Here is a 56,189-nt window from a genome sequence, read left to right on the forward strand (position 1 = left end):
GGACACGACGGAGGATCCGTACCGCCTCGACCGCATCTTCACCCAACTCCTGAGGGCCGGGGCGCTGTCCGGGGTGTCCGGGGTCGCCTGCGGTTCCTGGCAGGGCTGCGAACCGTACGAGGAGGTGCGTGCGGTCCTGGCCGACCGGCTCGGCGGGCTGGGCGTGCCCGTTGTCGAGGAACTGGGCTTCGGCCACGGCCCGACGGCGCTGACGATTCCGTTCGGCGTGCCCGCGGTGCTGGACGCGCCGGCGGACGGCGGCCCCGGCACGCTCACCGTCGAGGTGCCCGCGCTGATCTGAACGCACTCCGAAGTCGTCAGCAGCCCGCCGGACACCGGTGTGCTGGAGCTGCCGGTTGTCGCAGGACGGGTGAACTGATCCGGAGCGGACCGTCACCTGTACGGCCGCACGCCACCACCCCCCGGAAGCGGGATGGGGGCATCCTGGAGTCGGGGGGTGGTGGCGCATCAGGACCAGGGAAGGGGCCCAGCCATGAGCCCGAAGGACGTATCGAGCGGCGGCAAGGGCGGCGTCGGACCGTTCTCACCGTCCCGCATCGTTGTCCTCGTCATCGCGGTCCTGTCGATCGTCTTCATCGCCGAGAACACCGGCGAGGTCACCATCCGTCTGCTGATCCCGCTGGTGACGCTGCCCCTGTACGTGGCGCTGATCGCGATGTTCGTGGCCGGCATGGTGTGCGGCGGCTATCTGTTCCGCCGTCGCCCCAAGTGAGCCCGGCGCGCTGTCTACGCTGTCCGGATGTCTGACAACGTCTACCTGGCGGAGGGCCCGCGCGTGGGGATCCGCCCCTTCACCCCCGCCGACGCCGAGGAGTTCACCAGCCGGGCCAAGGAGAGCGGCGGCCTGCACCGCCCGTGGCTGTTCCCGCCCGACGACCCGCGTGCGTACGCCGCTTACGCGGGCCGGCTGATCGAGGACCCCGCAAAGGCGGGCTTCCTCCTCTGCGAACGCACAGCCGTCGACGATGGGAACGGGACCGCGGCCGGAAGCGGCCCCATCGCAGGCTTCATCAACATCAACAACATCGTCGGCGGCGCCTTCCGCTGCGGCGCGCTGGGATACGGAGCGTTCGCCCATGCGGCCGGGCGCGGCCTGATGAGCGAGGGCCTCGACCTGGTCCTGCGGTACGCCTTCGGCCCGCTCGCCCTGCACCGCCTGGAAGCGAACATCCAACCCGGCAACAAGGGCTCGATCGCCCTGGTGCGCCGGGCCGGCTTCCGCCTCGAAGGCCTCTCCCCGGACTTCCTCCTCATCGACGGGGCGTGGCGGGACCACGAACGGTGGGCGATCACGTCGGAGATGCTCGCCCCAGGTCCTTGAGCCGGAAGAAGGGCCCCAGGGGGTGTCCCGTCCGCCGGACACGCCTCAGGCAGGCACGGCTCCCCCGAGCGCCGCGGACACCACGGCGCCGGGCTCCGGACCGGCCTGCACGACCGCGGCTCCGTCAGGCCCCCAGACACCGGAACCGCCGGACGTCTCCGGATACGTACCGCTGGCCCCCGCCGAGGTGGCCAGCACCACCCACACCCCGTGAGCGAGCGCCCGCTCCCTCATGTGCCCGTCGCGCCGGGCCGCCGACTCGGGACCCGCGCCGTAGAGCGTGCCGGCCACATACGCGTCGATGCCCAGCGCGGCGGTCTCGGCGGCGTGTTCCGGGACGGCCGCGTCGTAACACACCGCAAGGCCCAGCCGCACGCCGTCGATCACCAGGACCTGCGGCTTCTCGCCCGGAGCGAAGCGATCGAACTCCTCGCCGTGCAGCCACATCTTCCGGTAGACGACCCGCGCGCCCTCTTCCGTGACGGCCAGCACGGCGATGTACTCACGCCCGTCCGCCTCGCGTACCGGTGCCCCGACCAGAGCCGTCGCTCCGGTGGTGCGGCACGCGGAGACGATCGGCCGGAGTCGGGCGTCGTCGGGCGAGACGGCCGGGGCAGCGAGGTCGTAGCCCGTCAGTGACAGCTCCGGGAAGACGATCAGCCGAGTCTTCGCGACCCTGATCACCTCGGCATGGGCTGCGGCGTTCGCGGCAACGTCGAGATGCTCGCAGACGGGCTGGGCGACGGCGACGGTGAGTGGTGCGGGCATGTGCTGCTCCGAATCGGTCGGCTGCTCGGGCGGCGGAGCTGTCCCGAGGTGGCCGCCCCTCGACATACTCGCAGCTCACCGGCGGTCGCATCGCGCCCGGGGGCCGGGCCGGTGTCGAGAGGACCGGGAGACGCTGCTGGGCACGGAACGCAGTGGGAAGCGCTGTGGCCGGTCCGGTTCACGGGGCTCCGGGGGTGCGGCGTACGCCCGTCACCCGGGCCGACGGATCATGGCGGGGGCTGCCGCTGGTCTTCCACGAGACCGCGGCGTCGGCCCGGCCCGCCTCACGGGGCTGTCGGCGGGCGCCCGCGCTCGTGTTCGGTGCTCCGGTACGTGAGCAGGTCGCCCGGCTGGCAGTCGAGGACCTCGCAGATGCGGGTCAGCGTGGTGAAGCGGATCGCGCGGGCCCGGCCGTTCTTCAGGATGGACAGGTTCACGTTGGTCACCCCGACCCGGGACGCGAGTTCCGCAAGGGTCATGCCGCGCTTGCTGAGCATGCGGTCGAGATGGACCTCGATCGCGTGGCTGTCGTGGTCGTCCGGCGCCATCACACCGTTCCTTCCAGATCCTCCCGCATGTCCGCCCCGGCGCGCATGATGCGAGCGAACGTGAGGATGCCCAGGGCTGTGAAGACGAGTGCGTAGGGCGCCTGCCAGTTCTCCCCCCAGCTGTCCGCGTTGAAGGTGTAGTCCTGGGCCAGGGTCGCCAGTAGCGCCGCGTGCGCGGCGGCTTCCACCACCTCTGCGACCAGGCAGCCAACCAGCAGCCACCAGCCTGCGAGCCGCAGGTGCTTCGCCGTCCGTACGGTGAAGACGCCCTGGCGGGACGCGCCGTGTATCAAGCGGTTGAGCAGGAACAGGATGCCCAGGACCAGCAGCCACGAGGGGAAGCCGCCGAGGAAGTCGAACAGCCGCTGGGCACTGTCGGGGTGATCAGTGCAGTACGACGGGCGGGCCATGACCTCGGCCCCTGCATGGGGTCGGAACAGGCGGCTGAACCCGTCCCCGCTGAAATCCGAGCGGGACTCGGCACACACGTACCGACCGCCCCACATCTGGCTCAGCTTGGTGCCGGTCAGGAGTGCCAGGGTGCCGGCGATGAGGACCGCGAGAAACAGTCGGTAGACGCCCCGGACCACGGTGGCGACCGGCTCCAGCAGCCTGGCCTCGGCGCGGTCGTCATGTGACGGCGGCCCGTCCGGCAGCTCGGCTCCGTTGGATCTCTCTACCTCAGCGGACATCAGCAACCGCCCCCATATCGAATATCGATGTTATCGAAGAACGATAAGAGTAACCGCGCCGGTGGTCAACACGTCTGAGTACCCGTCAACGCCCCGCCACTCCTTTCCCGTACCTCTCTCCGACGTGGGCGGGGTGCTCACGCCGGATCGCCGCGCGTACCAAGGAGCGCTGCTCAATTCGATGTTCGCGTGGATGAGTGATCGTTCAGAATGTGGGCATGGAGTTCTTCTGCTACCATCGCGATCGGCCCGACTCCGTGGCGTTGCGCAACGAGCTGCTGGAACAGCACTGGTCCTACATGGATCGGTACGACAAGGAGATGATCGCCCGCGGCCCGACCCTCACCGGCGACGGTGACGCGCCCACCGGCAGCGTGCACATCGTCGACTTGCCGGATCCCGCCGCCGCCCGCGCGTTCGCCTTCGACGAGCCCGGCTACCAGGCCGGTGTGTACCGGGATGTGCTGCTGCGCCGATGGCGCAACATGTTGGGGCGCACCATGTGGGACTTCCCCGGTGGCCGCGCCGGTGGAAACCGGTACCTGGTGCTCGGCCTCGGCATGGGGCAGGCCGTCGACCTCGTCGTGCCGCCCGACCGGGACGAGTTGATCGCGTACGGGCCGCTGCTGTCCGACGACGGCACCACCTGGCTCGGTACGGCGGCGCTGGTCCGGGCGCCGGACCCGGACACGGCACGTGCCGTCCTGGCCCCGGACCGGTATGCCGACATCGAGGTCCACAACTGGCAGTTCGGCGGCCGACCTTGATGAACGGACGGCGTCCGGACAGCACTGAAGTGCCGAGCTGACCAAGCCGCGGACGAGGGAGCGCCGTCGGTGGCCGACGCCGCCGACAGCGTCAGCCTGCGGCGGGGCCGACGCGGGTGCTTTGGGCATGGGCCGGTCTCGCGGACGGGGCCACTGCATCCGAAAACGGTGACACGCGGGTCAGGGACGTTGATCGCGAGTGAGCCCGCAGCGCGCTTCAGCCCAGGGTGACTCGATAGACGGTCGACTCTCACTGCGCGGCTCTTCTGCAGCCCGCAACGAGATTGCCTCTCTGTTTCTCTGCCGTTGCTCCATGCGGGTGGTGTGGGCCTCGGGGCGTCACCGTCGAAGAGGGAGGGTGCCAGGTCGGACGTCACGGGCTCGGGCTTGGCCGTCGGCTGCTGACCTGCGGGTTCGAGGAGATTTCTGTTCAAGATGCTGGACGGGGCAGGTGCTATTAACGTGATGGTTGTGAGAGTTGCAACCGGGGCGCGCCCCTGGGCGGCAAGGTTCCCCAAGGGTGGGAGCCGATCATCCCGCGAGACGTGCTTCCGCTTCGCGCTGTGACCTCTGCGAACCGCGCCGCATGTTCCGCGTGCGCTGTGCCCGTCCACCCTTCGATCTTCAGTGGTGGAAGGAAAGGTAAAGACTCATGCGAGCACCTCATCTCAAGCGTTCTCTCGCTGTAGTAGCCGCCAGTGTGATGCTGGCTGGTGGCGCCGCTGTCGGGGCGGCGGGTACGGCCACGGCGGCTCCTGCCCACGAGACCTCCGTGGCCAGCAATTCCTACGACTGGTGCGGTTGGTGGAACAACTGCTACGGGTACGGGTACGGGTACGACAACGGGTACGGGTACGGGTACGACAACGGCTATGGCTACGGCCCCGTAGCCATCGTCCTGGTGACCACACCTGGCATCTACGGCGGCTACGGCGGCTACTGAGCCAACTTCGGGAAAGGTGGATTGGACGGTCCTCTCGAACGAGGGGGCCGTTTTCATGGGGGCATGGGTGGCGTGGCGGCATGCGCGGACGGTCCACCATCAGCGGATGGTCCCGGTTCGGGCGTACCGGCCCGGGGTGATGCCCACGACCCGCTTGAAGTGCCGCGTGAGGTGGGACTGGTCGTAGAAGCCGACGGCGGTCGCCACCTCGCCCGCCGGCTGTCCGTCGAGCAGCAGACGGCGGGCCAGGTCGACGCGACGGGACATCACGTACTGGTGAGGGGCGATGCCGAAGGCGCCGCTGAAGGCTCGTACGAGATGCGTGGGGTGGGCGTGTACCAGGCGCGCGGCCTCTTCCAGGGTGATGCCTTCGAGCAGGCGCTCGTCGAGAAGGTCACGCAGGCTCCGGGCGATGTCGCGGTCGGGGCCCGCGCTACCGAGGGCCGGCCCGGGGCGCAGGTGCGTGCGCAGTCGCTCGCCGATGAAGGCCAGACGGCTCTCCGCCTCGAACTCGTCCCCCCGGTTCGCGAGAGTGGTATGAAGCTGTCCGACGCGTCTGCGCAGCACGGGATCGGTGAGGTCCGGACCGTCCACCGCCGGCCCGATGAGGCTCTCGTCCAGTTGTGTCGTGTCGAGGTAGACCACGCGCTTGCGAAAGCCGTGAGGGGTGGCCGGTGAGCCGTTGTGCGGGATCTGTGGCGGGAGCAGACTCACGGTGTCGCTCGGGGTGCCGCGCTCGTAGCGGTCCAGATCGTAGCGGACCGCGCCGTCATCGACGATCAGCAACGTCCAGGCATCGTGGACGTGCATGGGGTACGCGTGCTCGGTGAAGTGTGCGTGGAAAACCTCCACGACGCCCGCGACTGGGGGGCGCCAAGCGGAGATCTCCTGCCGGGGCGTCACGCAAAGAACGTACAAGACGGAGAGGGCGCGGACCCTGGAGTCTCGAAGCATGAGAACCGACGAGAAGACCGAGGCCGGAACCGGGGTTGAGACCGGTGCGGGCAATGAAGATGTGCCTGTCCGCTTCGACACCAAGATCGCTGTCCTGTTGCGGGAGGATCTTGAGTCCTGGCAGCGGCTGAATGTGACCGCCTTCCTGCTCAGCGGGCTCGGCACGGCGTCACCCGAGGTGATCGGCGAGCCGTACACGGACGCCGACGACACTGCGTACCTGCCGATGTTCCGCCAGCCCGTGCTGGTCTTCGAAGGAACGAAGGAGATGCTGACCGCTGCGCACGGCCGTGTGCTGTCGCGCTCGCTGCCGAGAGCCGTGTTCACCTCGGATCTGTTCAGCACGGGCAACGACCGGGACAACCGGGCAGCGGTACGGGCCGTGGGAAGGGACCAGCTCGATCTGGTGGGGATGGCCGTCTACGGGCCGCGCAACGCGGTGGACAAGGCCCTCAAGGGCGCGCGAATGCACCCCTGAGCGACTTCGCATCCCGGCGATCCCGATCATCGGGACCCGGGCGGTCGAACGCCTTCCGAAGAGCGCGCTACACGCCCCGCACAGGACGACACGGCCACCAAGGGGATCACCGTCGAGGTCGCCGATCTCGGCGAGGTCGCCTTCGAGGAGGACTGTGCGCCGGCGTGGCAGGACCGGGCGCAGCAGGAGGACGCGGCGCTCTGGGTGAGCACGACGACGGGTGCACTGCTCAGCGGGGCAGCGTCACCAGGCCCGTCTCGTACGCGAGGATGACCAGCTGCACGCGGTCGCGGGCGTCGAGCTTGGAGAGCAGCCGCGTCACGTACGTCTTGACGGTGGCCACGCTGATGACCAGCTCGGCGGCGATCTCGGTGTTGGACAGGCCGCGCCCGACGAGGGTGAGGATCTCCCGTTCTCGGTCGGTGATGCCGCCGAGCTGCCGCGCCGCGGGGACGGGGGCGGGCTCGCGCCGTCCGGCGAACTCGGCGATCAGCCGGCGGGTGACGCTCGGCGCGATCAAGGCGTCCCCGGCGGCGACCACCCTGATCGCGGCGAGGATGTCGTCCAGTGCCATGTCCTTGACGAGGAAACCGGACGCACCCGCGCGCAGTGCGGCGTAGACGTAATCGTCGTCGTCGAAGGTGGTGAGCACCACGACACGCGCATCCCCCGAGCCCGCGGTGACCAGACGGGTGGCCTCGATGCCGTCCATGCCCGGCATGCGGATGTCCATCACCACCACGTCGGGGTCCAGCTCCTCTGCCAGCCGGACCGCCTCGGCGCCGGTTGCGGCCTCCCCGACGACCTCGACGTCCGGCGTTTCGGAGATGACCATCTCCAGGGCGGCCCGGACCAGCGGTTGGTCGTCGGCCAGCACGACGCGGACGGTCATCATGCTCCTCCCGCCACGGGCAGCCGGGCCGACACCTGGAAGCCGCCGTCGGCCCGGGGGGCGGCGTGGAACTCCCCGTGCAGCAGGGCGACCCGCTCGCGCAGTCCCGCGAGGCCGTAACCGCTGCCCGGGATGCTGCTGTGGCCACTGCCCCGGTCGGTGACCTCGATGGCCACCTCGTCCGCATTCCGGCAGTCGATGGACACCTGGCAGGAGCGGGCGCCGGCGTGACGCAACACGTTGGTGACGGACTCCTGGATGATGCGGAAGGCCGCCAGGTCGATCTCCGGCAGAAGCGGGGGCCGCTCGCCGTGCCACCGGACATCGACCCGCACACCGGCGGCCGTCGTCGCGGCGGTCAGCCGGTCGAGGTCGGCCAGGCCCGACATGTGGTGCGGCGCGGTCACCTCCGATCCTGCTTCCTGATCGGCCCGGCGCAGGGCGCCGAGCATGCGGCGCAGCCCCGCCAGCGTCTCCCGCCCGGCGGCCTCGATCTCGGCCAACGCGTCGCGCGCCCGGTCCGGCCGGCTGTCGATGACCCGCCGCGCCGCACCGGCCTGCAGGGCGACGATACCGATGCTGTGCGCCACCGTGTCGTGCATCTCGCGCGCAATCCGCAGCCGTTCTGCGGTGACCGCCTGCGCGGCTGTCCGAGCGCCCAACGTCTCGGCGTGCTCCCGGGACTGACGCATCGAGCGGCCCACCAGCCAGGCGATGACGACCACCAGGAGGCCACCGTCCGAGGCACCGATGGTGGTGCCGGTGAGAAACAGCCCGCCGCCCATCTCGGACAGCAGGGCCAGATGGCCGAACAGGACGCCGACCACCATGGCTGCGGCGGCGCGCGACGTCCGGCGCGGGCAGGTGGCCGTGACCAGGCAGAGGGCGACAGCGACCGCCGGCAGAGCGGTCGGCGGGAGCTGCACGTTCGAGCGCCACGCTTCCGTCTCCGCGACAGTGGCGGCGATCAGCAGACCGGTCGCCACCAGAGGCCGACGGCGCAGCAGAGCGGCGGCGGTGAACGCGACGAGCGTGGCGAGCGTGATGGTCACCCAGTCCCGGTGCTGCGGGAGGAGGCCCGTGTCGGAGGAGGTGACCGGCCGGTGGTCGGGTCGTGCGCCGAGCACGACGGAGGGGTACGCCACCGAAACGCACCAGGCCAGGGCCGTCCACGCGCCCGGTGACACGCGCTTCAGCAGGGGCGGCTTCACGGACATGCGGTGAGCGTAACCAGGCGCTCGCCTTCGGGCATCGGACCAGGGGTGTACAACCAGGGTTGACGGATGCCGCGACCGAGTGTCAGTTCTGGTTTGATGCCCGCCGGGCCCCTCCGCGGCACCGTTGGCCACGTGATCGAAGTCAACGAACTGACGAAGCGTTACGGCCGCACCACTGCGGTCGACAGCCTCACCTTTACTGTCCGCCCGGGCCATGTCACCGGGTTCCTCGGCCCGAACGGCGCCGGCAAGAGCACCACCCTGCGCATGGTTCTGGGGCTCAACGACCCCACCAGCGGCACCACCACGGTCGACGGCCGCCCGTTGCGGGACCGCTCGCGCGGCCTGCGCCACGTCGGCGCGCTGCTCGATGCGAGCGATGTCCACGGCGGACGCAGCGGCCGCGCCCACCTGCACGCCCTGGCCCGCAGCAACGCCATCCCGCGCAGCCGGGTGGAGGAGGTGCTGCACGAGGTCGGGCTGGCCGACGCGGCCGGCCGGCGGATCGGCGGGTACTCGCTCGGTATGAAGCAGCGGCTCGGCATCGCGACCGCGCTGCTCGGCGATCCGCCGGTGCTGCTGTTCGACGAGCCGCTCAACGGGCTGGACCCGGAGGGAGTGCTGTGGGTGCGAGGCATTTTCCGCCGCCTCGCGGCCGAGGGCCGGACGGTGTTCGTCTCCAGCCACCTGATGAGCGAGATGGAGAACACCGCGGACCAGTTGATCGTCATCGGTCGCGGCAAGCTGATCGCCGCGGAGAGCGTGGCGGAGTTCGCCGCCCGTGCCACTCGGGTGAGCGTCACCGTCCGTACGTCCGAACCCGCCACGCTGACCGGCGCGTTGACCGCCGCGGGCGCCGTCGTGCACCCCGGCGACGACGGCACGCTCACCGTGACCGGTACCGACGCGGCCCGGATCGGTGAACTCGCCCTCGAACACCGGATCCTGCTGAAGGAGTTGACCCCCCGCACCGCCTCCCTGGAGGAGGCGTTCATGGAACTCACCGCCGACAGCGTCGAATACCTCGCAGGAGAGCACCGATGACCACCCTGACCCTTGCCCCGGACGCACCCCGGACCGCCACCGAGCTCCGGGGCCGGTTCCATGACCTGTTCGCCGCCGAGTGGATCAAACTCTGGTCGCTGCGCTCCACTCCATGGGTGCTCGGCCTCAGCGCCCTGACCATCATCGGCGCCAACCTCAATTCCGCGAAATACACCTACGACCACTTCACCGCCGGCGACACCGCGTCCAGGTACGTGCAGACAGCGCTGAACGCCTCGTTCACCATGATCGCCGCCGACATCCTGATGCTCGTCGCGAGCAGTGTCGGCGCCATCGTGATCGTCAGCGAGTACGCCACCGGGATGGTCCGCACCACTGTCGCGGCCGTCCCCGACCGCCGCGCGGTGCTGGCAGCCAAGGCGTGCGTGCTGACGGCGGTCATGTTCGGATACGGCATCCTCGTCGCCGGGACGTCGTTCGGCCTCAGCCAGGCGATCCTGTCCGGACGGCACATCGGCCTTTCGATCACCCACCCCGGCGCCCTGCGGTTCATCGCGGCCGCCGCCCTGTTCGCCCCGGTCTGCGCCCTCATCGGCATGGGCATGGGCGTCCTGATCCGGCACAGCGCGGCCACCGTGGTCGGCACGGTGCTGGTGCTCTTCTTCCTCCCCTCGTTCTTCAACGAGAGCCACCGCTGGTCGGCCGACGTCTTGCACGCCATGCCGCTCACCGCCTGGCGACGCCTGGCCCAGGTCGATATGACGAACGTCTTCGTCTCGCACTACCCGGCGACGCTCGGCGGAGCGTGGATCACCTTCGCGGCCTGGCCTCTCGTGTCGGTGGTGATCGCAACGATCGCCGTGCACCGCCGAGACCTGTGAGACCCGCACCCGTCACACCCGGGAGGGCCCGCATCGGCGGCCACAGACGGGACCGCCCCGGCCGCATGTGCGGCCGGGGCGGAACGGTCACCGCGGGTTTCGCGGGGACCGGCGACTGCCGAGGGTCGGTGCCCCTCCCGGCAAGCTTTGCCCCGTCGGGCAAGCATTGCCGGTCACGGCACTAGCCCAGGGAGGCGATGGCCTCGTTGAACGTCGCCGACGGGCGCATGACGGCCGACGCCTTGGCGGCGTCCGGACGGTAGTAGCCGCCGATGTCGACCGGCGAGCCCTGCACCGCGATGAGCTCGTCGACGATCGTCTGCTCCTGCTCGGTCAGCGTCTTGGCGAGACCGGCGAACGCCTCCGCGAGCTGCGCGTCGGCGGTCTGCTTCGCCAGCTCCTGGGCCCAGTACATGGCCAGGTAGAAGTGGCTGCCGCGGTTGTCGATGCCGCCCAGCTTGCGGCTCGGCGACTTGTCCTCGTTGAGGAAGGTGCCGGTGGCGCGGTCGAGGGTGTCGGCGAGCACCTGGGCGCGCGCGTTGCCCGTCTTCTGCGCCAGGTGCTCGAAGCTGACCGCGAGCGCGAGGAACTCGCCCAGGCTGTCCCAGCGCAGGTAGTTCTCCTTGACCAGCTGCTGGACGTGCTTGGGAGCGGAGCCACCGGCGCCGGTCTCGAACAGGCCGCCACCGTTCATCAGCGGGACGACCGAGAGCATCTTGGCGCTCGTGCCGAGCTCCAGGATCGGGAAGAGGTCGGTCAGGTAGTCACGCAGCACGTTGCCGGTGACCGAGATCGTGTCCTCGCCCCGACGGATGCGCTCCAGCGAGAACGCGGTCGCCTCGACCGGCGACAGGATCTCGATCTGCAGACCCTCGGTGTCGTGGTCGGCGAGGTACGTCCTGACCTTGGCGATGAGCGTCGCGTCGTGCGCGCGGCCCTCGTCCAGCCAGAACACGGCCGGGGTGCCGGTCGCGCGGGCGCGGGTGACGGCGAGCTTGACCCAGTCCTGGATCGGCAGGTCCTTGGTCTGGCACATGCGGAAGATGTCACCGGCGGCGACCGTCTGCTCCAGCACCACGTTGCCCGAACCGTCGACGACGCGGACCGTGCCCGGGGCGGCGATCTCGAAGGTCTTGTCGTGGCTGCCGTACTCCTCGGCCTTCTGCGCCATCAGACCGACGTTCGGCACCGAGCCCATCGTCGACGGGTCGAACGCGCCGTGCGCCCGGCAGTCGTCGATGACGGCCTGGTAGACGCCCGAATAGCTGCTGTCCGGAAGGACGGCCAGGGTGTCGGCCTCCTTGCCGTCCGGGCCCCACATGTGGCCGGAGGTGCGGATCATGGCGGGCATGGACGCGTCGACGATGACATCGCTCGGCACGTGCAGGTTGGTGATGCCGCGGTCGGAGTCGACCATCGCCAGGGCGGGACCCTCGGCGAGCTCGGCCTCGAAGGACGCCTTGATCTCGGCGCCCAGGTGGGGCACGCCGTCCAGGCCGTTCAGGATTGTGCCGAGGCCGTCGTTCGGCGACAGACCGGCGGCGATCAGCGCCTGGCCGTACTTCGCGAACGTCTTCGGGAAGAAGGCGCGCACCACGTGACCGAAGACGATCGGGTCGGAGACCTTCATCATCGTGGCCTTCAGGTGTACGGAGAAGAGCACACCCTCGGCCTTGGCGCGGGCGATCTGCGCCTCGAGGAACTCGCGCAGGGCCGCCGCCCGCATCACGGACGCGTCGACGACCTCGCCCGCGAGCACGGGTACCGACTCGCGCAGGACGGTGGTGGTGCCGTCGTCACCGGCGAGCTCGATCCGCAGGGAGCCGGGCTCGGCAATGACGGCGGACTTCTCGGTGGAGCGGAAGTCGTCGGCGTTCATCGTCGCGACGTTCGTCTTCGAGTCGGCCGTCCAGGCGCCCATGCGGTGCGGGTGCGTCTTGGCGTAGTTCTTCACCGACGCGGGGGCACGGCGGTCGGAGTTGCCCTCGCGCAGGACCGGGTTGACCGCGCTGCCCTTGATCTTGTCGTAGCGCGCGCGGACGTCCTTCTCCTCGTCCGTCTGCGGGTCGTCCGGGTAGTCGGGCAGCGCGTAGCCCTGCTGCTGCAGCTCGGCGATGGCCGCCTTCATCTGCGGGATCGACGCCGAGACGTTCGGCAGCTTGATGATGTTCGCGCTGGGCGTCTTGGCCAGCTCACCGAGCTCGGCGAGAGCGTCATCGATGCGCTGGTTCTCGTCGAGGTGCTCCGGGAAGCCGGCAACGATCCGCCCGGCCAGGGAGATGTCGCGGTTCTCCACGGTGACCCCGGCCGTCGAGGCGTACGCCTCGATCACAGGCAAGAACGAATACGTCGCCAGGGCCGGGGCCTCGTCGGTGTGCGTATAGATGATGGTCGAGTCAGTCACCGGGTGCTCCGCTCCACGTCTGCAACATTGCTTGATATCAAGATATCCCGTGACCGCCGCCTGTTCGACAGGGCCCTGCCGACCGGACGGCGGTCCGTGAAGATCATCCGTGGGCGGATCCGGGCAGTGGCCCGACCGTCAGAGCGCCCACACTCCCTTGGCCAGGGTGGTGATCCCACCGCCGAGTGCGAGCAGCAGGACCAGCAGTCGGGCCCGCTTCTCCGGCACCCGCTCGGTGAGCGCCTTCCCGATCAGAGCGCCTGCCGCCAGGCCGACGGTGATCAGGAGCCAGAGGGGAGCGCTGAGCTGCGGAACGCCGTTGGCGGCGACGGAGAACGCGTTCACCACCACCCCGTAGAACTGGGCGTTCGGCACGAATTCCCGCACTGTCCAACCCGCATTCACGGCATACAAGGAGACCGCCGGGCCGCCGACGCCCGCCGACGAGTTCATGAACCCGCCCACGGCACCCGCGGCCACCGCCCCTCCGGGCCCGCGCAGGGCGGGCATCCGGACACCCCCCATCACCAGCAGCACGGCCCCGCTCACCGGCGCCCCCATGCCGGCCAGCAACACCGGCTCCGGCAACCGGGCCGCCACCCAGCTCCCGGCCGGCACCGTGCACGCCGCCGCCACGACCAGGGGCACCATCGCGGCCGGGCGTACCTGCCGTCAGCCGCCCGCGAGCCCGACCAGGCTGATCGCACCGGCCGCGCAGTTCGCGAGCACCACGCCCTCGGCCGGGCCCAGCACCAGCACCAGGGCGGGCACGGCTATGAGCGCGAACCCCATCCCCGTGAGCCATTGCACCGAGGCGCCGATCAGCACGATGCCGCTCAGCAACAGCTCGGCCGTCCCACCGCTCGTCACGCACCGGATCCTGCCAGGTGTGCCGCGTCAGCTCATAGAGTTCCGACGCGCCGACGATCAGCGGCGGGGATTCGGGCGGCCGACCCGGCGGCCGAGACCCCGCAGCCCTCGGCGGGGGCGGGCCCGACGCGGCCGGCGGTTCCCCGCGCCGGGCCGGCTTCCTTCGTCGGGGTTCCGCCGCCAGTGATCGCCGGGCGACAGGATCGGCGCCTTCCGTTCGGCCTGCGCCCGGATCTCGTGGTGCGCCTCGTGAGCAGTCACCCGGAACGCCTCGTCGTAGGAGGCCAGGGCTGCGGTGATCGCAGCGCCTGCGGTACCGCGGCGACGGACGTGGAATGCCAGCCAGGTGAAGAAGCCCATGATCGCGGCGAGGCCGCCGACGACCGCGAGGAGCGGCAGGAACACGTCCATGGGTCCGAGGCTATCCGGACTTCCGTGAAAGCACCGGTGCCCCGAAGGCTGCCGGGGCACCGGTGAATCGGGCGCGGGCGGGACGAGCGCCCGCCCGCGTCGTATCAGTCGTCGATCGCCGCCCCGTACAGCGCGTCGAGTGACGGACCACCGAAGGCCCTCGCCCCGTAGTTCCACGAACCGGAAGTCGTCAGGCCGCCGGTGCTCGCGGAGAAGACCCAGACGTAGCCGTCGTTCGTGTTCTCGCCGGGCGCCGAGACGAGCAGACCGAAGCGGCCGTCGTCGTTGGGGTCGGTGAAGGAGACCTGGCCGCCGAACTTGTCGCCCTTCTCCACGGTGCCCGGGACCTTCGCGGTGCCCTGTGTCACCGACAGCGCGCCGGTGGCGGTCAGCCCACGGGCCGAGCCGCGCAGCACCGTGAAGGCGCCCGCGTCCGCGACGTTGCCGACGTCCTCGCCGGAGATGCCGATCGCCAGGTCCGCGAATCCGTCCTTGTTCGTGTCTCCGATGGAGAGGTCGGTGCCGAAGCCGTCGCCCCGCTCGTTCGATCCCGGTACACCGGGCGAGTTCTGGGTCCACCAGACGGGCGGGGTGCCCGGGCCCTCCCGACCCGCGGGGCCGGCCGCACTGCCGTAGTAGACGCCGACCAGACCGCCGGTCATGCTCTCACCGCCGTCGTCCGGGCTGTGCGGCTCACCGGTGGCCAGATCGTCGTATCCGTCGCCGTTGATGTCGCCGGAGGCGACGACCGGGCCGCCGCGTACCGCGGTGACCGGCAGTGGCTCGTCGTTGGAGGCGGTGCCGGGGAGGATGTACGACCAGCCGTGCCCCGGCTCGCCGCCGACGCTGGTTCCGGAGACGACCAGGTCGGCGTAGCCGTTGTTGTCGTAGTCGCCGGTCGTCATCGACGCGGGCCGGATGCCCGGCGCCTCGGCGGCGGCCGACCCGGTGCGTACCTTTTTCGACGGCGCGGAGAGCGTCGTACGCGACTTCTGTACGGGCTGCCGCATCTGCGGGCCGGCACGCTTCGCGCTGGGCTCGGTGGCCGGCTCGAACTGATACGTGGTCAGTCCGACCGAGTCCATGACCGCCAGCAGGTCGCCCGGGGTGGTGTCGGAGAACCGCGCCGCGGCGAGCGAGGCGCCGAACTTGCCGCCCGCAGTGGGCTCGTCGGCCTGCAGCCAGTTGCTCACCGACCCGACGAGCCCCTTCGGCGTGCCCCACAGGACGACGACGCCGCCCGCGTTGGAGACGGTGCCGATGTCCTTGCCGGGGATACCGACGACCGCGTCGTCGTAGCCGTCGCCGTCCAGGTCGCCGGTGGCCAGCGTCTTGCCGAAGCCGTCGCCGGCCTCGGCGGCGCCGGCCACACCCGAGGTGTTCTGGCTGAAGGCCCTGACGTGGGAGGTGCCCATGCCCTTGGGGCCGCCGTACTGCACGGTGACCATGCCCGCGCCCTTGTGCCCGCCGACGGCCGCACCGGGAGCGCCGACGAGCACGTCGTCGTAGCCGTCGCCGTTGAAGTCGGTGTTGCGGTCGTTGGCGTGGGTGCCGCCGGGGGTCCCGGCGTACGCGGACGGGGCGGCGGCGATGGCCGCCCCCGTCACGAGGAGAAACGATGCCGCGGCAACGGCGGCCGAGCGGTGCTTGCGCATGAGCGGCTCCTTGGCTCACGAAGGGCCGGGCTTGCTCGGGGGGCACGGGGGTGTCCGGAAAGGGCCCGTTCCTTGTCCGGCGCCGTGTTTGACAGCGCATGGGGCACAAGGGTTGTACGCAGGATGTGCCCGGATTTCCGAAGAAGATCACTTCGGTGCCGTTCATGGGTGGTACACATACGTTTGGCGCATCGGTCGAAGGCCGTGCCACCTCGGGTTTCTCCGGCTGTGCGGCCGTTGCCGGGCGCTCGTGCCCGAAGGAGTGGTGCCGTGGTCGCGCGACCCGGGCCCTCCCTTCGGGCGGTGGTCCGGGCCGGCGTCGCCGATGGCTGTCACATCTGCAGGCCCACGCAGACAGAGGCTGCATCAAGGGCGCTTGCCCACCTCGTCCATGCGGGCCGGTTCGGGCCGGACTGGCTCATGTGACCCGGCGCTTTCCCGAGGTGCGGGGCTTCGCCCGCCGAAGGAAGTGTTGCCGAAGCCAAAAAGTGACTATGCGTGAGTGATCGACTACTTTAGGTGTGTGATTCAGGGGATGAGCGGCGGGGCGGTGAGGCGCCCGGTGCGGGCAGCGTTGCTGTTCGCCCTGCTCCTGCTGGTCGCCTGTCATCTGGTGGGCGCACTGCACGGGCCGGGGTTCGCCACTCTGCCCGTGCACGCGGCCGTCGACGGCTGTTCGCACGCCGTGGCGGAGCACAGCGCGGACCGAGCGCCCGACCACGGTGGCGGCCACACGGAGGTGGTCGACCACGCCGTGGACCGTCTTCGCCCCCCGGCGGACCACGCCGTCACCGATCCCGGTGACACGGCGCCTCTCACCTGCACGCCCCGCGCGGTGCCGGGCCCGTCCGGTCCGGTGGGCGCGGAACCCTTGAGGGGCGATACCGGCGGCGGCCAGGCGACTCTGGCCCGGCTCTGCGTCCTGCGGCAGTAGGCCGCGCCCGCACGCCTTCTCTCTCCCCCGTGCCGGCTCGGACCAGGGGGACCGGAGGTGTGCTCGCGCGCCCGTGACCCGTCTGCCTCGCACACCCGGCCTGATCCGGTGTGCACCAAGGAGCGTTGCCGACCATGCATGTCCCCCTGCTCGAAAACTTCTGCGCGAACTCACTCGCCCCCGCGCCGCCAGTCGCCCGCGGCGCCCACCAGTTGGTGGGCAACACCCCCGTCCTGTGGGTGGGCGAGCCTTTCGCGCCTGCCCGACGGGGCTTCTTCGCCAAACTGGAGGGAGCCAACCCCGGAGGCATCAAGGACCGGCCCGGCCTGCACATGGTCCGGGAAGCCCGTCGTCGTGGCGATCTCCGGCCCGGAGCCCCGGTCATCGAGTCCTCCAGCGGCACCCTCGCGCTCGGCCTGGCCCTGGCCGGTCTGACCCACAACCATCCGGTCACCGTCGTCACCGACCCCGGCATGGAACCGGCGATGCTGCGCCTCCTCGCCACGCTGGGCGCCGAGGTGCAGCAGGTGGCCGCCCCGCATCCGGCCGGCGGCTGGCAGCAGGCCCGCCGCGAACAGGTCGCCGAACTGCTGGACGCGAACCCGGGAGCGTGGTGCCCGGACCAGTACCACAATCCCGACAACGTCGCCGCGTACGCGCCCCTGGCCGCCGAACTCATCGCCCAGCTCGGCCGTATCGACGTACTCGTCGCCTCGGTCGGCACGGGCGGGCACTCGGCCGGCATCACCACCGTGCTGCGCGAGAGCTTCCCCGATCTGGTGCTGATCGGTGTCGACGCGACCGGCTCGACGATCTTCGGCCAGCCGGCCGCCCCGCGCCTGATGCGCGGCCTGGGCTCCAGCATCCACCCGGGCAACGTCGACTACCACGCCTTCACCGAAGTCCACTGGGTCGCTCCCGCCGAAGCGGTCTGGGCCTGCCGCCAACTCGCCCGCCACCACTACGCCATGGGCGGCTGGAGTGTCGGCGCGGTCGCCCGGGTCGCCGGATGGGCGGCCCGCACCTGTCCCTCCGGCACCCGCATCGCTGCGATCTTCCCCGACGGCCCCCACCGCTACCTGGACACCATCTACAACGACGCCTGGTGCCAGGAGCACCAGTTGCTCGGCCATCTTCCGCCCGAGGAACCCGACACCATCGACGACCCGGCCGAACACACCGTGCGGCGCTGGACGCGCTGCGCCCGCGTGACCGACCCGCTGGATCGCCCCGCCCCCGCAGGCGTTCGCACCGTGGTGGGTGTGCGGTGAAGCAACTGTGCGCGCGTGTGCGCTCCTTCGAACCCGGTGTCCAGCTGCTGATGTTCAACCAGTTCGGCATCAATCTCGGCTTCTACATGCTGATGCCCTACCTCGCCGACCATCTCGCCCACGACCTGGGCCTGGCCGCCTGGGCGGTCGGCCTGGTGCTCGGCGTGCGCAACCTCTCCCAGCAGGGGATGTTCTGGCTCGGCGGCACCCTCGCCGACCGGATCGGCTACAAAGCCCTCATCCTGACCGGCTGCGGACTGCGCACCGGCGCGTTCGCCCTGCTGGCCCTCGCCGACACCCTCCCGGCGCTCGTCATCGCGTCCGCCGCCACCGGGCTCGCCGGGGCCCTGTTCAACCCTGCAGTCCGCGCCTACCTCGCCGCCGGAGCGGGCGAGCGCCGAGTGGAGGCGTTCGCCGCCTTCAACGTCTTCTACCAGGCCGGCATCCTGCTCGGCCCCCTGGTGGGCCTTGCCCTGCTCACCTGGGACTTCCGCGTCGTGTGTACGGTCGCGGCCGCGGTCTTCGCACTCCTTGCCGTCGTGCAGGCCCGCGCCCTGCCGCCGTGCCACCCGGCCGCCGACACCGCGCGCGCGGGCGGGCTGCGCGGGATCGCCGCGGACTGGCGGACCATCGCTACGAACCGGCCCTTCGTCCTGTTCTCCGCCGCGATGGCCGGCTCGTACCTCCTGGCTTTCCAGACCTACCTGGCCCTGCCCCTGCAGGCCCGCACCCTTCTCGGTGAGGACAGCGGTACCGCCATGGGGGTGATTTTCGCGGTCTCCGCCCTGACCGCTGTCGCCGGCCAACTGCGCCTCACCTCCTGGGCCGGAAAACGCCTCGATGCCCCCCAGGCCATCGCGATCGGCCTCGTCCTGATGGGCGCAGCCTTCCTGCCTCTGCTGCCCGGCCCCTACCATCGGGCCGACGGGCTGTCGGCCGGGGGAGGGATGACCGGCCTGATGCTGTGCGCCGGCCTGCTGGCCGCCGGCTCGGCGCTGCTGTACCCGTTCGAGATGGACACCCTGGTCCGGCTGTCCGGCGAGCGGCTGGTCGCCACGTACTACGGCGCGTACAGCACCGTCTCCGGGATCACGGTGGCCGCCGGGAACCTGGGTGTGGGAGCCCTCTTCGACCTCGCCGCCCGCCTGGGCGCACCGTGGCTGCCCTGGGCCGTGCTGGCCGCCGTGGGCGGTGGCTGCGCGACGGCCCTGACCGCACTGCGCCGCGCGGGCCATCTCGACCCTGCGGCCGGTGCCCCGGCGCCGGCGGTGGCCTGAGCCCATGGCCGGGCGCGCACCTCACGCGTGGGGCGCACGCCCGGTCAGCCGGTGGTCGGCCAGTTCCAGGGCTTCGGCCACCACGCGTCGCAGATGCCCGTCGGGCAGCGTGTAGATCACCCGGCGGCCCTCCTTACGGGTCGTCACCAGCCCGGACATGCGCAGTCGGGCGAGATGCTGGCTGACCGCCGGCCGGGCCGCTCCCACGGCCTCCGCCAGCGAGGTGACGTCGGCCTCACTCGCTGCCAGGACATGCAGCAGCGCCAGGCGGGTGCGGTCCGCCAGCAGGCCCAGGACCTCGGCCGCGACCAGGAAGTGCTCAGTGCCCACCTCTCGCGGCTGCGAACCCTGCGCAGGTGATAGATGCATGCGTGCATTCATATGCACATAATAGACGGGTGGGATCTCCGTCCACCCCGCCGCCTGACGAAAGCGAGGGCGCTGTGAGCCAGCTCCACCACCATGGTCCTGACGAGCCGGGTGCCGAGCACGGGCATGACCGCGGTCACGAGGACGCGCACGACCACGGGCGCCCGCAGAGCCACGAGCGCGACGGCTCGCGCTGGTCGCGGGTGCGACACCAGGTCTCCCACGTGGTCACGCCGCACAGTCATGAAGCCGTGGACAAGGTCGACTCGGCGATGGAGACCTCCCGGGAGGGGATGCGCACCCTGTGGCTGTCCCTGGGCATCCTGGGGGCGACCACGGTGATCCAGGCGGTCGTCGTCGTGCTGTCGGGGTCGGTCGCGCTGCTGGGCGACACCATCCACAACGCCGCCGACGCACTGACCGCCATCCCTCTGGGCATCGCGTTCGTCCTGGGCCGCCGTGCGGCGAACCGCCGCTACACCTACGGCTACGGACGCGCCGAGGACCTGGCCGGCGTCGCCATCGTGCTCACCATCGCCGCCTCCTGTGCCCTTGCCGCGTACGAGACGGTCGACCGTCTCCTCGGCCCACGCGACATCACCCACCTGTGGGCGGTCGCAGCCGCCGCGGTGGTCGGCTTCGTCGGGAACGAATGGGTGGCCCGCTATCGCATACGCACCGGCCGCGCGATCGGCTCCGCCGCCCTCGTCGCCGACGGACTGCACGCCCGCACCGACGGCTTCACCTCGCTCGCGGTTCTCCTCGGTGCCGGCGGCGCGGCACTCGGATGGCGGGCCGCCGACCCGATCGTCGGGCTGCTCATCACCGTCGCGATCCTCATGGTGCTCAAGGATGCCGCCCGTGAGGTCTACCGGCGGTTGATGGACTCCGTCGACCCCGCCCTGGTCGACCTCGCCGAAACCGCCCTGCGCGCCGTCGACGGTGTCCGTGACATCGGGCAGGTCCGCATGCGGTGGATCGGCCACGCGCTGCGCGCCGAGGCCGACATCGTCGTCGACCCGCGGCTCACCGTGGTCCAGGCCCATGCCCTGGCCGTCGCGGCCGAGCACGCCCTCATCCATGCCGTGCCCCGCCTGACCGGCGCCACTGTGCACACCGACCACACCGCCGACCACGGCGACCCCCACGCCGCCCTCGCCCACCACACCGCCGTCTGACCTCGCCATCACGTGGGTCGGGCCGGCCGGCGGCGAACGGCGCGCATCCATCGCCCCGCATCCGACAGGCCGACGGGCGCCAGGTACCCGGCCGGGGTATTGTCGTGCGGGTCGGCGGCCATGGGCGCGCAGCAACGCGGAGAAGGGAGCGGCACAGTGAGCATCGGACAACCGAGCGAGCGGGGCAGCGCCCGCCTCGTCGCGGTCTGTGCCGTCCTGCTCGGTCTGTTCCTCATGCACGGCGCGCCGGCCACCGCCGCAGAGGGCTGCCACGGTGCGATGCCCTCTGTCACCGTGCCCATGCACGACGGCCACTCCGCTCCGACGATGACCTCAACGGCGCCGCCGGCCACCGCACAGAGTGCTCAGGCCGCCCGGGCCGGTGACGGTTCGGCGATGCACGGGGTGCAATGCGTCTCCACCCCCGCACACGAGCGGAATCCGCTGCCGACGGCCGGCCTGTACGCCGCCGGGGCACTGCCGGCCGCATGGTTCCCGGCGGGTTTGCGGGCGGCCACCGGCTGGACACGGCGGCGCGGACCGCCGGCCGGCGGGCGAGATCTCCTCATTCAGGTGTGCGTCGCGCGGACATGACAGGCACTGCGCCGAACCCGGTCACTGACCGGACCGGCCCCGTGTCCTGCCCTTCCCGCGCGCCACCGGCGTGGTGCGCCCACCCGGAAAGACCCTCTCTCATGTTCGCCTCTTCCCGTTCCGCCCTGTCTCGCCGCGCCGTCGCGGCGGCCGGCACCGCAGCGGCCCTCGCGCTGACCCTGGCCGCGTGCGGCTCCTCCAACGACTCCTCGTCCATGCCCGGCATGGGCCACGGCGCGAAGGCCTCGGCTTCCGCCTCGCGCAGCGCGTCGCCTTCGATGAGTGACATGCCCGGCATGGACCACATGGCCGCCGACAACGGCCTGTCGGACAACAAGGACGGCTACCGCCTCACCCCCCACGACGCGCCCCTGCCTTCCGGCAAGCAGGCCGCGTACCGGTTCACGGTCGACGGCCCGGACGGCAAGCCGGTCACCGACTTCACCGTCGACCAGACCAAGCGGATGCACTTCTACGCCATCCGCTCGGACCTGACCGGCTTCCAGCACATCCACCCGGTCATGGCCGCCGACGGCACCTGGACCGCCGACCTCGCCTCCCTCGCCCCCGGCTCCTGGCGCATGTTCGCCTCCTTCACCCCGGACACCGGCACCGCGAAGGGCAAGGACTTCGTCCTGAGCCGCACCGTCACCGTCCCCGGGACACCCACGAAGACCCCGCTGCCCGCAGGGGCCCGCAGCGTGGAGGTCGACGGCTACACCGTCACCGTCAAGGGCGAGCCGATGGCCGGCATGGCGCACCCGCTGACCGTCACCGTGTCCAAGGACGGCGAGCCCGTCACCGATCTGCAGCCCTACCTGGACACCTACGCCCACCTGACCGCCTTCCACGAAGGTGACGCCGCATTCGCCCACCTTCACCCGACCACCGAGGCGAACGGTGAGCACGGTGGCCCCGACCTGGCTTTCCACGCCGAACTGCCCACCTCGGGCAACTGGCGGTTGTTCCTGCAGTTCCAGACCGGCGGCAAGCTCCACACCGCTGCTCTGACCCTGCCCGTGGGCTGACCCGGAGGGGCGCCGCCCGAACGGCGGCGCCCCTTGTCAGGAATTCGATTCCGGATCAGAGCCCGTTCGGTGGCTCTCGATGCGGCGTCACGCGGGGTCCGCCGCGCGCCGCCCCTTGTAATTGATTTTCATGGTGTCCATGTCCGTGGCGGTGGAGCGCAGTTCGCGAAAGCCGTAGCCGTACTCCTTCAACGCCGTCTCCGCCCGGTCCTCGGCGATCGCCGACGCCATCTCCTCGCCGTCCTCGGCGTCCGAGACGACCACGTACCGGAAGCTGAAGTGCTTGAGCACCGCGTCGTAGGTGAGTGAACCCTCCTCGGTGAACTGCATCGCCGCCAGGCCGTGCTGCTCGACCTCGGCAAGCAGTCGGGCGCGCGCCTCGTCGGTGAGGCCGTCAAAGGTGCCGCGCACGATCACTCGGTAGGTGTGCTGGGTGCTCATCGTGTCCTGCCGCCTTCATCGCACAAGTCGTTGAGGATCAAGGTTACGACGGCGAGGACGAGCGGCATGCGGAATATTGTCGTCGTCGACGCCCCGTCCGATCTCGGGCTGCACGGGGTGCGGCCGACCTGGCCGCCGCCACCGTACGGAGCCTGGAACACCAGGCGCTGGACGGCTTCCGGGTGCACCTCGATGCCGATGTGCCCGACCCCGCCGGAGTGCTGCTCACCGACCTGCTGGTGGCGGCTTTTGCCGAAGTCTGACGGCTGCGCCCCTGGTCGGGGCGGCTTCCAGCGTGTTCCATGGTCATCGGGGGGCGCCCGGACCTGCGGCGGCCCGCGCGAGGGAGCGAGGTTGCCTTGGCCACGACCGTACGACGTGCCGTACTGACTCTGCCCGCCGCACCGCTGGGCCCGGAGAACCCGCTGCCGGCGCTGCGGCCACTCGACGAGATGCATGTCGTCGACGACCGGGGCCGGGCAGGACTGCCGCGTGACATGGCACGGCAGATCGGCTACGAGCCGCTGCGCACCGTCCTGCCGGTGCGCATCCTCGACGGGTACGGGCGCGAGCGGACGCCCACAGGCCTGGACGCGATCATCATCGAGAACGACCGGCTGCGGGCCACCGTCCTGCCGGGGCTCGGTGGCCGGATCCACTCCCTCCACCACAAGCCGACCGGCCGCGAACTGCTCTATACCAACCCCGTCCTGCAGCCAGCCGACTTCGCGCTCAACGGCGCCTGGTTCTCCGGCGGCATCGAGTGGAACATCGGCGCCACGGGTCACACCACGCTGTCCTGCGCCCCGGTGCATGCCGCCCGGGTCCCTGCCCCCGACGGCGGTGAGATGGTCCGGCTCTGGGAGTGGGAGCGGTTGCGCGACCTCCCGTTCCAGGTGGACCTGTGGCTGCCGGCGGACTCCGACTTCCTCCACGTCGGCGTACGGATACGCAACCCGCACGAGCACACCGCGCCCGTCTACTGGTGGTCCAACATCGCCGTCCCGGAAGGCGAACGCACCCGGGTCCTGGCCCCTGCGGACGAGGCCTGGCACTTCGGTTACGAACGGACACTGACCCGGGTCCCCGTCCCGGAGACCGGTTCCGTCGACCGTACGTACCCGCTGCTGAGCGACTTCCCCGCCGACTACTTCTACGAAGTGCCCGACGGCGCCCGCCGCTGGATCGCCTCCCTCGACGCCGAGGGCCGGGGCCTCGTGCAGACCTCCACCGACCTCCTGCGGGGCCGCAAGCTCTTCGTCTGGGGCAACGGGCCCGGCGGACGCCGCTGGCAGCAGTGGCTCACCGAACCCGGCACCGTCGGCTACGCGGAGATCCAGGCCGGACTCGCCCGCACCCAGCTGGAGCACATCCCGCTCGAACCCGGCGCCGAGTTCAGCTGGCTGGAGTCCTACGGTCCGCTGTCCGCGGACCCCGGGGTCGTGCACGGCGACGACTGGACCGCGGCCCGCGCCGAGACCGAACAACGGCTGGCCGAGGCGCTGCCGCGGGCCGACGTCGATGCCGCGTACGCGGCCTGGCGCCCGTACGCCGACACAGAGCCGGGCGAGTCCCTCGCCACCGGTTCCGGCTGGGGCGCCCTCGAAGTCCGGCGTGCCGGACACGAGCTGCCCGGCACGCCGTTCGCCGAGTCCACCCTGGGCGAACAGCAGGCGCCCTGGCTGCACCTGCTCGACCGGGGCGGCTTCCCCGAACAGCGCCGCGTGGCGCCGCCCGGACCGTCGCTGGTCTCCGCGCACTGGCGCGACATGCTGGAGACGGCGGCCGCCGAACCCCTCACCGAGTACCACCTCGGCATCGCCCAGTGGCACGCCGGCGACCGCGCCCAGGCGGTCCGCAGCTGGGAACGCGGTCTCGCCCTCGCTCCGTCCCGCTGGCCACTGCTGCGCTGCCTCGCCGTCGCCGCCCAGGAGGGCGGCCAGCGCGACCGGGTCGCCGACCTCTACAGCGAGGCGTTCGATGACCTGTGCGCGGAGCGCCGGAACGACGGCGATGCCTGGGCGGCAGCCACCACCGCTCTCGGCCGCGAGGCGATCGAGGCGCTGCTGTCGGCCGGGCGGACCGAGGACGCCCGGACAGTCTGGACCGGGCTGAGCCCGGCGATCCGGCAGCACGGCCGGTTCCGCCTGCTGGAGGCCCGACTTCTGCTGGCCGAGGGAGATCGCGCTGCCGCCCGTGCTCTCTTCGACGAGGGCTTCGAGGTCGCGGACCTGCGGGAGGGGGCGGAGATCCTGGACGAGGTATGGTCCGCGCTCACCGACGATCCACTGCCCGATGTGTACAACTACCGGATGCGCCCGAAGAGTTGACCGGGCGCGCCGAGGAGAGGAGCGGCGAGTGATCGTCTGGGTGAACGGGGCGTTCGGCAGCGGCAAGACCACACTGGTGGCCGAGCTGCACCGGCAGTGGCCCGAGGCCCTCGTCTACGATCCCGAGCAGATCGGTTACGTCCTGAGGGGCATCGTGGAGGTACCGAAGGGCAACTTCCAGCATCTGCCGCTGTGGCGAAGGCAGGTTGCCTCGATGGCCATCGGGCTGGTCGAGGAGTACGGGCGGCCCGTACTGGCCCCGATGACCGTCGTCCATCCGCACTACGCGGAAGAGATCTTCGGAGCCCTGGAAGCAGCGGGAGTGACGGTCCATCACTTCTTCCTCGAGGTGCCCGCCGATGTCCTGGAGCAACGGCTCGATGCCCGGGTCGTCGCCCCGGACGACCCCGCACGCGACGAGGCTGCCCGGCGGTGGGGCAAGGCGCAGATCGTGCAGTGTGTGGCCGCGGTCGACACGCTGCGGGCCGGGACGGTGCTCCTGGACGGCGAGCGGCCCACGCGGGAACTGGCGGACGAGGTGCTGACGCACGTGGGCACGGAGTCGCAGTAGGGGGTGTGTGCCGTGACCGGAACCTGCCGGGTCAGACGGGCAGGTTCCGGTCGACGTACTCGAAGACCGAGCCGTCCGGATGGACGGCGATCAGATTCCGGCCGACCGGGGTCGACACCGGGCCCGCGACGATTTGGGCGCCGACCCGGACGAGGGACTCGTGGGCTTCGTCGACATTCTTCACCGCGATCGTCGCCGTCACCTTGCGCAGGATCTCAAGCTCCGACTCGGGGCCGCTCATCAGCAGAAAGCAGCTGATCGCGGCGACCGAGACCCCGCCGCGCTCGAAGCGCAGCGCCGAACTGGCCGTGAGGTCCTCGTAGAAGGCCACCGCGGCCTCCAGGTCATCGACGCAGATACGCAGCGTGGTTCCCAGAATTTCCATGCGGAACAGGGTAGTTGGCGGGTCGTACCCATGTGATCGATTCCACCCGCCGGTCCTCGGCGGTGTCAGGCGCGGCAGAGCACCTCGCCGTGCGGGACCATGAACCATGCGTCGTCCTGCTCGCCCCAGACGCGCCAGGCCGCCGCGATGTCGGTCAGCTGCTCGGTGGTCGCGTGGCCGCCGCCCACGGCCAGCTTCGCGTACACCGAGCCGACCGTGCGGTCCGCCCACAGGCCGCCCCACCAGGCGCGGTTCTCGGGTGTGGCGTAACACCAGGTGGCGGCGGACGGGGTGATGTCGGTGAAGCCGGCCTGCCGGGCCCAGGAGAGCAGTCGCCGGCCCGCGTCCGGCTCGCCGCCGTTGGCGCGGGCCACCCGCCCGTACAGCTCCTGCCACGCGTCCATGACGGGCGATTCGGGATACCAGGTCATCGCCGCGTAGTCGCTGTCGCGGGCCGCGACGATGCCGCCGGGACGGCAGACCCGCCGCATCTCGCGCAGTGCCTGCACCGGGTCGCCCACGTGCTGCAGCACCTGGTGGGCGTGCACGACATCGAAGGAGTCGTCGGGGAAGTCCAGGGCGTGCACATCGGCGGTGGTGAACTCGACGTTGTCCAGGCCGCGTTCGGCGGCGACCTCGGCGGCCTGGTCCAGGATCTCGGCGGCGGTGTCGACGGCGGTCACCCTGCCGGGGGCGACCAGTGCCGCCAGGTCCGCGGTGATGGTGCCGGGACCGCAGCCGACGTCCAGCACCGCCATGCCGGGCCGGAGTTCGCCGATCAGATAGGCCGCGGAGTTGGCGGCAGTGCGCCAGCGGTGCGAGCGCAGCACCGATTCGTGGTGGCCGTGGGTGTAGACGGCGGTCTCCTTCGGCATGGCGGTGCGTCCTCTCTCGGAGCGTGATGCGAAGCGCTGAGCGATGCGCCAACCGTACGCCGAGATGTCGGATGGTGAGATAGGTGTCTTGGTATTTGGACCCATCCAAAGGGCTCACACAGGCATCGGGCAGTAGACAGTCAGTGCCTCCGGCAGCTTGTCGATCAACAACTCCCTTTGGCTGTGCGCTACTTCGCCGTCGTACGCATAAGGCGTTCCCGGGGTCAGGCCGGCGATCCGGACCCTTCGAAGTCGTACCGCCGCATGAACGGGGGAGCGGGTCAAGGGGCCTGCGACCGCAGCCGCGAGGAGACGGATGCCGGGTGTGCGGCCGCCGTGCACCACCCGGACGTCCAGCAGTCCGTCCGCGAGGTTGTGGCGCCGGCCCGGCGCCGGGCCCACCCGCCGGAACAGGCCGTTTCCCACGAACAGCAGCCACAACGGGCGCCGCTTTCCCTGAAGTTCGGCCTCCAGCGGGCGTTCACCGCGCAGCACGTGGAGCGCCGCCACAACGCCGGCGGGCCAGCCGCCGATGCGCGGCGCCCAGTGCTCGCGGGTCCGTACCAGCTCCGGATAGGCGCCCAGACTGAAGGCGTTGAGGAAATGGCCGGGTGCGCCGCCCGGCCCGTCCGGGCCCGGACGGAAGCGGCCCAGGTCCACCCGTACCGCATCGCCCACGACCAGTGCGGCGCACACGTCGTCCACCGTCTCGATGCCCAGGTCGTAGGCGAAGTGGTTGAGGGTCCCGCCGGGGAACACCGCGAGCGGCACACCGTGCGCGGCGGCGACCGAAGCGGCGCTGTTGACCGTGCCGTCGCCCCCGCAGATCCCGAGCGCACGGCACTGGCCGGCTGCCTTCTCCAGCTCGTCGGAGAGCTCGCCGGGCGCGCACTCCACCACCTCGGCGAGCGGCAGCGCGTCCCGCACCAGCGAGGCCGTGGCCGTCGCCGAGCCGGACTCCTCATTGACGACGACCACCAGGCCCCGCCCGCCCGGCAGGGCCGGCGCGTGGGCGGGCGGTCTGCCCGGCGCGGGCAGCTGTCCACGCGTCGGCACGACACCGCGCAGCGCGAACGCGGCTCCTATGCCGAGCGCGGCACCGGCCAGCACATCACTCGGATAGTGGACCCCCGTATAGACGCGGGAGGCGGCGACGGCCAGTGCGAGCGGGGCGACCGCCGCGCCCCAGCCCTTCGATTCGAGGGCGACGCCCGTCGCGAAAGCCGCCGCCGACGCGGCATGCCCGGACGGGAAGGAGGTGGTGAACGGCTGGCGGGTGAGCCGTCGTATCACCGGAACGGCGTCCAGTACCGGCCGTTCCCGGCGTACCACGCCCTTCCCCACGGTGTTGATCGCGGTCGAGGCCACGGCCAGCGAGGCCACCCCGCGGAGCGCGGCGCGCCGGGCCCGGGCGCTGCTGCCGAGGGCTGCCATGCCCGCCGCCACGCCGAACCACAGCAGCCCGTGATCGGCGCTGCGGCTGAGTCGAGGCAGGACAGGGCCGGCGCCCGGCCAGTGCCGGCCGGCCACGCCCCGGAAGACGGCGAGATCGCGCCGGTGCAGCCAGGTGCGGAGTCCGGTGGGGGAGGGGGCGGAGAATGTGCTGCTCGGTGACGACATGGGAGTGCGGATACCCCTTTCGGCAGGGTCGAAGCAGCAGGCGCGCTCGCGTGCGGCTCGTCGGACGGAGACAGTGGTTCCATGGCATCTCACTCCTCTTCCGATCGCGACCTGCTCGACCGCCACGCCGAGGCGCTCCAGCTCTTCACCGACCGGGTGCACGCCGTGCGCGACGACCAGTGGTCCGCGCCGACGCCGTGCACCGAGTGGTCCGTCCGTGACCTGGTCGCCCATCTCACCTCCGAGCAGCTGTGGGTCCCGCCGCTGGTCACGGAAGGGCTTACGGTCGCGGAGGTCGGTGACGCCTATGAGGGTGATGTGCTGGGCGACGACCCCGTTGCCGTCTGGGACCGTGCGGCGGCGGGGGCGCGCGAGGCCTTCGCGGCACCGGGGGCGTTCGGTCGGACCGTGAACCTGTCGTACGGGGACACCGCCGCCGACGCGTACTGTGCGCAGATGGTGAGCGACGCGGTGGTGCACTCCTGGGACCTGGCCCGGGCCATCGGTGCGGACGAGGGACTGCCGGAGGATCTGGTCGCGTTCACGCGGCGCGAGGTCGCACCGTATGCGAAGGGGCTTTCGCAGACCGGTCTTTTCGCCCCGGCAGTCAGGACCGGGAAGGACGCCGACCCGCAGACCCAGCTGCTCGCGCTCCTCGGACGACGGGTGTGACAAAAAGGCGGTAAACGGGTCACATCGGCGGACCGGCAGGGTATCGGACCGGGTCGGTGGCATTGCCGTGGCAAGTGCGCTGCGATTAGCCTGTGTTCGCGATTCCGGTCACTGGTCGGAGTGTCGAACATGAGAGGTGGGTGCACGACCATGGGGCGACTCGTCCCTGCGGTGACGCGGGCCCTGGACGTACTCGAACTCTTCCTCCACGGGGACGGAACACTCTCCGCGCCCGAGGTCACCCGCAGGCTCCAGCTGCCGCGCACCACCGTCCACGAACTGCTCACCACCCTCGCCGCCCGCTCCTACCTGGTGGCGGTCCCGGAGCAGCCCGGCCGTTACCGCCTCGGCGTCCGTACCTACCAGCTCGGCAGCCGGTACGCCGAGCAGCTCGACCTCGCCGCCGAGGGGCAGCAGGTGGCCCGGGAGGTCGCCGAGACGTGCGGCGAGACGGTCCATGTGGCGATCCTGGAGGACGCCGACGTCATCTATATCGCCAAGGTGGACTCCACCCATGCGGTCCGGATGGTTTCCGCGGCCGGACGCAGGCTGCCCGCCCACTGCACCTCCGTCGGCAAGATGCTGCTCGCCGCGCTGCCCGACCGGGAGCTCGACGCCCGGCTCGACGGCCGCGAACTGACCGGAATGACTCCCAACAGCATCACGGACCCCGCCGAGCTGCGGACCGTCCTCGCAGCCGTCCGGGAGCGGGGCATCGCGGTGGAACACCGTGAGTCCAACCCTGATGTGAGCTGTGTGGCGGCTCCGGTGCGGGACCGGTCGGGCCGGGTCGTCGCCGCGCTGTCCATCTCCGTGCCGATGATCCGCTGGACCGAGCAGCGCGAGGAGGAGTTGGCGGTCCTCGCCGCCGACGGCGCCGATGCCCTCTCCGGTCGGCTCGGGCACCACGCGAGGGGGAAGTGATGCGCGGCCCGCGCCCCGAGGTGGCGGTGCGGGAGCACGCCGAGCTCGGTGAGGGCCCTACCTGGGATCCGGCCACCGGGCGGCTGATCTGGGTCGACATCCTCTCCTTCCGCGTTCACACCTACGACCCGGTGAGTGGCCGCCGTACGGTCATGGCCACCGAACAGCACGTCGGAGCGGCGAAGCCGCGGGCCGGCGGCGGTCTCGTGGTCAATCTGCGCGACGGCATCGGCCTGTACGACCCCGACGGTTCCTTCCGCTGGCTGGTCCACGACCCCGAGCCCGGACGGCGAGGCAACGACGCCGCTGTCGCGCCCGACGGCGCGCTGTGGGCGGGCACCATGCGCTACAACGAAGCGGAGACCGGCGGCAGCCTCACCCGCGTCTCGCCCGATGGCACGGTCACCCCGGTGCTGCCTGTGGTGGCGTGCAGCAACGGCACCGGATGGAGCCCGGACGGGCGGCTCATGTACTACATCGACACCCCGACGGGCCGGATCGACGTCTTCGACTTCGACGGTGAACACGCCGTGAACCGGCGGACGTTCGCCACCGTCGAGAGGGGATCGGGCTTCCCGGACGGACTGACGGTCGATGCCGAGGGAGGTGTCTGGGTCGCCCTCTGGGACGGCGCAGCGCTGCGCCGCTACACGGCGGACGGCGCACTGGACCGGACCGTCGAACTGCCGGTACGGCGCCCGACCGCCTGCGCGTTCGGCGGTGCTGACCTGCGCGACCTGTACATCTCCACGGCCAGGACGGGGATCGACTCCCCGCATCCGCTGTCCGGTTCGCTGCTGGTGCTGCCGGATGCGGGACAGGGAATGCCCGGGACTGCCTTCGCGGGCTGAAGGGGAGGGGGCGATCCCCGACGGGATCGCCCCCTCCCGGGCCGGCTCCTTCCCCAAGCTCTCAACTCCGTTCGAGCAGGGGAGACCTCGTCCGAGGACGTCCGGCCGCCTTGGGATCGCGGCGCGCCGATCCATCTCAAGTTCGGCCTGTCCAGGGCGCCCGGCATCTATCCGTACGGTGCACAGCTGCGTGACGCCGCCCTGAACACGGCCCGCGAGCGGGTGCGCCGGGCCGACGAGTGCCGACACCTTGGTTCGAGTGTCGGGGTGCGCGCCAACCGCCGTCCGGTGAATGGGGAATTACGGGCGAAGGAGCACCTTGCCTGTCCCGGGATCGCCGCCCCCGACCAGAGCCACGGCTTCCGCGAACCGGTCCAGGGGGAACTCGTGCGTGATCAGCGCCGCCGGATCAAGCAGTCCGGCGGTGAACGCCCGTACCGCATATGACCAGGCCGCCGACGACGCGCCGAACACGCTGCGTACGGTGAGCTGACTCAGTGACAGATGAACCGGATCGATACCGACGGCTCCCGGCGCGAACATGCCGGTGAGCACCACCCGGCCGCCGCGGCGCGCCAGCAGACAGGCGTCGGCGGCGGCGGGCGGCGCGCCTGCCGTCTCCACGACCAGGTCGTAGCGGCCGTTCACCTCCGTGGCCTCCTCGGGGGTGCGGGCCTCACTCGCCCCGAACGACAGTGCCTGGCCCGCGCGTTCGCTCCGTGGGTCGATCACTGTCAGCTCGCCGGGGGACAGTGCGGACAGCAGCTGCACGGCGAGCAGCCCCAGTGTCCCGGCGCCCACCACGGCGACCCGCTCGCCCGGCTCAGGGGCCCCGGCCCGCACCGCCGCCACCACCACCGCGGCCGGTTCCAGCAGGGCGGCGGCGCGCAGATCCGCGTCGTCGGACAGGGGGTGCAACAGCCGTGCGGGGACCACGACATGGTCGGCGAATGCCCCGGGCCGGGTGAAGCCCGTCTCGTCGTACCCCGATGTGCAGAGCGAGGTCTCGCCGCTCCGGCACCGCTCGCAACTGCCGCAGGACCGGAAGCCCTCGGCGACCGTCCGCCGTCCGAGCAGCGCCGGATCGACGTCCGCGCCCAGGGCGTCGACCACGCCCGACCACTCATGGCCGGGCACCACCGGGTAGCGGACATAGCCCGGGTCGCGACGGCCGTCGTACACCTCGCGGTCGCTCATGCAGATCCCGGCCGCGGCGACCTGTACCCGGACCTCGCCGGGGCCGGGCTCCGGGAGCGGGCCGGTGGTCAGGGTGTGCTCGCCGGGCCGTTCGACCGTGATCGCCCGCGAGTGGGTGGAGCTCACTTGGGCTGCCTCTTCTCCCAGCCGTCCGCCCACAGGTCGAACCGGGCCTGCTGCTGGGGGAATTCGGCTGCGGCGTCCACATCGAGCTCGACTCCGAGCCCCGGAGCGTGGGAGAGCTCGAAGCAGCCGGTTTCGGGGTCGACCTGCGGGGCGCCCTTGACGACCTTCTTGATGTCGGCGTCCGCGAAGTCATTGAAGTGTTCGAGGATCTTGAAGTTGGGTGTGCAACCCGCCAGTTGGAGGCTTGCCGCAGTCAGCACCGAACCACCCACATTGTGCGGTGCGATGAGTGTGTAGTGGGTCTCGGCGGTCGCGGCGAGCTTGCGCGTCTCCAGGATGCCGCCGATGTGGCCGAGGTCCGGCTGGATGATGTCGGCCGCCTGCGACTCGAACAGCTCGCGGAACTCCATCCGGTCGTGGATGCGTTCACCGGTTGCGATCGGCAGGTCGACCCTGTCGGCCACCTTGCTGAGCGCCTTGAGGTTCTCGGGCGGCACCGGCTCCTCCAGCCAGGCCGGCCGGAACGGCGCCATCTCGTGTGCGATCCGCACGGCGGTGGAGGGGCTGAACCGCCCGTGCATCTCCAGCATCAGTTCGGCGTCCGGACCGATGGCATCCCGTACGGCCTCGATCAGCGACACCGCGTACCGGGTCTCCTGCTGCCCCAGTTCGAAATGACCGGTCCCGAACGGGTCGATCTTCAGGGCGCGGTAGCCGCGCTCGACGACTGCCCGAGCCGCCTTGTGGTACGCCTCCGGGGTGCGCTCGGTGGTGTACCAGCCGTTCGCGTACGCCTTGACCCGGTCGGTGACCTTTCCGCCGAGCAACTGCCAGACCGGGACGCCGAGCGCCTTTCCCTTGATGTCCCAGCAGGCCATCTCGACGACCGCGATGCCGGACATCACGATCTCCCCGGCCCGCCCGTAGTCGCCGTACTTCATCCGGCGTACGAGGTCCTCCGCGGCGAAGGGGTCGGAGCCGGCGATGTGGTTGGCCTCCGCCTCGCGCAGATAGCCGACGAGAGCATCGGTACGGCCGAGCATCCTGGTCTCGCCGACGCCGGTGAGACCCTCGTCGGTATGGACCTGGACGTAGGTGAGATTGCGCCAGGGCGTGCCGACGACATGTGTGCTGATTCCGGTGATGCGCACGGGAGTTGCCCCTCGACTTGTTCGATATTTCGTCATGCGTTCGAAATCCTGGCGTGACCGTAATGACGCTGCGGGGCGAGTGTCAATGGGGCCGCAGGGTCCGGGTTCGGTTCCCCGCCGGAGCCGAACTCCTGCTCGGACAGTCCGGCCGCGACCCCGGGGCGACGCACGGCTCGCCTCTGCCGGGCGGGCGGTCTCACTCAAACCTCCGTATAAAGGGCCCTGGGAGCGAGACGGTGCAAGGCGGGGCGAGCCGGAGCCGTACAGGTGACGGAGCGGCAGCGAAGGAGGCCCGGGATGGCGCGGGAGCGGACCGAGCGGGCCGGGCCGGGCGGGGATGCCGGGCGTGCCCCATGGACTCCTCGGGAGGATCGGGGGCCCGTACGCTACGGGCCGCCCGCCCCCGGCCCGGGGCTGCCCGTGCTGCCCGAGCTGGCCGGTGTGCTCGCCGCGGCAGCCGGGCGCAGCGAGCCCGAACCGACCGGTGGCGGCGAACCCCTGCGCGAGGCGGCCGCCGCCTACTGGGCCCGGCGCGGGCTGCGCGGCGGACCTGAGTACATTGCCGCCGCCCCCGGCGCCTCGCCGCTGCTGCTCGCCCTGATCGCCGCGCACGGAGGTGATGTCCTCACGCCGCGCCCCTGTCCCGCCACCTGGATCCCGCAGGCCCGGCTGCTCGGCAGGCCCGCCTACCATGTGCCGACCCCGGCCGAGTGCGGCGGCGTGCCCGACCCGTACGCATTGCTGGAGACCGTACGAAGGGTGCGTGCCGAAGGCGGCCGGCCCCGGCTGCTGCTGATCTCCGTGGTCGACGACCCGACCGCCACCGTCGCCCCACCGGAACTCGTCCGCGAGGCGTGCGAGGCAGCCGTCGCCGAGGGGATGCACATCGTGAGCGACGAGACCTGGCGCGACACCCTCCACCGCCCCCACGACACGGTCCTGCTCAGCCCCGCCGAGATGTGCCCCGACGACGTCACGGTCGTCTGCGATCTGGCCGGGGCGCTGACCCCGTCCGCCTGGCCGGTCGCGGTCGCCAGATTCCCGGACACCGAACGGGCGGCGGTGCGGCACGCCCGGACCCTCGACATCCTCACCGCTCTGGGCGCCCTCGTCGCGGGCCCGGTCGCCGCAGCGGCCGCCCACGCGCTGACCGAACCGGAGGCCGTCACGGCCCGGGTCCGCCGGGCCGCCGCCCTGCAGGCACAGGTCGCCGCCGCGGCCCACCGGGCGGTGCTCGCCTCGGGCGCGCTGGCCCGGCCCCCGCAGGCGGGCCGCCATCTCTACGCCGACCTGGGGCCGCTCCGGGCCCGGCTGGCCACCCGCGGCGTCACGGACTCCCTGGAACTGGAGGAGTACCTCACCGAACGCCTCGGCGCGCCCACTCCCGGCGGCCACCGCTTCGGGGACGAACTGGGCGCGCTGCGGGTGCGGCTGGGCACCGGACCGCTGCTCGGATCGACCCCCGAGGAGCAGATGGAGTCCCTCACTGCGGTGGAGCCCCTGAAATTGCCGCATGTCGTCCGAGCGCTGAGCATTTTCGGAACAGCCCTCGACGAGCTCCGATGAGGAACCGAACTCCGATGAGGAACCGAACTCCGATGACGTACGCGCCGACGTGCCGACGACGCGCCGGCATACGTGCGCACTGACGTACCGACGACGCTTTCCGGGACGGGAGTCCTTCGATGACGGAACAGACCGAGCGCTCCGGTGCCGGGGCCGCGCATTCGGCCCTGCTCGGCGAGATCGTCCCGCCGCGCCCCCTCGGTGAGGTGCGGGTCTGGCCCGCCGGCTTCGCCGACCGGCTCACCGCCCCGCTCCCGGGTGTCAGGGGCATGCCCAGACTGGCCCGTGAGCGCGCCGTGCGGCCCAACGCGGAGGGGCTGCGCGGCATCCACCGACTGCCGTTCGCCCCCGAACCGCTGCCCGCCACCGACGCGGGCACGACCTCCGTCACCTGGGCCGGGCACGCCAGCTGGATCATCCGCACCGGCGGGCTGACCATACTCACCGACCCCGTCTGGTCCCGCCGCATCCTCGGGACACCCGCCAGGATCACGCCTGTCGGTGTCCGCTGGGAGGACCTGCCGCCCGTCGACGCGGTCGTCATCAGCCACAACCACTACGACCATCTCGACGCCCCCACCCTGCGCAGGCTGCCGCGCGACACGCCGCTGTTCGTCCCCGCCGGGCTCGGCCAGTGGTGTCGTCGCCGCGGCTTCTCCTGCGTCACCGAGCTCGACTGGTGGGAGTCGGCAGTACTGCGCGGTGTCCGTTTCGACTTCGTGCCCTCCCACCACTGGTCCAGGCGGACCCTCACCGACACCTGCCGCTCCCTGTGGGGCGGCTGGGTCGTCAAGGTCATCGGCGGCGGCGACGGGCCGCGGGTCTACTTCGCAGGGGACAGCGGCTACGGGCACTGGTTCACGGAGATCGGCCGCCGCCACCCCGGGATCGATCTGGCCCTGCTGCCGATCGGGGCGTACGAACCGCGCTGGTGGCTCGGCGACGTGCACATCGACCCGGAAGAGGCCGTGCAGGCGTACGAGGATCTCGGCGCCCGCGCGATGGCGCCGATGCACTGGGCGACGTTCCTGCTCTCCGCGGAGCCCGTTCTCGAACCGCTCACCCGGCTCCGTACCGCCTGGCAGCGCGCCGGACATCCGCGCGAACGCCTGTGGGACCTGCCGATCGGTGGCTCCCGGCTGCTGGACGGGACCCATGCCCCGCAGGCACTCCACAGCCCGCACACTCCCCGGGCGCCCCGGGGCATCAGTGGCTGAACCGGGTCCGTACCCTGCGCCACACCGCGGGAGCACCGCTGATCAGCAGTGTCAGACCGACCGCCGCGACCACACCCTGCCACGGCTCCGGGAACAGCGATCCGCCCAGAATGCCGATCAGCTGATACGTCGCCGCCCACGCCAGGCAGGCCGGTATGTCACCGCGCGCGAACCTCCGCATCGGCATGCGTCCCAGCAGACACGCCAGCATCACCGGAATCCGCCCGGCCGGCACCAGCCGCGACAGCACCAGCACCACCGCGCCGTGCTCGTCCAGCTTCTGCTGCGCCTGCGCAAGCCGCTCCGGCGCCGCCCGGTCGCTGATCGCCCGCAGCCACTTCGAGCCGTTCTTCGACCGCACCCCGCGCTGCCCCAGCCAGTACAGACAGATGTCCCCGAGGAACGCCGCGGACGCCGCCACCCCGAACACCACGAGCAGCGCGAACGGGTCCGTCTGGTGGAACGCCACCACGGCCGCCGAACTCACCAGCGCCCCCGTCGGCACCACCGGTACCAGTGCACCCAGCGCCACCAGCAGGAACAGGGACGGATAGCCGACGGCCTGCTGCGTCGACTCAGGGGGCAGCTGCCCCACGACCGGCAGGATCACCTGGCGGCCTCCGGCCGCACATGCTCGCCGTGGGTCAGCCGGTGCACCGCCACGTCCGGCGCCAGCAGCGCCGCCTGCCGGACGAACTCGTCACCCGGTGAATGGAACTCGTGCGGCCGGACCCCGTCCATCCCGATCGGCCAGTACGTGCCGTAGTGCACCGGCACGGCCGAGCGCGGCGCCAGCCGGGCCAGCGCCTGCGCGGCCCTGCCCGCGTCCAGATGACTGTGGCCGAGATACGGGCCCCAGCCGCCGACCGGCAGCAGCGCCACATCCACCGGGCCGACCGCCTCCGCCATGTCGTCGAACAGCCCGGTGTCCCCGGCGAAGTACGTACGGGCCTCGCCGTCGACGACATAGCCCAGCGCGGGGGAACGGTGCGGGCCCACCGGGAGCCGCCGGCCGTCGTGCTCCGCGGGGACGGCCCGTACCAGAACCTCACCCACGCGCACCTCGTCCCCCGCCGCAACCTCGGTGATCCGTAGCCCGCGCACGCCGCGCAGCATTCGCAGTCCCGGTACGGAACGGACGGCGCCCACCGGCACGATCAGCCGGGTGCCGGGGGCGAGACGGGCCAGCGACGGCAGATGCAGGTGGTCGGAGTGCAGATGGGAGACGAGGACGACGTCCGCGACGGTGGCCTCGGGGCCCGGAAGCGCACCCCGGCGACGACGCAGATGCGCGAAGCGGCGTACGAAGAGGGGGTCGGTCAGGACGCGGACTCCGGAGTCCTCGATGGTGCAAGTGGCATGACCCCACCAGGTGACTTCCACCGGCACCGTCTGTCTCCCGTCCGCCGTGGCTCTCTGTTCCGGTCCCTTGAGCGTAGTGCCGGAGCGGGTGCGGGCGGATGCGTCCGGCCACTGACCCGAAGAGGAGCTCCTCTTAGTCCGTCAGCCCCAGCGCCCCCGCTGCCTGGATCGCCAGCCAGACCTCCGCCAGTGCCCCCGTCGACGCCAGATCGCGGTCGGCCAGCGCACCGAATCGGCGCAGCCGGTACGTCAGCGTGTTCGGATGGATGTGGAGCGCGGCCGCCGCCGCATCCGTGCGGCGGTCGCGCTCCATCCAGGTGCGGGCGGAGACCAGCAGCTGCGAATCGTGCGCCTCGTCGTAGCGCAGCACCTCACCGAGGACGTGCTCGACCAGCGCGGTCAGGACCGCCGGGTCGTCGGGCAGCCAGCGGCCCATGGAATCGTCCCCGTAACGGATCACCGGGCGGCCCGACTCGACGGCCTTCGAGACAGCCCAGAGCGCCTCGCGCTGCGCGACCCGCAGCGCAGCGCCCGGCAGGAACGGGCGACTCATCCCGGCCGCCACGCCCGGCAGCCCGCCGATCTCCGTGGCCAGCTGCGGCGCCCCGAGGACATAGCGGTCCTCGCCCCGGGTGAGCAGCAGATGCGGATGGTCCTGGAGGCAGCGCAGCAGCGCCTCGTCCGTGGTCTGCCGGACCACGAGCAGCACGGTGTCGCCCTCGATCGCATGCCGGGCGAGCCTGCGCCGCGCCGCTTCCGGGTCGAGGACCTCCTGCAGGAGCTCGGCGAGGGTCTCCGCGCCCTCGCGGCGCAGCGTCTCGCGCTCGTTGCGCACCATCGCGACCCGCAGCGCAGCCACCGTGGCGATGTGCTGGACGACGGCGAGTCCGGCGGGCTGGGCACCCTCCCGCTCGTACGCGACAAGGAACCCGGCCGGACCGCCGGGCGCCGGCACGGGCAACACGAATCCACCGGGGACGGTCGGCGGGGCGTCGACCGAGTCGGGCAGGACGCCCGGATCAGGCGCCGGTACGCCCGGCAGGAGGGGGCGCCCCTGCGGCGTGCAGAGGTACACGTCGTATCCCGAGAGGCGTTCGAGGCGGCGCAGCAGCGTGGGCGTGTCGAGGTCCTCGGCGACCAGCCAGCGCAGCGAACCGAAGACCTGCAGCTGGGCGCCGAGCCGGTGCCGGGCATCCTCCTGGACCGATGCGGCGACCTCCTGGGCCACCGCGATGAAGGGGACGGCGAGCGGGACCTCGAGGACCGGGAAGCCCCGCTCCTCGGCCGCCCGGAAGAACGTGTCGTGCAGCGGGGGCATGTGCAGCTGCGCCGAGAGGGCCAGCGCGGAGACCCCGGCGTCGTCCAGCCGCTCCAGATACGCGCGCTGCCCGGCGGCGGTCCTGGGGACCGCCAGGCCCGTCGTCATGATGACCTCGGCGCCGAGCAACCAGGGTGTCGGATCGGCCAGTTCGCTCGCGTGCGCCCAGGAGACCGAGCGGCCCAGACCGCTGCTGCCCGCCTTCACCGTGAGCTGGAGCGCGGGGTAGGAGAGAAGATCCTCAACGGTGAGTTTGTCGCTGGCCACAGACAACAGCCTATCCCTTTGTGACTTTCACAATTGCCGCGCACGATTCGGGACCACAAACTGAGGGGCCAGTCCCCGCGCATGAACAGTAGGTGGAGCGCCCGTGACTTCCTCGATCACCGAAGTCGAGACCAACGGGGTCGAGCGGATACCCGAAGCGGACCGCACCGCCCGTCCCCTCGACCTCTTCCGGCTCGCCTTCGGCGGCGCCAACACCTTCGCCACCTGTGTGCTCGGTGCGTTCCCGATCCTGTTCGGGCTCTCCTTCTGGCAGGGACTGGCGGCGACCGTGCTGGGGCTGCTCGTCGGCGCCCTGCTGCTCGCCCCGATGGCGCTGTTCGGCCCGACCAACGGCACCAACAACGCCGTCTCCTCCTCCGCCCACCTGGGCGTGCACGGCAGGATCGTCGGCTCCTTCCTCTCGCTGCTCACCGCGGTCGCGTTCTTCTCGATCTCCGTGTGGTCCTCGGGTGACGCACTCGTCGGAGGAGCCCACCGGCTCGCCGGTCTCCCCGAGTCCGACGTGAGCTACGGCGTCGCCTACGCGATCTTCGCCGGACTGGTGCTCGTCGTCTGTGTCTACGGCTTCCGGTTCATGCTGCTGGTCAACAAGATCGCGGTCATCGCGGCCTCGGCGCTCTTCGTCCTCGGCGCCTTCGCCTTCGCCGGAGACTTCGACCCGGGGTACGCGGGAGCCTTCGCCTCGACCGCCGATCCGCTCTTCTGGCCGGCCTTCATCGGCTCCGCGCTGATCGTCCTGTCCAACCCGGTCTCGTTCGGCGCCTTCCTCGGCGACTGGTCCCGCTACATCCCGACCGCCACGTCGCGCCGCCGGGTCATGGGCGCCGCGTTCCTCGCCCAGGTCGCCACCCTGCTGCCGTTCCTCTTCGGCCTGGCCACCGCCTCGATCATCGCCGCCAAGGCCGCGAAGTACGTCGACCCGGCCGCCCCCAACTACGTCGGCGGGCTGCTCGCCATCTCGCCCGGCTGGTACTTCCTGCCGCTCTGCCTGATCGCCCTGATCGGTGGCCTCTCCACCGGCACGACCGCGCTGTACGGCACCGGGCTCGATGTCTCCAGCGTGTTCACGCGCTTCAGCCGGGTCCAGTCGACGTTCTTCATCGGGGCCCTGTCGATCGCCTTCATCTTCGTCGGCCGGTTCGCGCTCAACCTCGCGCAGTCCATCTCCACCTTCGCCACTCTGATCATCACGTGCACGGCCCCGTGGATGATCGTCATGGCCCTCGGCTACTTCACCCGGCGCGGCTGGTACGACGCGGACGCCCTCCAGGTCTTCAACCGCCGCCAGACCGGTGGACGCTACTGGTTCAACCACGGCTGGAACTGGCGCGGCATGTCCACCTGGGTCATCTCGGCCGTCGTGGCGCTCCTCTTCACCAACCTGCCCGGCCAGTTCGTCGGCCCGCTCGGCAACCTCGCGAACGGCGCGGACATCTCCCTGCCGGTCGGCCTCGCCCTGGCGGCCGTGCTCTACCTCACCCTGCTCACCGTGTTCCCGGAGCCGCGCGGGGTGTACGGGCCGGACGGACCCCGAATCGTCCGGGCGTCGGACACCGAGGTCCCGCCGATCATCGGCGGTGCGGAAGAGCCCCTCGTCGCCGAACCCGCCGCCGCTCACTGAGCGCTCGCCCCGTCCGTCACCAGGAGCCACCCATGAGCACGACCGAGAACACCCCCGTCCAGGAGATCCGGGCCGCCGCCGACGCTCTTGTCGCCGCCTTCGCCGAGGGACGCCTCGACGACTACTTCGGTGCCTTCGCGCCGGACGCCACCTTCGTCTTCCACTCCACCCCGCAGCGGCTCGCCTCCACGGCCGAGTACCGAGCGCTGTGGCAGCAGTGGGTGGCCGAGGACGACTTCCGGATCCTGGCCTGCACCTCCACCGGACAGCTGATCCAGCACCTCGGCTCCACCGCCGTCTTCAGCCACGACGTCGAGACCAGGATCGCCACCCGGGCCGGCGAGGAGACCGTCCACGAGCGGGAGACGATCATCTTCGCCCGCGCCGAGGACGGCAGCTGGCCCGCCGTCCACGAGCACCTGTCCGCCCGCACCACCGGCTGACGGCACCACCCGCCCCACTGTTCGCCCGCACCACCGGGTGACCACGAGCACCACCCGTACCGCCGCCCGACCATGAGAAAGACCGGTTCCATGAGCACCACGTTCCGCAACTACATCGACGGCGCCTTCGCGGACGCCTCGGACGGCCGCACGCTCGATGTCGTGGACCCCTGTACCGGCGAGGTCTACGCCACCTCCCCGCTCTCCGGCGCCGCGGACGTCGACGCGGCGATGGCGGCCGCTGCTGCCGCGTTCCCCGTCTGGCGTGACACCACCCCGTCCGTGCGCCAGCTGGCCCTGCTGAAGATCGCCGACGCGATGGAGGCGCGCGCCGACGAACTCGTCGCCGCGGAGAGCCGGGACACCGGCAAGCCGCTCCACCTCACCCGCAGCGAGGAACTGGCCCCCGCCGTCGACCAGGTCCGCTTCTTCGCGGGTGCGGCGCGGATGCTCGAAGGCCGCTCGGCCGGCGAGTACATGGAGGGGATGACCTCGATCATCCGCCGCGAGCCGGTCGGCGTCTGCGCCCAGGTAGCACCCTGGAACTACCCGCTCCTCATGGCGGTCTGGAAGTTCGCGCCCGCGCTCGCCGCGGGCAACGCCGTGGTCCTCAAGCCCTCGGACACCACCCCGGCCTCCACCGTGCTCATCGCCGAGATCATCGGCGGCGTCCTGGAGGAGCTCGAGCTGCCCCGCGGCATCTTCAACGTGATCTGCGGCGACCGTGAGACCGGCCGGATGATGGTCGAGCACCCCACCCCGGCGATGGCGTCCATCACCGGTTCGGTCCGGGCCGGCATCCAGGTCGCGCAGAGCGCCGCCAAGGACGTCAAGCGCGTCCACCTGGAGCTCGGTGGCAAGGCCCCGGCCGTCGTCTTCGAGGACGCCGACCTGGAGAAGGCGGTCGAGGCCCTGATCGTCGGCGGCTACTTCAACGCCGGCCAGGACTGCACCGCCGCGACCCGCGTTCTGGTCCAGGAGTCGGTCCACGACGCGTTCGTCGCCGCCCTCGCCAAGGCCGCGGCCGACACGAAGACCGGGCAGCCGGACGACGAGGACGTGCTCTACGGCCCGCTCAACAACGCGGGTCAGCTCGCCCAGGTCAGCGGCTTCATCGACCGCCTCCCCGCCCACGCCAGGGTCGAGGCGGGCGGCCACCGGGTCGGCGACAAGGGCTACTTCTACGCCCCGACCGTCGTCTCCGGTCTGCGGCAGGACGACGAGATCGTCCAGAACGAGGTCTTCGGACCCGTCATGACCGTCCAGTTGTTCACGGACGAGGCCCAGGCCGTGGAGTACGCGAACGGCGTCGACTACGCCCTCGCCTCCTCCGTATGGACCAAGGACCACGCACGGGCGATGCGGATGTCCAAGAACCTCGACTTCGGCTGCGTCTGGATCAACACGCACATGGCGCTCGTCGCCGAGATGCCGCACGGCGGCTACAAGCAGTCGGGCTACGGCAAGGACCTCTCCGCGTACGGCTTCGAGGACTACACGCGCATCAAGCACGTCATGACCTCGCTCTGACACCCGCCCCTCCATGCGCCCCCGCCCCGGGTCCCGTCCCGGCGCCGGGGGCGTATGCGTGTGCCGACACGTAGTTCTTCCGTCCTGACATACGCCTTTTTGTACGGGAGTCGGAGAGGTAGGGTCGCCCGTACGCCGAGCACGGGGGGAACGCCCATGGAGGACGTACGGGTGGCGGCCATCGCCAGTCTCACGCCGTTGGAGGAGCTCGACAGCGACCCGTTCCTCGTGGACACGCGCAGCCAGCACGCCATGTGCGCCCGCTGGGCCGCCGACAAGGGCTATGTGGTCACGCGGCAGCTGCGGTTCTACGGGCTGCGTCCCGACCACCACGCCCTGTGGGCGGATGTCGACGACGGCGACGTCCAACTCTTCGTGGCGCCCAACGACCGGGTGCTCGCGCGGGCACTCACCTCGGTGCCGGAGTTCGCCGCGGAGTGCGAGCGACGAGGCGTACGCCTGGAGTTCGCCGGCCTCGACGAGCCGTCGTACAGCTCCCGTACGAAGGCGAGCGTGCACCGCAGGCTCTCCATGCCGACCGCCGGATACGACGGCTGCTGACCATCGCACTCCCCGGGCGACGTGCCGTGCGACCCTGCTGTGAAAGGCTGGGGCCGGGTCCGGGACGGCAGGGCCCGGACGTGTGAGGTGGGAAGCGGCGTGGGTGACGGGCGATGGCGTACGGCCGGCAGCGCCCTGATGCGGGTGATCGTGGTGTGGGCCGTCTCGACCCTCACCATGCTGGTGCTCGCCGGGATTCTGCCCGACTTCCAGCTCCAGTCGGACAACGGCGACAGCGTCACCAAGATCGCGTTCACCGCTGCCTGGGGCGCCGGCGCGTTCGGTCTGCTCTCCGCGCTGGTCTGGCCGGTCCTCGTGCGGGCGCTGCTCATCGTGCCCGCCCTCGTCCTCGGGATGCTGGTCTTCTTCCTCAACGGCTCGCTCCTGCTCGTCGCCCTGCGGCTCATACCGGACGGGCGCGGCGCCGCCAACCCGGAGACCGCGGTCGTCGTCGCCGCCGTGATGTCCGCCGTCGCCTCCGCGACCTCCACCGCGCTCGCCGTCCGCGACGACAACGCCTACCGCCGCAGGCTCTCCCGCCTCGCCGACCGGCGCCGCCGCCGCAGCGGCGCGGACGGCGGCCGCAGCGGACCGCCCGGCACGGTCTTCATCCAGCTCGACGGCGTCGGCCACGACGTCCTCGCGCGGGCCGCCGCGGGCGGCCTGATGCCCACCGTCGCGCACTGGCTCGCCGATGGGTCGGGCCACCGGCTCACTCCGTGGCGCACCGACTGGTCCAGTCAGACCGGCGCCAGCCAGCTGGGCATCCTGCACGGCAGCAACTTCGACATCCCCGCCTTCCGCTGGTACGAGAAGGAGACCGGCGACGTCGTGGTCTCCAGCAGACCCGCGAGCGCACTCGAACTGCAGCGCCGCGCCATCGTCCGCACCCACGACGGCGGGCTGCTCACCCTCGACGGCGCCAGCCGCGGAAACCTGTTCAGCGGCGGTGCCGACCAGCTCGCCCTCGTCCTGTCGATGGCTGCCCGGCGTGGCAAGGGGCGCCGCTCCCGGGCCGGTTACTTCGCGTACTTCTCCGACCCGGCCAACGCCGTCCGTACCGCCCTGTCGTTCGTCGCCGAGGTCGGCCGGGAAATCAGCCAGTCGACCCGGGCGCGGATCCGGAAGGACACGCCCCGGATCAAGCGCGGCGGGCTCTACCCCTTCATCCGTGCCTTCGCGACCGTCGTCGAGCGTGACGTGGTGGTTGCGGCGGTCATCGGGGACATGTTCGCCGGACGCACCGCCGTCTACGCCGACCTCGTCGCGTACGACGAAGTCGCGCACCACTCCGGGCCGCACAGCCGTGACGCGGAGAAGGTCCTCGCGCGCCTGGACCGTTCGCTCGCCCTGATCGTCAAGGTCGCCGAACACACCCCGCGCCGCTACCGGATCGTGCTGCTCTCCGACCACGGACAGAGCCCCGGGGAGACCTTCGCCGGGGCGTACGGGCTGACGCTCAAGGACCTGGTGCGGGCGGGCTGTGGGCTGCCCGTGCCCCGGCGGGCCCAGCGTACGAAGAGCGGCTCGGAGGCACGGGACGCGGTACGGACCGCCCTGCACCGGCCCGTCGAGGAAGGCGGGACGGACACCGCCGCGGCCCCGTCCGACCCGGTCGTCCTCGCCTCCGGCAATCTCGGCCTGATCTCCTTCCCCGACATCGACGGGCGCGCGACCCGCGAACAGCTCGACCGCCGCCATCCCGCGCTGCTGAGCACCCTCGCCGATCACCCCGGCATCGGCTTCCTGCTGGTCCGCAGCGAGCTGCACGGATCGGTGGTGCTGGGGCGTGGCGGCGCACAGACACCCGTGTCGGAACTGGCGGACGGGGAAGGCGTGCTGGAACCGTTCGGCCCGGGCGCGGCGGACGCGGTGCGGCGCACCGACACCTTCCCGCATGTCGCCGATGTCATGGTCAACTCGATGTACGACCCCTCCACGGGCTGTGTGCACGCCTTCGAGGAACAGATCGGCTCCCACGGCGGGCTGGGAGGTGAGCAGTCCAGGCCGTTCCTGCTCCACCCGCGCACCATGTCGGAGCCGATGGCCTCCCGCATGTCGGCGGGGCCGGGTGCGGACGGTGAGCTGGTGGGGGCCGAGCAGGTGCACGAGGTGCTGCGGCGCTGGCTGCGGGAGTGTTCCGGCCCGCAGGTACCGCTGACTTCGGACGACGCCGATGAGTCCGGCGGGGCGGACGGGACGGCGGCGGCAGCCGGCTGAGGAGCATTGTCAGTGGTGGACGGCAGGATGGTGTCCATGACGAACTCTGCTGTTGTGCTCGCCGATGCCGCCTCCTACGCCGCCGCGGTCGAAGAAGCGTCGGCGGCCGCCGCCGCGTACTACGCCGCGGGCGAGAGCACGCTCGACGACGACGCGTACGACCGGCTGGTGCGCGGGATCGCGGCATATGAGGAGGAGCACCCGGAGGACGTGCTGGCCGCCTCGCCGACCGGCAAGGTGGCCGGCGGCGCCGCGGGCGGGGACGTACCGCACACGGTGCCGATGCTCTCCCTGGACAACGTCTTCTCCGCCGAGCAGTTCGCCACCTGGACGGCCTCCCTGGAGCGCCGGATCGGCAGACCGGTCGCCGCGTGGAGCGTGGAGCCCAAGCTCGACGGGCTCGCGGTCGCCGCCCGCTACCGGTCGGGCCGACTGGAGCGCCTGATCACCCGCGGCGACGGCACGGCGGGCGAGGACGTGTCGCATGCGCTCGGCACCGTCGTCGGACTCCCGGAGCAGCTCGGCGAGCCGGTGACGATCGAGATCCGCGGCGAGATCCTGATGACGAACGAGCAGTTCGAACAGGCCAACACGGTCCGCACCGAGCACGGCGGCGACCCCTTCGCCAACCCGAGGAACGGCGCGGCGGGCACCCTCCGCGCCAAGGATCGCCCCTACACGGTCGAGATGACGTTCTTCGCGTACGGCGCCCTGCCGCTGCCCGAGTCCGGCGAGCTCACCGGCACGCTGGCCGAACTCCCGCACAGCGAAGTCCTCAGGTACGTCGCCGGGCTCGGCGTGCACACCGCGGCCGAGACGGACGTCGCGCCGCGCACCGTCACCACGGTGGAGCAGGTGCAGTCCCGGGTCGAGGAGATCGCCGCGCTGCGCGCCTCGTTGCCGTTCGGTATCGACGGCATCGTGATCAAGGCCGATCTCGCGGCCGACCAACGCGAGGCCGGTTCGGGCACCCGGGCGCCGCGCTGGGCCATCGCGTACAAGCTCCCGGCCGTCGAGAAGGTCACCCGGCTCCTCGGCGTCGAGTGGAACGTCGGCAGGACCGGCATCATCGCCCCGCGCGCAGTCCTGGAACCCGTCGAGATCGACGGATCGACTGTCAGTTACGCCACGCTGCACAACCCCGCCGACATCACCCGCCGCGACCTGCGCCTGGGCGACCGGGTGATGGTCTACAAGGCCGGCGACATCATCCCCCGCATCGAGGCCCCGGTCGCCCATCTGCGGACCGGCGACGAGCAGCCCATCGTCTTCCCCGAGACATGTCCGCAGTGCGGTTCCGAGATCGACACGAGCGAGCAGCGCTGGCGCTGTGTCCGGGGCCGCGACTGCCGCCTCGTCGCCTCCATCTCGTATGCGGCGGGCCGCGACCAGCTCGACATCGAGGGTCTCGGCGCGACCCGCGTCGTCCAGCTCGTCGACGCCGGGCTGGTCACCGACTTCGCCGATCTCTTCACGCTCGAACGCGAGCAGCTGCTCGGCCTGGAGCGGATGGGCGAGACGAGCACCGACAACCTCCTGGCCGCCATCGAGACGGCGCGTACCCGCCCGCTCTCCCGGGTCTTCTGCGCCCTGGGTGTACGGGGCACGGGGCGTTCCATGTCGCGGCGGATAGCCCGCTACTTCGCCAGCATGGACCGGATCCGCGCCGCCGACGTCGACACCCTCCAGCAGGTCGACGGCATCGGCAAGGAGAAGGCCGCCGGGGTGGTCGCGGAGCTGGTCGAGCTCGCCCCGCTGATCGAGAAGCTGGTCGCCGCCCGGGTCACCATGGTGGAGCCCGGCGCGACGCCGCCGCCGGAGCCGGGCGAGGAGGGCACGGACGCGGCTGCCGCCGTCGCGGACGGCGAGACGGCTGCCGAACGACCGCTGGACGGAATGACCGTGGTCGTCACCGGGGCCATGACCGGGGCGCTGGAGAAGCTCTCCCGGAACCAGATGAACGAGCTGATCGAGCGGGCCGGCGGGAAGTCCTCGTCCAGTGTCTCCAAGCGCACCACGCTGCTCGTCGCCGGCGAGAAGGCCGGGTCCAAGCGCACCAAGGCGGAGGACCTCGGCGTGCGGATCGCCGCGCCGGACGAGTTCGCGGAATTGATCGCCGAGTTCCTGCCCTCGGAGGTGTGAGGGGCGGACCCGCGGCCGCCCGTCCGCGAGGGGGGACGGGCGGCCGCGCCGAGCCCTTGGATTTTGCCTGAGAGTGGCTTTCTTTGCCTTCTTATTGCATAGTGAGGGCTCGGTCGTGCCTCGCTATCAGTGAGCCGACGAGTGTGTGAACGGCTGCTGCGGCAGGCCGGGGGATGAGGGACGATGCATTCTCCGCACGACGGGTGGCGACACGGCCGGTCCGTCCGCAACGGATACCGCGGTGTCACCCGCGGACTCGCCCTCGACCTCGGCAGTTCCCGCACCCGCGCCTGGATCCCCGGCCTCGGCATCGTCACCGACGCCGAGTCCACCGACGATCCCGAGGGTGGGCGCGGTCACGGCCGTCCGGTCCGGCGCGGGCGCATCGTCGACCCCGAGTCCTGCGGCCGGATGCTCAGTCGCATCGCCGACACGGCACTGGGCGCCGACCGCAGCGAGACCCTGATCGTCCTCAGCCACCCGGTCCTCGCCGGGCCCGAACACCGCGCCGAGGCGCGGGAGCTTCTCGCCGCACTCGGGACGACGAGCGTCATCGTGCTGAACAGCGCCAGAGCTGCCGCCGCATACGCCGGACCGCAGGACGGCGGCCCGCTGCTCGTCGTCGACATCGGCGCCGAGCTGACCGAAGTCACCCTCCTGGTCGACGGAATGGTCCGGGACGCCCGCCAGGCCGAGACCGGACTCAGCGACCTCGGACCCGCCGAGCCGCCCACCGCCGTCGTCCGTACCGCACTGGACATGATCATGGAGATGTGGCAGCAGGACCGGCACGGCGCGGTCCTCGGAGCCCTGCGCAAGGGCCCGTTGCTCGCCGGAGGCGGTGCCCTGCGCCCCGACATCACCAACCGGATCGCGGTCCGCCTCGGGGTTCCGGTGCGGCTCGCCGACGACCCGGCCACCACGGTGGTCCGCGGCGCGGGGCTGATCCTCAGCTCCGCGCTCCGGCACGCCGCCGTGGCGCCCGCCCTGCCCGGCCCGGCGAGGTGACCACCTTCCCGGGGCCGCCCCCGGGGAACACACCCCCGAGAGGGCGACCGGACAGCCCGGCGCACGCCCTAGGGCGTGCGGCAGCGGCCCGCCAGGCCCTGGCCGTGTTCCTCCTCGTCGTGCTCACCGTCGTCGGCGGCGCTTCCGCGGCCGTCGCGGCCGCCGGAGCCGTGACGCCGCCACGCTCCCCGTCCGGTCCCTCGCCCGCCGCCGCGCACACGCCCGTCGTTCCGCCGCCCGCCCAGCACACCGACCGGACCGCCCGCCCCGGCCACCCGCACGACACGCGGCGGAACCGCACGGCAACGGCGACCGGCCACGACCGCACCGTTCTCCCGGCCGTTCCCCGCCCCCGGGTCGCCACCGACCACATCCGCATCCAGCACCAGCTCCCGCCGCCCGGCCCCGGCGGCGCCCTGCTGCCGGGGGCGCCCGGCATCCCCGTACCGCTTCCGGCCCGGCAACGGGTCCCGGACGCCCCCTCCTTCGCAGCCGACCGCCCCCGCGTGGCGCTTCCCGGCGTACGCGGCCCTCCGAGGACGGACCGTTCCCCCGGCCACCGTTCTGTTCGACAGACCTGACGCCGCGTCCTCGCCGAGGTGAGTGCGGCAGGCGTCCCTCTCGGAGGATTTCCATGACTCGCGCCACCACGGTGCGAGCGGTTCTGGCTGCGGCCGTGCTGCTCGTTTCCGTGCTCATCACGCTGACCATGTCACCCAGACTCGGCCTCGATCTTCAGGGCGGCACCAGATTGGTGCTCCAGGCCAAGGACTCCGCCACCACGAAGGCGGACCGGGAGAGCACCGACCGAACCCTTGAGGTGCTCCGCCAGCGCATCGACTCGCTCGGCGTCGCCGAACCGACCCTGACCCGGTCCGGAGAGGACCGGATCATCGTCGAACTGCCCGACGTCCAGGACCCCCGCAAGGCCGCCGAAGTCATCGGCAGGACAGCCCAGCTCAGCTTCCACGCCGTCCAGGGCCCCGGCACGGAACAGGAGAAGGAGAAGGAGAAGGGGAAGGGCACCGGCCTGACGCTGCCCGACGAGGAGGGCCGCCTTCTTGCCCTCGGCCCGGCCCGGCTCACCGGCGCGGGCGTGAAGGACGCCGGGGCCTCCTTCGACGCCCAGCAGGGCGCCGGCTGGACCGTCGCCCTCGACTTCCACAAGGGCGCGGGCCGGGACTGGACCCGGCTGACCGGCGAAGCCGCCTGTCATCCCGCGCAGGATGATCGGCGGCGGGTCGCGATCGTCCTCGACGACCAGGTGATCTCCTCGCCCCAGGTCGACCCGTCCATCGGCTGCAACGTCGGCCTTCCGTCCGGCTCCACGCAGATCACCGGCTCCTTCGGCGCCGACGAGGCCCGCGATCTGGCGCTGCTGATCAAGGGCGGCGCGCTGCCCGTCCCCATCGAGATCGTCGAACAGCGGACCGTCGGTCCGACGCTCGGCGCCGCCGCCATCGACGCCAGCGCCCGGGCCGCCCTCATCGGCGCCGCCGCCACCGCCCTCTTCATCGCGTTCGTCTATCGGCTCTTCGGCGCCCTCGCCGCGGTGGCCCTCGCCGCGTACGCAGTCATCTCGTACGCCGCGCTGGTCGCTCTCGGTGTCACCCTCACCCTCCCCGGACTCGCCGGATTCGTTCTCGCCATCGGGATGGCGGTCGACGCGAACGTGCTGGTCTTCGAACGCGCCAGGGAGGAGTACGCGGAACGTCCCGGCCGCTCCCTGGGCTCCGCCATGGCCGCCGGATTCCGTGGCGCCTGGAGCGCGGTCGCCGACTCCAACGTGACCACCCTGATCGCGGCCGGTCTGCTCTTCTTCCTCGGCTCGGGACCGGTCAAGGGCTTCGGAGTCACGCTCGCCATCGGTGTCCTCGCGTCGATGTTCTCGGCGCTCGTCATCGCTCGCGCCCTCACCGAGATCGCGTCCCGCTCCCGGTTCGTCAGCGACTACCGGGGCGTCAACGGCATCGCCCGCCCCGGCCGTGTACGGACCTGGCTGACCCGCCGTGATCCGCAGCTGTTCCGGTCGTCCCGCCGCTGGCTGCTGATCTCCACGGCGCTGATCGCCGTCGCGGTCCTCGGCATCGTCGTACGGGGTGTCAACCTGGGCGTGGAGTTCACCGGCGGCCGGCTCGTCGAGTACTCCACCAGCCGGCCCGTCGACGTGGAGACCGCCCGCACCGCCCTGGCCGGCGCGGGCTTCGACGACGCCGAGGTCACCACGGCGGGCGCGGGCGACCTCTCCGTACGTACGGGAGACCTCAGCAACGACGAGGAGCACGCCCTGCGTGCCGCCCTTGCCGAGGAGGGTGGCCACACCACCAAGGTCCGCGACGAACTCATCGGCCCCAGCCTCGGCGACGAGCTGCGGCGCAACGCGCTGATCGCGCTCGCCATCGCCATCCTCGTGCAACTCGGCTACCTGGCGGTCCGGTTCCGCTGGACGTTCGCCCTGGCATCGGTTGCCGCGCTGGTCCACGACGTCATCATTCTGGTCGGCGCGTTCGCCTGGCTCGGCCGTACCGTCGACGGCATCTTCCTGGCGGCACTCCTCACCGTCATCGGCTACTCCGTCAACGACTCGGTGGTCGTCTTCGACCGGGTCCGTGAACTGTGGGCGAAGGCGCGCCGCGTACCCGTGGTGACCGTCGCCAACCGCGCCGTCCTGCAGACCGTTCCCAGAACCGTCAACACCGGCATGGGCGCGCTCTTCATCCTGGCCGCCCTCGCCGTGCTGGGCGGCGACTCCCTCGCGGACTTCGCGCTCGCCCTGCTCATCGGCATCTGCGTCGGCACGTACTCCTCGGTCCTGACCGCCGTACCGGTCGCACTCGTCCTGGAGAAGAGCAGCAAGGCCCCGCCGCCCGCCCGCAAGCGGGCGCCCCGGCGCACCTCCGGCGGAGGGGCGAAACGCCGGGACCCGCTCGACAACGGGGCGCGCGTGTAACGGCTTCGCGCTCCCGCAGCGTGTGCCGCCCCAGCCCGTCCGGGGCGGCACACGCTGCGGCGGTCCTGTGTTCCGCACCCCGGTCGCCGTCAGCTATCTGCAACTCGGCCGGGTCTTCGTCGCGAACATGACCGGCAATGTGGTCTTCTCCGGGTTTGCCTTCGCCGGGGCCCCCGGCTTCTCGCTCGCCGCGTCGCTCGTGGCGCTCGCCGCGTTCGCCGCCGGGGCGCTGCTCGGTGGCCTGGTCGTGCACCGTACCCGCACGCACCGGGGCAGGAACCTGCAGTACGCACTCCTCGCCGAGACGGTGTTCGTCGCGGCCGCCGTGATCGTCACCCAGGTGTCCGGCAGCCCGTACACCGGCGGGGTCCGCTTCACCCTCATCGTGCTGCCCGCGCTCGGCCTCGGCGTGCAGAACTCCGCCGCCCGCGCGCTCGCCGTCCCCGACCTCACCACCACCGTGCTGACCCTCACCGTCACCGGCATCGCCGCCGACAGCCACCTCACGGGTGGCACCGGCAACAAGGCCGGGCGCCGGGTGATCTCGGCCTGTGCGATGCTGCTCGGCGCCGTGGCCGGAGCCACCGCGGTCCTGCACGGACACCCGATGCTGCCGCTGCTGCTCGCCTTCGCGATCCTGGCCGCGGCGAGTGCCGCGGCCACCGCCCTGGCGCGCACCGACGCACCGTGGACCCGCCCCCTCACCGAGAAGTGACGCACCGGTGGGCGGACCGTCAGGACCCGAGCGACCTCAAATACGTGGCGGTCTCCTGATCGGCAGGAAGAAACGTCTCGATCGCCAATTCGGCCACCGTCACATCCATCGGCGTATTGAACGTCGCGATGGAGGAGACGAACGAGAGCACCCGCCCGTCGTGCTCGACCACCATCGGCAGCGCGAACGACAGTGCCGACGGCGGTCCCACCGGCTCATCCTGCCCGTCGGCGCTCTCCGGTAGGGGATAGGCGGCGACCTCCTCGTACAGCTCACGCAGTTCCGCCGAACGGGCCAGGGCGATCTGACGTTCCATCTGCGCCAGCAGGTCGGCCCGCCACTCCCGCAGATTACGGATGCGCGGAGCCAGACCCTCCGGGTGAAGGGTGAGCCGCATGGCGTTGAGCGGAGGTTCGAGAAGGTGCCCGGCCACCCCCTCCAGGATCAGGGCGATACCCCGATTGGCGGCCACCACGTTGTACGTCCCGTCGACGACGAGCGCCGGATATGGGTCGTACCCCTGCAACAGCTGCTCCATGCCCTCGCGCAGCGCTCCCATCGCGGGATCGTCGAGCGCGGTCTCCGAGTAACGGGGAGCGTAACCGGCCATCACCAGCAGGGCATTGCGTTCCCTGACCGGCACATCGAGATGCTCGGCCAGCCGGAGGACCATCTCCTCGCTGGGGCGGGAGCGGCCCGTCTCGATGAAGGAGATGTGGCGGGCCGAGGAGTCCGCGCGCAACGCCAGCTCCAGCTGGCTCAGCCGGCGCTGCTCCCGCCAACTGCGCAGCAGTGGCCCTACACCCGTGTCAAGCGCGACAGTTGTCATACGGAGACCGTAACGTCACCGGCACCGCCCATCGCACCCGACCTCGTGAGGAGCCGCACCATGCCCGCCGAACCGCTGTCACAGAAAGAGATCGAGGACCGGCTGCGCGAGCTGCCCGGATGGGCGCTGGAGGGAGACCGGATCACCCGCAGATACCGGTTCCCCTCGCACTTCGCCGCCGCCGGACTCACCATCCATGTCGCGCAGATCCAGGAGGAGCTGAACCATCACTCCGATCTGACGCTCGGCTACAACACCGTCTCCCTGTCGGTGAACACGCACGATGCGGGCGGCGCGATCACCGAGAACGACCTGGAACTTGCCGCGCGGGTGGAGGCGATCGCCTCGGGGCACGGCGCGGCGTGACGGAACGGGGGCGCCGCGCCGCGTGGTGGCGCCGCGTTCGTCGGGGCGCCGCGCCGGAGGGAGCGGTGCCACCCCGAGGACCCGGTTGATGCCCCTGGGCATGACCGATCTCCTTCTATGGTCTCGGGGACGGGAGTTGGGGGAGGCTGCCGGTGGCCGAGGCGCCACCGGTGGCATCTCATTCTTGATCAACAACCGACGCGCGTAACCGACCTCATGGCCGACTCAGGCACCCGGAGTCGAACGCGGCCCGCGCCTGACAGACAGCATGCTGCGCACGGGAGACTTTCCTGGGCCGACGCTGCCGTCGTACGCGGCGCGCCGCCGCTTCGCGAGGAGCTCGTCCGTCCACTGCGGACGATGAAGGGAAAGGGGGAGCACCCACTCCTTTCCACTCTCAACGTATAGCGCACTGGGGGCCTTGCGGCAAGACCCGGGTGATGCCGCAGAATCATCGGCCGAGGCCGGAACCTGCGGAAATGGGAGATCCACGGAGTGCGTGTGTTGTTGGCGACGTACGGGTCGCGCGAGGACGTCGAACCGCTGGTAGGACTCAGATCGGAGCTGACGCTGTGAACCACCTGACCACCAGCGCGTTTGACCTTCCCGGCCACCTTTCCCCCAAGGCCGACCCGGCGCTGATCGCCGACGACGAGCAGCACTTCGCGGCCATCGCGGAGTGCCTCGAGCAGTCGATCGCCGACCTGTCCGACCGCCTCGATGCCGAGCGCAAGGCGCCCGGCGGCGCAGGCCGGCAGGCGATGGACCGGGACATGGAGATCCACCGGCTGACCGCTCGCCTGCGCGCACTGCGTCGCTTCGGACTGGACCTGTGCCTCGGGCACATGGTCAGTGCAGACAACCCCGAGCCCGTGTACATCGGACGACTCGGCCTTACGGACAGCGCGGGTCGTCGGCTGCTGATCGACTGGCGTTCCCCCGCGGCTGAGCCCTTCTTCGGAGCCACCCATGCCAACCCGATGGGTCTGGCAAGCCGCCGCAGGTATCGCTGGACCCGCAGCCGGATCAGCGACTACTGGGACGAGGTGTTCACCCCGGACGGGCTTGTCGGGCACGCCGCGCTGGACGACCAGTCCGCTTTCATCGCCAGCCTGGGCAGCAACCGGTCGGAACGGATGCGAGACGTGCTCGGCACCATCCAGGCCGACCAGGACACCATCATCCGCGCGGGATCCCGCGGCGCTCTCGTCGTCGACGGCGGTCCGGGTACGGGGAAGACCGTCGTCGCTCTGCACCGCTCCGCCTACCTCCTCCACTCCGACCCTCGCCTCGGGCACCGCCGGGGCGGCGTGCTGTTCGTCGGTCCGCACCAGCCCTACCTGGGCTACGTCGCCGACGTCCTCCCCAGCCTCGGAGAGGAGGGCGTGCAGACCTGCACCCTGCGGGACCTCGTCGCCGAGGGAGCCGTGGCAGCGATCGAGGCCGACCCGAATGCGGCCCTCCTGAAGTCGTCCGCGAACCTGGTGAAGGCGATCGAGACGGCCGTCAGGTTCTACGAGGAGCCGCCCACCACGGGGATGACCGTCACGACCCACTGGTCCGACATCTGGCTGAGCGCCGAGGATTGGGCCGTGGCGTTCGAAGCGGCACCCGGTATTGCGCACAACGAGGCGCGCGACCAGATCTGGGAGGAGCTGCTCACGATCCTGGTGGACAAGCACGACGGCGATGCCTCGGCTGAGCTGCTCCGCAAGTCGCTGCTGCAGAACAGGGAGCTGCGCACGACCTTCGACCGCGCGTGGCCGCTGCTCGAAGCGGCTGACCTCGTCGGAGACCTGTGGTCGGTACCCGCCTATCTGCGGAAGTGCGCTCCCTGGCTCAGCCCCGACGAGGTTCAGCAGTTGCAGCGCGGGGAAGCCCAGGCCTGGACGGTGTCCGACCTGCCGCTCCTGGACGCAGCACGGCAGCGGCTCGGCGACCCGGAGGCCGCGCGACGCAAGCGTCGGCACAGCGCCTCTGTCGCCGCCGAACGCGAGCACATGGCCAAGGTCGTCGACGCCTTGCTCGAGGCCGATGACGACGGAGAAGGTGTGATGACGATGCTGCGCGGACAGGACCTGCAGGACACCCTGGTCGACGCGACCGCACAGCCCAGCACCGAACCGGACCTGCTCGCCGGCCCGTTCGCGCACATCGTGGTGGACGAGGCTCAGGAACTGACCGACGCGGAGTGGCAGATGTTGCTGCTCCGGTGCCCGTCCCGGAGCTTCACCATCGTCGGGGATCGCGCCCAGGCCAGGCACGGGTTCACGGAGTCGTGGCAGGAACGGCTCGAGCGGATCGGGCTCGACCGGATCAACCTGGCCTCCCTGAGCATCAACTACCGGACGCCGGAAGAAATCATGGCGGAAGCCGAACCGGTCATCCGGGCCGTGCTCCCGGACGCCAACGTGCCGACCTCCGTCCGCAGC

Annotated in this window: 53 protein-coding genes and 1 pseudogene (2 of these 54 cut by a window edge); 33 read left to right on the plus strand and 21 right to left on the minus strand. The window is 71.2% G+C overall.

From position 1 onward, the window contains the following. The 3 genes from ACFU8W_RS18225 to ACFU8W_RS18235 form a co-directional block, all read left to right on the plus strand. Positions 1–301, plus strand: partial view of an LD-carboxypeptidase gene (locus ACFU8W_RS18225; protein WP_384037943.1) — the 3' portion only. The gene continues 644 nt to the left of window position 1, outside the view; only the last 301 of its 945 coding nucleotides appear in the window; its start codon lies off the left edge, out of view; its stop codon occupies positions 299–301. A gap of 192 nt (positions 302–493) precedes the next feature. Beyond that, positions 494–733, plus strand: a complete 240-nt coding sequence (locus tag ACFU8W_RS18230) for a DUF1049 domain-containing protein (protein ID WP_384037946.1) — start codon at positions 494–496, stop codon at positions 731–733. A 27-nt stretch (positions 734–760) separates the two neighbouring features. Beyond that, on the plus strand, positions 761–1,342 hold the full coding sequence (locus tag ACFU8W_RS18235; RefSeq protein ID WP_384037950.1) for a GNAT family N-acetyltransferase: 582 nt from the start codon (positions 761–763) through the stop codon (positions 1,340–1,342). 45 nt (positions 1,343–1,387) lie between these two features. On the opposite strand, the gene ACFU8W_RS18240 is transcribed toward ACFU8W_RS18235, so the two are convergent. From ACFU8W_RS18240 to ACFU8W_RS18250, 3 genes are all read right to left on the minus strand, one after another. Further along, positions 1,388–2,110, minus strand: a complete 723-nt coding sequence (locus ACFU8W_RS18240; protein ID WP_384037953.1) for a carbon-nitrogen hydrolase family protein — start codon at positions 2,108–2,110, stop codon at positions 1,388–1,390. A 284-nt stretch (positions 2,111–2,394) separates the two neighbouring features. Then, entirely contained in the window at positions 2,395–2,658 is a 264-nt protein-coding gene (locus tag ACFU8W_RS18245) for a helix-turn-helix domain-containing protein (RefSeq protein ID WP_384037956.1), read from the minus strand. Next, on the minus strand, positions 2,658–3,350 hold the full coding sequence (locus ACFU8W_RS18250; RefSeq protein ID WP_384037958.1) for a hypothetical protein: 693 nt from the start codon (positions 3,348–3,350) through the stop codon (positions 2,658–2,660). Before ACFU8W_RS18250 ends, ACFU8W_RS18245 begins: the two co-directional genes overlap by 1 nt. 218 nt (positions 3,351–3,568) lie before the next feature. Here ACFU8W_RS18250 and ACFU8W_RS18255 point away from each other — a divergent pair, with 218 nt between their 5' ends. Then, a complete protein-coding gene (locus ACFU8W_RS18255; RefSeq protein ID WP_384038408.1) occupies positions 3,569–4,117 on the plus strand; it encodes a YciI family protein in 549 nt (182 codons plus the stop codon). 652 nt (positions 4,118–4,769) lie between these two features. Continuing rightward, positions 4,770–5,060 carry a hypothetical protein gene (locus ACFU8W_RS18260; protein WP_384037961.1) on the plus strand — a complete coding sequence of 97 codons (291 nt, stop codon included), beginning with the start codon at positions 4,770–4,772 and terminating at the stop codon, positions 5,058–5,060. A gap of 99 nt (positions 5,061–5,159) precedes the next feature. On the opposite strand, the gene ACFU8W_RS18265 is transcribed toward ACFU8W_RS18260, so the two are convergent. Then, entirely contained in the window at positions 5,160–6,014 is an 855-nt protein-coding gene (locus tag ACFU8W_RS18265; RefSeq protein WP_384037964.1) for an AraC family transcriptional regulator, read from the minus strand. Between ACFU8W_RS18265 and ACFU8W_RS18270 the strand changes: the two genes are divergently transcribed. Beyond that, entirely contained in the window at positions 6,013–6,492 is a 480-nt protein-coding gene (locus ACFU8W_RS18270) for a DUF2000 domain-containing protein (protein ID WP_345511249.1), read from the plus strand. The genes ACFU8W_RS18265 and ACFU8W_RS18270 overlap by 2 nt on opposite strands. A gap of 229 nt (positions 6,493–6,721) precedes the next feature. On the opposite strand, the gene ACFU8W_RS18275 is transcribed toward ACFU8W_RS18270, so the two are convergent. After that, positions 6,722–7,384 carry a response regulator gene (locus ACFU8W_RS18275; RefSeq protein ID WP_384038411.1) on the minus strand — a complete coding sequence of 221 codons (663 nt, stop codon included), beginning with the start codon at positions 7,382–7,384 and terminating at the stop codon, positions 6,722–6,724. Further along, on the minus strand, positions 7,384–8,601 hold the full coding sequence (locus ACFU8W_RS18280; RefSeq protein WP_384037966.1) for a sensor histidine kinase: 1,218 nt from the start codon (positions 8,599–8,601) through the stop codon (positions 7,384–7,386). The genes ACFU8W_RS18275 and ACFU8W_RS18280 overlap by 1 nt, the downstream gene beginning before the upstream one ends. A 132-nt stretch (positions 8,602–8,733) precedes the next feature. Here ACFU8W_RS18280 and ACFU8W_RS18285 point away from each other — a divergent pair, with 132 nt between their 5' ends. Both ACFU8W_RS18285 and ACFU8W_RS18290 read left to right on the plus strand, forming a co-directional pair. Continuing rightward, positions 8,734–9,645 carry an ABC transporter ATP-binding protein gene (locus tag ACFU8W_RS18285; RefSeq protein WP_384037970.1) on the plus strand — a complete coding sequence of 304 codons (912 nt, stop codon included), beginning with the start codon at positions 8,734–8,736 and terminating at the stop codon, positions 9,643–9,645. Continuing rightward, positions 9,642–10,487, plus strand: coding sequence for an ABC transporter permease (locus ACFU8W_RS18290; RefSeq protein WP_384037973.1), 846 nt, complete (start codon positions 9,642–9,644; stop codon positions 10,485–10,487). Before ACFU8W_RS18285 ends, ACFU8W_RS18290 begins: the two co-directional genes overlap by 4 nt. A gap of 181 nt (positions 10,488–10,668) precedes the next feature. Here the strand turns inward: ACFU8W_RS18290 and ACFU8W_RS18295 are convergent, their stop codons facing one another. The 4 genes and pseudogenes from ACFU8W_RS18295 to ACFU8W_RS18310 all read right to left on the minus strand — a co-directional run bounded on the left by ACFU8W_RS18295 (position 10,669) and on the right by ACFU8W_RS18310 (position 15,827). Further along, a complete protein-coding gene (locus ACFU8W_RS18295) occupies positions 10,669–12,891 on the minus strand; it encodes an NADP-dependent isocitrate dehydrogenase (protein WP_384037976.1) in 2,223 nt (740 codons plus the stop codon). A 138-nt stretch (positions 12,892–13,029) separates the two neighbouring features. Then, a pseudogene (locus ACFU8W_RS18300) lies at positions 13,030–13,683 on the minus strand (TSUP family transporter). Between the two features lie 135 nt (positions 13,684–13,818). Further along, positions 13,819–14,172: a hypothetical protein gene (locus ACFU8W_RS18305; protein ID WP_384037979.1), complete on the minus strand. Its 354-nt coding sequence runs from the start codon at positions 14,170–14,172 to the stop codon at positions 13,819–13,821. Positions 14,173–14,276: 104 nt separating this feature from the next. Next, a complete protein-coding gene (locus tag ACFU8W_RS18310; protein ID WP_384037982.1) occupies positions 14,277–15,827 on the minus strand; it encodes an esterase in 1,551 nt (516 codons plus the stop codon). A 535-nt stretch (positions 15,828–16,362) separates the two neighbouring features. Between ACFU8W_RS18310 and ACFU8W_RS18315 the strand changes: the two genes are divergently transcribed. From ACFU8W_RS18315 to ACFU8W_RS18325, 3 genes are all read left to right on the plus strand, one after another. Continuing rightward, positions 16,363–16,761, plus strand: coding sequence for a hypothetical protein (locus ACFU8W_RS18315; protein WP_384037985.1), 399 nt, complete (start codon positions 16,363–16,365; stop codon positions 16,759–16,761). Between the two features lie 134 nt (positions 16,762–16,895). After that, positions 16,896–18,032 carry a PLP-dependent cysteine synthase family protein gene (locus tag ACFU8W_RS18320; RefSeq protein ID WP_384037988.1) on the plus strand — a complete coding sequence of 379 codons (1,137 nt, stop codon included), beginning with the start codon at positions 16,896–16,898 and terminating at the stop codon, positions 18,030–18,032. Next, a complete protein-coding gene (locus tag ACFU8W_RS18325; protein WP_384037991.1) occupies positions 18,029–19,309 on the plus strand; it encodes an MFS transporter in 1,281 nt (426 codons plus the stop codon). Before ACFU8W_RS18320 ends, ACFU8W_RS18325 begins: the two co-directional genes overlap by 4 nt. A gap of 21 nt (positions 19,310–19,330) precedes the next feature. On the opposite strand, the gene ACFU8W_RS18330 is transcribed toward ACFU8W_RS18325, so the two are convergent. Continuing rightward, positions 19,331–19,678, minus strand: a complete 348-nt coding sequence (locus ACFU8W_RS18330) for a metalloregulator ArsR/SmtB family transcription factor (protein ID WP_345511235.1) — start codon at positions 19,676–19,678, stop codon at positions 19,331–19,333. 74 nt (positions 19,679–19,752) lie between these two features. Between ACFU8W_RS18330 and ACFU8W_RS18335 the strand changes: the two genes are divergently transcribed. The 3 genes from ACFU8W_RS18335 to ACFU8W_RS18345 all read left to right on the plus strand — a co-directional run bounded on the left by ACFU8W_RS18335 (position 19,753) and on the right by ACFU8W_RS18345 (position 22,478). Beyond that, complete coding sequence (locus tag ACFU8W_RS18335) at positions 19,753–20,856, plus strand: cation diffusion facilitator family transporter (RefSeq protein WP_384037994.1); 1,104 nt, start codon at positions 19,753–19,755, stop codon at positions 20,854–20,856. Positions 20,857–21,012: 156 nt separating this feature from the next. Beyond that, complete coding sequence (locus ACFU8W_RS18340; protein WP_384037997.1) at positions 21,013–21,450, plus strand: hypothetical protein; 438 nt, start codon at positions 21,013–21,015, stop codon at positions 21,448–21,450. Positions 21,451–21,551: 101 nt separating this feature from the next. Continuing rightward, a complete protein-coding gene (locus ACFU8W_RS18345) occupies positions 21,552–22,478 on the plus strand; it encodes a hypothetical protein (RefSeq protein ID WP_384038000.1) in 927 nt (308 codons plus the stop codon). Positions 22,479–22,565: 87 nt separating this feature from the next. On the opposite strand, the gene ACFU8W_RS18350 is transcribed toward ACFU8W_RS18345, so the two are convergent. Beyond that, positions 22,566–22,919, minus strand: coding sequence for a DUF6204 family protein (locus ACFU8W_RS18350; protein ID WP_384038003.1), 354 nt, complete (start codon positions 22,917–22,919; stop codon positions 22,566–22,568). Positions 22,920–23,278: 359 nt separating this feature from the next. On the opposite strand from ACFU8W_RS18350, the gene ACFU8W_RS18355 reads away from it, so the two are divergent. After that, positions 23,279–25,249, plus strand: coding sequence for a DUF5107 domain-containing protein (locus ACFU8W_RS18355; RefSeq protein ID WP_384038006.1), 1,971 nt, complete (start codon positions 23,279–23,281; stop codon positions 25,247–25,249). Between the two features lie 28 nt (positions 25,250–25,277). Then, positions 25,278–25,820 (plus strand): AAA family ATPase, encoded by a 543-nt coding sequence (locus ACFU8W_RS18360; RefSeq protein WP_384038008.1) that lies wholly within the window; start codon positions 25,278–25,280, stop codon positions 25,818–25,820. Positions 25,821–25,851: 31 nt separating this feature from the next. Here ACFU8W_RS18360 and ACFU8W_RS18365 read toward each other — a convergent pair whose 3' ends face one another. The 3 genes from ACFU8W_RS18365 to ACFU8W_RS18375 all read right to left on the minus strand — a co-directional run bounded on the left by ACFU8W_RS18365 (position 25,852) and on the right by ACFU8W_RS18375 (position 28,700). Continuing rightward, entirely contained in the window at positions 25,852–26,205 is a 354-nt protein-coding gene (locus ACFU8W_RS18365; protein ID WP_384038011.1) for a VOC family protein, read from the minus strand. A gap of 65 nt (positions 26,206–26,270) precedes the next feature. Then, complete coding sequence (locus tag ACFU8W_RS18370) at positions 26,271–27,080, minus strand: methyltransferase domain-containing protein (protein ID WP_384038014.1); 810 nt, start codon at positions 27,078–27,080, stop codon at positions 26,271–26,273. Positions 27,081–27,194: 114 nt separating this feature from the next. Then, the gene (locus ACFU8W_RS18375; protein WP_384038016.1) at positions 27,195–28,700 is read right to left on the minus strand and encodes a bifunctional phosphatase PAP2/diacylglycerol kinase family protein; all 1,506 of its coding nucleotides are present in this window, start codon (positions 28,698–28,700) and stop codon (positions 27,195–27,197) included. An 81-nt stretch (positions 28,701–28,781) separates the two neighbouring features. On the opposite strand from ACFU8W_RS18375, the gene ACFU8W_RS18380 reads away from it, so the two are divergent. The 3 genes from ACFU8W_RS18380 to ACFU8W_RS18390 all read left to right on the plus strand — a co-directional run bounded on the left by ACFU8W_RS18380 (position 28,782) and on the right by ACFU8W_RS18390 (position 31,147). Then, positions 28,782–29,372 carry a TIGR03086 family metal-binding protein gene (locus tag ACFU8W_RS18380; RefSeq protein WP_384038019.1) on the plus strand — a complete coding sequence of 197 codons (591 nt, stop codon included), beginning with the start codon at positions 28,782–28,784 and terminating at the stop codon, positions 29,370–29,372. A gap of 150 nt (positions 29,373–29,522) precedes the next feature. Further along, entirely contained in the window at positions 29,523–30,296 is a 774-nt protein-coding gene (locus ACFU8W_RS18385; RefSeq protein WP_266979499.1) for an IclR family transcriptional regulator, read from the plus strand. After that, the gene (locus tag ACFU8W_RS18390) at positions 30,296–31,147 is read left to right on the plus strand and encodes an SMP-30/gluconolactonase/LRE family protein (RefSeq protein ID WP_384038023.1); all 852 of its coding nucleotides are present in this window, start codon (positions 30,296–30,298) and stop codon (positions 31,145–31,147) included. The genes ACFU8W_RS18385 and ACFU8W_RS18390 overlap by 1 nt, the downstream gene beginning before the upstream one ends. 300 nt (positions 31,148–31,447) lie before the next feature. Here the strand turns inward: ACFU8W_RS18390 and ACFU8W_RS18395 are convergent, their stop codons facing one another. Together ACFU8W_RS18395 and ACFU8W_RS18400 are read right to left on the minus strand one after the other, a co-directional pair. Beyond that, entirely contained in the window at positions 31,448–32,470 is a 1,023-nt protein-coding gene (locus ACFU8W_RS18395; protein WP_384038026.1) for a zinc-binding dehydrogenase, read from the minus strand. Next, positions 32,467–33,621, minus strand: a complete 1,155-nt coding sequence (locus ACFU8W_RS18400) for a mandelate racemase/muconate lactonizing enzyme family protein (RefSeq protein WP_384038029.1) — start codon at positions 33,619–33,621, stop codon at positions 32,467–32,469. The genes ACFU8W_RS18395 and ACFU8W_RS18400 overlap by 4 nt, the downstream gene beginning before the upstream one ends. Positions 33,622–33,918: 297 nt before the next feature. Here ACFU8W_RS18400 and ACFU8W_RS18405 point away from each other — a divergent pair, with 297 nt between their 5' ends. Together ACFU8W_RS18405 and ACFU8W_RS18410 are read left to right on the plus strand one after the other, a co-directional pair. After that, a complete protein-coding gene (locus tag ACFU8W_RS18405; RefSeq protein ID WP_384038033.1) occupies positions 33,919–35,187 on the plus strand; it encodes an aminotransferase class I/II-fold pyridoxal phosphate-dependent enzyme in 1,269 nt (422 codons plus the stop codon). A gap of 119 nt (positions 35,188–35,306) precedes the next feature. Next, the gene (locus ACFU8W_RS18410) at positions 35,307–36,404 is read left to right on the plus strand and encodes an MBL fold metallo-hydrolase (protein ID WP_384038036.1); all 1,098 of its coding nucleotides are present in this window, start codon (positions 35,307–35,309) and stop codon (positions 36,402–36,404) included. Here ACFU8W_RS18410 and ACFU8W_RS18415 read toward each other — a convergent pair. The 3 genes from ACFU8W_RS18415 to ACFU8W_RS18425 all read right to left on the minus strand — a co-directional run bounded on the left by ACFU8W_RS18415 (position 36,394) and on the right by ACFU8W_RS18425 (position 39,351). Then, positions 36,394–37,014, minus strand: a complete 621-nt coding sequence (locus tag ACFU8W_RS18415) for a DedA family protein (protein ID WP_384038039.1) — start codon at positions 37,012–37,014, stop codon at positions 36,394–36,396. The genes ACFU8W_RS18410 and ACFU8W_RS18415 overlap by 11 nt on opposite strands. Beyond that, on the minus strand, positions 37,011–37,793 hold the full coding sequence (locus ACFU8W_RS18420) for an MBL fold metallo-hydrolase (RefSeq protein ID WP_384038042.1): 783 nt from the start codon (positions 37,791–37,793) through the stop codon (positions 37,011–37,013). Before ACFU8W_RS18420 ends, ACFU8W_RS18415 begins: the two co-directional genes overlap by 4 nt. Before the next feature lie 106 nt (positions 37,794–37,899). Continuing rightward, positions 37,900–39,351, minus strand: coding sequence for a PucR family transcriptional regulator (locus ACFU8W_RS18425; protein ID WP_345511216.1), 1,452 nt, complete (start codon positions 39,349–39,351; stop codon positions 37,900–37,902). Positions 39,352–39,454: 103 nt separating this feature from the next. On the opposite strand from ACFU8W_RS18425, the gene ACFU8W_RS18430 reads away from it, so the two are divergent. The 10 genes from ACFU8W_RS18430 to ACFU8W_RS18475 all read left to right on the plus strand — a co-directional run bounded on the left by ACFU8W_RS18430 (position 39,455) and on the right by ACFU8W_RS18475 (position 52,562). After that, positions 39,455–40,993, plus strand: a complete 1,539-nt coding sequence (locus tag ACFU8W_RS18430) for a purine-cytosine permease family protein (RefSeq protein ID WP_384038045.1) — start codon at positions 39,455–39,457, stop codon at positions 40,991–40,993. Positions 40,994–41,025: 32 nt separating this feature from the next. Next, positions 41,026–41,436, plus strand: coding sequence for a nuclear transport factor 2 family protein (locus tag ACFU8W_RS18435; protein WP_266979479.1), 411 nt, complete (start codon positions 41,026–41,028; stop codon positions 41,434–41,436). 90 nt (positions 41,437–41,526) lie between these two features. Next, on the plus strand, positions 41,527–42,966 hold the full coding sequence (locus ACFU8W_RS18440) for a gamma-aminobutyraldehyde dehydrogenase (RefSeq protein WP_384038048.1): 1,440 nt from the start codon (positions 41,527–41,529) through the stop codon (positions 42,964–42,966). Positions 42,967–43,122: 156 nt separating this feature from the next. Beyond that, entirely contained in the window at positions 43,123–43,527 is a 405-nt protein-coding gene (locus tag ACFU8W_RS18445) for a hypothetical protein (protein ID WP_345511211.1), read from the plus strand. Positions 43,528–43,626: 99 nt separating this feature from the next. Continuing rightward, complete coding sequence (locus ACFU8W_RS18450; protein WP_384038051.1) at positions 43,627–45,747, plus strand: alkaline phosphatase family protein; 2,121 nt, start codon at positions 43,627–43,629, stop codon at positions 45,745–45,747. Positions 45,748–45,774: 27 nt separating this feature from the next. After that, positions 45,775–47,889 (plus strand): NAD-dependent DNA ligase LigA, encoded by a 2,115-nt coding sequence (gene ligA / locus ACFU8W_RS18455; protein WP_384038413.1) that lies wholly within the window; start codon positions 45,775–45,777, stop codon positions 47,887–47,889. Between the two features lie 183 nt (positions 47,890–48,072). After that, entirely contained in the window at positions 48,073–48,897 is an 825-nt protein-coding gene (locus ACFU8W_RS18460) for a rod shape-determining protein (protein ID WP_384038054.1), read from the plus strand. Positions 48,898–49,001: 104 nt separating this feature from the next. Beyond that, entirely contained in the window at positions 49,002–49,478 is a 477-nt protein-coding gene (locus ACFU8W_RS18465; RefSeq protein ID WP_384038057.1) for a hypothetical protein, read from the plus strand. Positions 49,479–49,531: 53 nt separating this feature from the next. Then, positions 49,532–51,847 carry a protein translocase subunit SecD gene (secD, locus tag ACFU8W_RS18470; protein ID WP_384038060.1) on the plus strand — a complete coding sequence of 772 codons (2,316 nt, stop codon included), beginning with the start codon at positions 49,532–49,534 and terminating at the stop codon, positions 51,845–51,847. 67 nt (positions 51,848–51,914) lie between these two features. Continuing rightward, positions 51,915–52,562: a YoaK family protein gene (locus ACFU8W_RS18475; RefSeq protein ID WP_384038063.1), complete on the plus strand. Its 648-nt coding sequence runs from the start codon at positions 51,915–51,917 to the stop codon at positions 52,560–52,562. Positions 52,563–52,581: 19 nt separating this feature from the next. On the opposite strand, the gene ACFU8W_RS18480 is transcribed toward ACFU8W_RS18475, so the two are convergent. Next, entirely contained in the window at positions 52,582–53,391 is an 810-nt protein-coding gene (locus ACFU8W_RS18480) for a helix-turn-helix transcriptional regulator (protein WP_345511205.1), read from the minus strand. 60 nt (positions 53,392–53,451) lie between these two features. Between ACFU8W_RS18480 and ACFU8W_RS18485 the strand changes: the two genes are divergently transcribed. Together ACFU8W_RS18485 and helR are read left to right on the plus strand one after the other, a co-directional pair. Then, positions 53,452–53,757 (plus strand): 4a-hydroxytetrahydrobiopterin dehydratase, encoded by a 306-nt coding sequence (locus ACFU8W_RS18485; RefSeq protein ID WP_345511204.1) that lies wholly within the window; start codon positions 53,452–53,454, stop codon positions 53,755–53,757. Between the two features lie 572 nt (positions 53,758–54,329). Beyond that, positions 54,330–56,189, plus strand: partial view of an RNA polymerase recycling motor ATPase HelR gene (gene helR, locus ACFU8W_RS18490; protein WP_384038067.1) — the 5' portion only. The gene runs 300 nt beyond the window's last position; only the first 1,860 of its 2,160 coding nucleotides appear in the window; its start codon is at positions 54,330–54,332; the stop codon falls past the right edge of the window.

This window comes from Streptomyces sp. NPDC057565 (genome assembly GCF_042801455.1).
Classification (GTDB): domain Bacteria; phylum Actinomycetota; class Actinomycetes; order Streptomycetales; family Streptomycetaceae; genus Streptomyces; species Streptomyces yanii.

Coding starts and splice junctions, on each gene's coding strand:
- ACFU8W_RS18230 (WP_384037946.1), top strand. CDS start 494: ATGAGCCCGAAGGACGTATCGAGCGGCGGCAAGGGCGGCGTCGGACCG.
- ACFU8W_RS18235 (WP_384037950.1), top strand. CDS start 761: ATGTCTGACAACGTCTACCTGGCGGAGGGCCCGCGCGTGGGGATCCGC.
- ACFU8W_RS18240 (WP_384037953.1), bottom strand. CDS start 2,110: ATGCCCGCACCACTCACCGTCGCCGTCGCCCAGCCCGTCTGCGAGCAT.
- ACFU8W_RS18245 (WP_384037956.1), bottom strand. CDS start 2,658: ATGGCGCCGGACGACCACGACAGCCACGCGATCGAGGTCCATCTCGAC.
- ACFU8W_RS18250 (WP_384037958.1), bottom strand. CDS start 3,350: ATGTCCGCTGAGGTAGAGAGATCCAACGGAGCCGAGCTGCCGGACGGG.
- ACFU8W_RS18255 (WP_384038408.1), top strand. CDS start 3,569: ATGGAGTTCTTCTGCTACCATCGCGATCGGCCCGACTCCGTGGCGTTG.
- ACFU8W_RS18260 (WP_384037961.1), top strand. CDS start 4,770: ATGCGAGCACCTCATCTCAAGCGTTCTCTCGCTGTAGTAGCCGCCAGT.
- ACFU8W_RS18270 (WP_345511249.1), top strand. CDS start 6,013: ATGAGAACCGACGAGAAGACCGAGGCCGGAACCGGGGTTGAGACCGGT.
- ACFU8W_RS18265 (WP_384037964.1), bottom strand. CDS start 6,014: ATGCTTCGAGACTCCAGGGTCCGCGCCCTCTCCGTCTTGTACGTTCTT.
- ACFU8W_RS18275 (WP_384038411.1), bottom strand. CDS start 7,384: ATGACCGTCCGCGTCGTGCTGGCCGACGACCAACCGCTGGTCCGGGCC.
- ACFU8W_RS18280 (WP_384037966.1), bottom strand. CDS start 8,601: ATGTCCGTGAAGCCGCCCCTGCTGAAGCGCGTGTCACCGGGCGCGTGG.
- ACFU8W_RS18290 (WP_384037973.1), top strand. CDS start 9,642: ATGACCACCCTGACCCTTGCCCCGGACGCACCCCGGACCGCCACCGAG.
- ACFU8W_RS18305 (WP_384037979.1), bottom strand. CDS start 14,172: ATGGACGTGTTCCTGCCGCTCCTCGCGGTCGTCGGCGGCCTCGCCGCG.
- ACFU8W_RS18310 (WP_384037982.1), bottom strand. CDS start 15,827: ATGCGCAAGCACCGCTCGGCCGCCGTTGCCGCGGCATCGTTTCTCCTC.
- ACFU8W_RS18315 (WP_384037985.1), top strand. CDS start 16,363: ATGAGCGGCGGGGCGGTGAGGCGCCCGGTGCGGGCAGCGTTGCTGTTC.
- ACFU8W_RS18320 (WP_384037988.1), top strand. CDS start 16,896: ATGCATGTCCCCCTGCTCGAAAACTTCTGCGCGAACTCACTCGCCCCC.
- ACFU8W_RS18330 (WP_345511235.1), bottom strand. CDS start 19,678: ATGCATCTATCACCTGCGCAGGGTTCGCAGCCGCGAGAGGTGGGCACT.
- ACFU8W_RS18345 (WP_384038000.1), top strand. CDS start 21,552: ATGTTCGCCTCTTCCCGTTCCGCCCTGTCTCGCCGCGCCGTCGCGGCG.
- ACFU8W_RS18350 (WP_384038003.1), bottom strand. CDS start 22,919: ATGAGCACCCAGCACACCTACCGAGTGATCGTGCGCGGCACCTTTGAC.
- ACFU8W_RS18365 (WP_384038011.1), bottom strand. CDS start 26,205: ATGGAAATTCTGGGAACCACGCTGCGTATCTGCGTCGATGACCTGGAG.
- ACFU8W_RS18370 (WP_384038014.1), bottom strand. CDS start 27,080: ATGCCGAAGGAGACCGCCGTCTACACCCACGGCCACCACGAATCGGTG.
- ACFU8W_RS18375 (WP_384038016.1), bottom strand. CDS start 28,700: ATGTCGTCACCGAGCAGCACATTCTCCGCCCCCTCCCCCACCGGACTC.
- ACFU8W_RS18380 (WP_384038019.1), top strand. CDS start 28,782: ATGGCATCTCACTCCTCTTCCGATCGCGACCTGCTCGACCGCCACGCC.
- ACFU8W_RS18385 (WP_266979499.1), top strand. CDS start 29,523: ATGGGGCGACTCGTCCCTGCGGTGACGCGGGCCCTGGACGTACTCGAA.
- ACFU8W_RS18390 (WP_384038023.1), top strand. CDS start 30,296: ATGCGCGGCCCGCGCCCCGAGGTGGCGGTGCGGGAGCACGCCGAGCTC.
- ACFU8W_RS18405 (WP_384038033.1), top strand. CDS start 33,919: ATGGCGCGGGAGCGGACCGAGCGGGCCGGGCCGGGCGGGGATGCCGGG.
- ACFU8W_RS18410 (WP_384038036.1), top strand. CDS start 35,307: ATGACGGAACAGACCGAGCGCTCCGGTGCCGGGGCCGCGCATTCGGCC.
- ACFU8W_RS18435 (WP_266979479.1), top strand. CDS start 41,026: ATGAGCACGACCGAGAACACCCCCGTCCAGGAGATCCGGGCCGCCGCC.
- ACFU8W_RS18440 (WP_384038048.1), top strand. CDS start 41,527: ATGAGCACCACGTTCCGCAACTACATCGACGGCGCCTTCGCGGACGCC.
- ACFU8W_RS18445 (WP_345511211.1), top strand. CDS start 43,123: ATGGAGGACGTACGGGTGGCGGCCATCGCCAGTCTCACGCCGTTGGAG.
- ligA (WP_384038413.1), top strand. CDS start 45,775: ATGGTGTCCATGACGAACTCTGCTGTTGTGCTCGCCGATGCCGCCTCC.
- ACFU8W_RS18460 (WP_384038054.1), top strand. CDS start 48,073: ATGCATTCTCCGCACGACGGGTGGCGACACGGCCGGTCCGTCCGCAAC.
- secD (WP_384038060.1), top strand. CDS start 49,532: ATGACTCGCGCCACCACGGTGCGAGCGGTTCTGGCTGCGGCCGTGCTG.
- ACFU8W_RS18480 (WP_345511205.1), bottom strand. CDS start 53,391: ATGACAACTGTCGCGCTTGACACGGGTGTAGGGCCACTGCTGCGCAGT.
- ACFU8W_RS18485 (WP_345511204.1), top strand. CDS start 53,452: ATGCCCGCCGAACCGCTGTCACAGAAAGAGATCGAGGACCGGCTGCGC.